This window comes from Pseudomonas sp. zjy_15 (assembly GCF_043101865.1).
Lineage (GTDB): Bacteria > Pseudomonadota > Gammaproteobacteria > Pseudomonadales > Pseudomonadaceae > Aquipseudomonas > Aquipseudomonas putida_Y.
Genome location: NZ_JBICII010000093.1, coordinates 1 through 53,217, shown reverse-complemented (window position 1 = coordinate 53,217; position 53,217 = coordinate 1). Strand labels below are relative to the sequence as shown.

Here is a 53,217-nt window from a genome sequence, read left to right as displayed (position 1 = left end):
GTCTACAACGAACCGGCCGACCAGCGCAGCAAACTGCTGGGCGAATACCACAACACCAACTATTCGGTGGTCGACCTCAACCTGATCGAGCGCATCTACGGCATCCTCTACCGGCAGAAGGTTGCCCATCAGCCCCGCCACAACGTGCTGTGCCGGCGCCAGGTGGAAGCAGTGGTGGCTACCCGCGAAGGCCTGGAACTGACCCTGCGCGACCTCGCCACCGCCCAGCAGCAAACCCACCGCTACGATGCCGTTATCCTCGCCACCGGTTACGAGCGCCGCTCACACCGTGAATTGTTGGCGCCGCTGGCCGATTACCTGGAGGACTTCAGCGTCGACCGCAACTACCGCGTACTGGCCAGCCCGGACCTGCAAGCCTCGGTGTACCTGCAGGGCTTCTGCGAAAACAGCCACGGTCTGAGTGACACCCTGCTTTCGGTCCTGCCGGCCCGCGCTGCGGAAATTGGCCGGGCGCTGTACCAGGACCTGGAGCAGTTGCACGAAAAGCCCCAAGCAGCCGCGGCACTGACCCGCGCCTGACTCCTCTGCAACAAGCCATCAAGGCCGGACTGATGCCTGTGCGCAGTCCGGCTTTTGCGCTTTGAAACATTTGCTTTCATTTAAACCTGCAGGTTTTCAATTCTCATTCGTCCTTATCAGTACAGCCCTCTTTGGTTGGCACACGCTCGACCACCAATAACAGAAGACCGTCTGATGGCCAAATCACCGAAAAAATCCAAATCCAGGCTGTGGTTCCTGGTCCACAGCTGGCTCGCCCTGCCGATCTGGTTCTTCGTCCTGATCGTCTGCTTCACCGGCATGCTCGCCGTGGTCAGTCAGGAAATCGTCTGGCTCGCGGACCCGGCCGTGCGCGCCAACAAGCCAGACGCGGACACCGAGCGCATGAGCTTTCAGCAGGTACTGGAGGCCTTGAACAAGGCCGAGCCGGACATGGTGGTGGAGCGCCTGAGCCAGCCGGATGGTTCGCACTTCGCGGTGAAGGCCAATGTCACCCTGCCTGACGGCACCAGCCCGACGCTGTATGTAAACCCTTACACCGGGGCCATCCAGGGCAAGACCCCAGACTTCAACTTCGAAGCCTTCACCCGCGCCCTGCACGGCTGGTGGCTGGTGCCGTTCACCAATGGTTTCAGCTGGGGCTGGTACCTGGTATCGCTGCTCGGCCTGCCGATGCTGGCCTCGCTGGTCACCGGCCTGGTGGTTTACAAGAAGTTCTGGAAAGGCTTTTTCAAACCCGTGCGCACCGGCCATGGTTCGCGAATTTTCTGGGGTGACCTGCACCGTCTGTCCGGGGTGTGGTCAATCTGGTTCATTGCGGTCATTTCCATCACCGGCACCTGGTTCCTGATCCAGGCGATCCTGTCTGACAACCACATCACCCTTTCCAGCCGATCCATCGTGCCGGTGATCGCCCGTGAGGAGGTGCCGCAAACGCCAGATGGCAGCCCCGCCTCGCGCATCGACCTGGATGAAGCGGCGCGCCTTGCCGGCCTGGCGATCCCGGGGCTGGAAGTGACCTCCATCTCGCTCCCCGCCACTGCCTACAGCCACGTCACGCTGTCTGGCCCGGGCTGGTACCCGTTGATGTTCCAGAGTGCTTCGGTGAATCCGTACACACGCAATGTCGACAGCCAGTTCCTGATCAGCGACCGTTCGGCCCTGGAGTTCGTCACCGAGTCCATGCGCCCGCTGCACACTGGCGACTTCGGCGGTTTGCCGATCAAGCTGGTGTGGTTCTTCTTCGGCCTGATCCTCACCCTGATGGTGCTCAGCGGCCTGCTGATCTGGACCAAACGCACCGCCCAGGCCACCGCCGCAGCCCTCAAGCGTAGCGAGCGCGCACCGCGTGCGGCACGCAGTGAAACCACCGTGGAGGTCCACTCATGAGCCAGGCCCAGGCCCTGCCCGCCAGCCCGCTGAAGCAGCTTTGGCTGAAGTGGCGTTTTCACCTGAACATCCTGCTGATCCTGATCCCGCTGGGCTTCATGCCCAAGTACTTCGCCGACGCCAGGCTGTTCCGCGGCGACGCCGGCCTTGGCGCCAACGTGATCAGTGACATCCAGGTCGGCCCCTACAGCCTCGACCTTGCCGAACTGCGTGACGAGGCGCCACGCGCCGACGGCCCGGCCGGCTACTTCAAATCGTTCAATGCATCGTTGTGCAAGGCCTGCATAAAGGACGTCAAGGCAGCCTACCTGCGCATCGGCAAGCCGCGCAGCCTGCGCGCCGCCGGCACCATTTTCTTCGGTGCACCGTACAACATGGGCACCTCGTTGCCGATCCCGCCGCGCACCAAGCCCGACGCGCAGATCTGGATCACCCTGGAAGGCTGGGACGGCAGCATGCACCAGGCGTCGATTCCCCTGGCCAAGGCATCGCCAGCCACCGTGGCATGGCTCAAGAAACAAGGAGACAACAAATGAAACACCTGATGCGCACCCTGGCCTTGCCCGTCCTGGTACTGGCCGCCGGCCCTGCGCTGGCGCACAACCCGATGTGCGAATGCGAAGAACTGGCCAACGGCCAGGTCAAGTGTACCGGCGGTTTCTCGGACGGCAGCGGTGCCCCCGGGGTGACCCTCGATGTGATCGGTTATGACGAAGAGGTGCTGGTCGGCGGCAAGCTTGGCGACGACTCGACGCTGACCTTCAAGCGCCCGGACGGCGAATTCTACGTGCTGTTCGATGCCGGCCCCGGGCACGTGGTGGAAGTGGACTACGCCGATATCGCCCAGCCATGAGCCGCGCCCAAGTCATTCGCCCGGCCGGTGCCGGGCACGAAACCCTGTATGTGCTGCTGGCAAGCCTGCTTATCGTGGTGCTCGCCGCCAGCGTGGTGCTGCTGCGCGGTGAGCGCGAGGACGAACAGGCCATCGCCCGCCACCAGATCGACGCTCGCCGCGACCTCACCGCCGCCGAGCAAGGCCTCTACACCGACCTGTGGGTGGCCTTCGACGAGATCCAGTTACTGCGCGAAGAAAACGGCGTTGCCCCCGGCGTGCAGGCCCTGGCCGAAGAAGGCCTGCCGCCGTTCATGGTCGACGCTGGCAGCCAGAGCCGTGGCGGCCACCAATGGTCATGGCTGGAGCCCGGCGCCTACCTGGGCCGCAGCCAGGCCCCTGACGTTGCCGGCAGCCTGCTGCTGATCCTGCCACCCGACAGCTCAGGCCAAGCCGATGTCTGGCTGCGCCGCGACAGCGCCGCCGTGATTCCGGACGACCTCGGCCAGGCCGCCCTGATCGCCGCTGGCTGGCAACAAGTGGTCAGCCACTACGACGCCGGGGTCACCCGCGAACACCGTCACTGAACCCAAGGACTCGCCCATGTTTCGCTCCGCCTTCGCCCTGCTCCTGGCCTTTGCCTTGCCGGCACTGGCCCTGGCCGATAACAGCAAGCCGCTGCGTATCGGCATCACCCTGCACCCCTACTACAGCTACGTAAGCAATATTGTCGGCGACAAGGCCGAGGTAGTTCCCCTGATTCCGGCTGGCTTCAACCCGCACGCCTACGAGCCGCGGGCCGAGGACATCAAGCGCATCGGCACACTGGACGTGGTGGTGCTCAACGGCGTTGGCCATGACGACTTCGCAGACCGCATGATCGCCACCAGCGAAAAACCCGACATTGCCACTATCGAAGCCAATCAGAATGTACCGCTACTGGCGGCCACCGGCATAGCCGCCCGCGGTGCCGGCAAGGTGGTCAACCCGCACACCTTTCTGTCGATCAGCACCACCATCGCCCAGGTGAACAACATCGCCCGCGAACTGGGCAAGCTCGACCCTGACAACGCCAGGTTGTACACGCAAAACGCCCGTGCCTACGCCAAGCGCCTGCGCGCCATGCGTGCCGAGGCCCTGGCCAAGGTCACCGAAGCCCCTGGCGCAACGTTCCGAGTCGCTACCATCCATGCTGCCTATGACTACCTGGTGCGTGACTTCGGTCTGGAGGTGACGGCCGTCGTCGAGCCTGCCCATGGCATCGAGCCCAGCCCGGCACAGCTGAAAAAGACCATCGACCAGCTCAAGGCACTGGACGTGCGGGTGATCTTCTCGGAAATGGACTTCCCGTCAGCCTATGTCGAAACCATTCAACGCGAGTCCGGCGTGCGCCTGTATCCGTTGACGCATATCTCCTACGGCGATTACACCAAGGATAAGTACGAGGTGGAAATGAAGCGCAACCTCGACACGGTGGTCCGCGCCATTCAGGAGAACCGCGCATGACCGCTGCCGCCAAGCTGGTGACAGCCTGCGGGCCGCGCATCGAATTCGCCGGCATCGACCTGACCCTGGGCCGCACACGTATCCTCGAACAGGTCAGTTTCAGCGTGGCGGCAGGCAGCGTGCACGCCATCGTCGGCCCCAACGGCGGCGGCAAGAGCTCGCTGATCAAGACCCTGCTCGGGCAGATGCCGCACGAGGGCCAGCTGACCCTGCATTGGCCTGGTGAGCGCGAAGTGATCGGCTACGTGCCGCAGGCACTGGAATTCGACCGTGGCCTGCCAATGACCGTGGACGACTTCATGGCCGCCATGTGCCAGCGCCGCCCGGCCTTCCTCGGCCTGTCGCGGCGTGTAAAGCCGGCCATTGATGCAGCCCTGGTGCAGGTTGGCATGCTCGACAAGCGCACGCGGCGCATGGGTGCACTTTCCGGTGGCGAGCGTCAGCGCGTGCTGCTGGCCCAGGGCCTGATCCCAGAGCCGCAATTGCTGGTGCTGGACGAACCGATGTCGGCCCTCGATGAAGCCGGCATACAGGTGTTCGAACAGTTATTGCAGGGCTGGCGCCAGGCCGGCACTACCGTTCTGTGGATCGAGCATGACCTGGAAGCCGTGTTGCGCCTGGCTGACCGGGTAACGGGCCTGAGCCGCCAGGTGTTGTTCGACGCCCCGCCTGCCCAGGCCCTGACTCCAGAGCGCCTGCTTGGCCTGTTCTCCGTTCACCCGCGCAGCGAGAGCCTTGCCCGATGAGTTTTGAAATCTTTCGCCAAACGGTCCAGGACTGGGCCACTGCCGGCTATCTGCCCGAGGCGCTGGCCTACGGTTTCGTGGTCAACGCCCTGCTGGCCGGCTTGATGATCGGTCCGGTGCTGGGCGGCCTGGGCACCTTGGTGGTGGTCAAGCGGTTTGCCTTCTTCTCCGAAGCGGTCGGCCATGCGGCACTGACCGGCGTGGCCATCGGTATCCTGCTGGGTGAGCCCTATACCGGCCCTTACGGCAGTCTGTTCGGCTATTGCCTGCTGTTCGGCATCCTGCTCAACTTCCTGCGCAACCGCACCGGGTTGTCGCCGGACACGCTGATTGGCGTGTTCCTGTCGGTGTCCCTGGCGCTGGGCGCCAGCCTGCTGTTGATGCTGGCGGGCAAAATCAACGTGCACATCCTCGAAAACGTGCTGTTCGGCTCGGTGCTGACCGTTAGCGCTCAGGACTTGGTCGTGCTGGGCATCGTCGCGCTACTGGTGCTGGCCTTGGCGCTGCCGCTCTACAACCGCATCATGCTGGCCAGTTTCAATCCGCAGCTGGCGGCTGTGCGCGGGGTGGCGGTGAAGACCCTGGACTATCTGTTCGTGGTGCTGGTGACGTTGGTGACCGTGGCTGCGGTGAAGGTGATCGGGGCCATCCTGGTCGGCGCGCTGCTGGTCATCCCGGCCGCCGCCGCTCGCCTGGTCAGCCAGTCACTCAAGGGCTTTTTCTTCCTGTCGGTACTGATTGCCACCATCAGCACCCTGTTCGGCATCCTGTTGCCGATCGTTATCGATCTGCCAGTGCCGTCAGGGGCCGCGATCATCCTGGTCGCCGGCATCTGCTTTGCCCTGGCCGCCCTGGCCCGCGCCCTCGTTCCCCGCCTGCAAGGAAACCCGGCATGAACTTCAAACACCTGACCCTGGCGCTGGCACTGGCCGGGCTGCCGTCACTGTCTTTCGCCACGCAAGTGCTGACGACCCTGCCCGTCACCCACAGCCTGGCCAGCGCCCTGCTCGACGGTACTGCGGTGCAGCTCCAGCGGGCAGCACCGGCCAACCTGCCAGCCAGCCGTCAACCGTCATATTTCAGCGGGCGTGGTGGCGCTGGCCTGCACAAGGCCGCCCAGCAGGCAGATGCGGTGGTCGGCGTGCGATCGATCTGGCGTGACGACCCGCTGTACCCGATGGCACGGCGCAGCAATATCCGCATTGTCGAGATCGATGCCGCGCGACCGGTGGATGGCGCACTGCCGGGCATTGCGGTGAGCGGTGACGATGCCTATGGCGCTTACCCCTGGCTCAACCCGACCAACCTCGGGCGCATGGCCGACGTGGTAGCCAATGACCTGGAGCGCCTGGCGCCGGACGACAAGGCGAAGATCCAGGGCAACCTGGCAGGGCTCAAGCGCCAATTGCTGGAGCTTTCGGCCAGCAGCCAGACGCGGCTGGCCAAAGTCGACAACCTGACGGTGGTGAGCCTGTCGGAGCGACTGGGGTATCTGGTCAACGGGTTGAACCTGGATGCGGTCGAGCAGCCGCTGCCGGCCGATTGGGATGCGGCCGCACTCAAGGCGCTGGGGGAGAACCTGAAGGCGCAGGACGTCGCGCTGGTGCTGGACCATCGTCAGCCGAGTGCGGCGGTGGCCGAGGTGATCAAGGCAGCCGGGGCCAGGCTGGTGGTGGTGGAGAGTGACCCTGAGGATGCGATTGCGGGGCTCAAGGCCAGTGTCGACCAGGTCGTCGGGGCATTGGGCGAGCGCTGATCGCACAGGGTCGCGCGGCTGCAGTGGACACGCATTGGTAGTCCGTAGGAGCGGGTTCACCCGCGAAAGGGCCGGGCCTGCTGGCCAATTTACACCCGCCGTTCACTGTTGCAGTCGCCACCGTATTCGCGGGTAAACCCGCTCCTACGCATGCACAGGCCGTCGTAGGAGCGGGTTCACCCGCGAAAGGGCCGGCCCTGCTGGCCAATTTACACCCGCCGTTTACTGTTGCAGCCGCCACCGTATTCGCGGGTAACCCGCTCAAGGATCGCGGTAACTGCCGGGCTAACGCTTCATGCACCGCTGATAGCGCACATCCACCCGCCCGGCAAACCAGGCCGTGGTCAGCTTGCGGGTAATCTTCGGGCTTTTCAGCTCGATGCCCGGTAGCACCGCGCGGGGCAACGGTTTGCCGGCTTTGGCATCTGCCAGGGCGAACACCCCGCTGTACAACTTGCTGTCTTCGAACGCCAGGCTGTCACCCTCCTCCAGCTGGCTTCGGATCTGCGGGTTACGCAGCCCCAGCTTTACCCCTAGCTTGCGCGCAGCCAGTTCGGTGCTCCCCGGCATGATCGCCCCCGGCGCCACCAGGTCGCCGTCCAGTGCCAACTTCACCCCCGTGACCTTGCTCAACGCCGCCTGGAATGCCGCATTGCGGCTGGCGTACCAGCCCGCGTTGAAATCGGCAAACCGGTAAAGCTGGCGCTCGTAGTTGGCCGGGTAGCCCAAGAGGTGGGCAATACCGAAATACATGCCGCCGCGCCGGCTGAACACTTCCTGGCGGATCGTGCCTTCATGGCTGTAGGGGTAATCCCTTGCATGCTTTTCGGCGAAGTCGATGCTGACCTGCATCGGCCCGCCGGTGTGCACCGGATTCAGCCCACCCAGCAAGGTCTTGCCCAGCGGCACGCGAGCCACGACTTCGTCGTACAGTTCGCTCAACTGCTTTTCGCTGCGCACCGCCCGCAAACGCTGCTGGTAGCTCTGGCCGTTGCCCGACGGCGTCTTCAGCGCACCGTCGACCAGCAGCTTGGGAATATGCAGGCGCGCGGCGCGGCGGTCGATCTCCTGGCGGGCGATACGCCCAAGGTTGGGCACCTGCGGGTCCGCAGTGAAGGTCGACTCCTGTTCGGTCACCGCAAGCACGGCGCACAGGTTGCTTTTACTAGGCGCTATGCGCTGGGCTTCGAAGGCTGTCTGGATATCTTTGGCCCAACCCTCGCGGTCCTTGACCTGGGCGGGCAACAGCCGCAGCAGTTGCGCGCGGATTTTGGCCGGGTCCGCTTCGGGCGCGTCTTCGCGGCGCCCGGCACAGCCTTGCAACAGCGCCACGGCCGTCACCGCAATAGCGAGTAACCGGCCGTTCAGGGCTGTTCACCGATCAGGTAGGTTTTGCTGATGTGGCGGAACTGCGGGTGCCCGGCACTGCCCATCAATTCGAACAGCACCATCTCGCGGGTCACCACCTGCGCGCCGGCGGCACGCATGCGCGCCAGACCTGCGGCCTTGCTGGCCGGGGTGCGGCTGTCGCAGGCATCCTCGACCACGAACACTTGCTTGCCCAGCGCCAGCAGGCCGAGCACGGTCTGCAGCACGCAAACATGGGTTTCCATGCCACAGACGATCACCTGCTCGCGCGCCATCAAGCTGGCTGGCAGGCACTCGGCGGCCACGCAGGAAAAGTGACTTTTCTCCACCACGTCGGCTGTCGGGGCTGCGACCAGCAGTTCGGCCAGGGTATGACCCAGGCCTTTGGGGTACTGCTCGGAAATCACCGTCGGCAGCGCCAGCTCGGCAGTCGCCGCCAGCAACCAGCGGGCCCGTGCCCGAGTGCCTTCGGGGTCGCTCATGGCACCGATGAGTTTTTCCTGGATGTCGACGACCAGCAGCGTGGCCTTGAGTGGATCGATCAGCATTACCTGCCTCTTGCCTGGGAAAAACCCTAGCCTCCCCCAGGCAAGCGGTGACGTCAATCAGGCGGACAGCCGAAGCGGTTGCAGCGACGCGGTCAGCGCAGCGAGCACACGGTCTTCCTGCTCATGGATGAAGAAATGGCCACCCGGGAACATCTGCAGCGAGAACGCGCCGTGGGTTTCATTGCGCCATGCCTGCAGTTGCTCATCGCTGGCCCGGTCATCCACACCACCCAGCACATGCAGGGGGCACTGCAACGCCGCTCGCTGGCGGTATGTGTAAGTGCCGCACAACAGAAAATCGGCGCGCAAGGTCGGCAAGGTCAGGCTCATCAGCTCTGCGTTGGCCAGCACTTCCTCAGGCGTGCCCTGCAGCTCACGCAACTCGCTGATCAGCTCGGCGTCGCTCTTGGGCTCGCGCCAGTTGTTGCCATCGTAGTCCTCACGCCGGGTAGGTGCCGCGGTGCCGCAGGCGAACAAGGCCAGCGGCGCCGGGCAGCCCAATGCCTGCAGCTCATGGGCCAGCTCAAAGGCCAGCAGAGCGCCCAGGCTGTGGCCGAGCAGCGCATAAGGAGCGCTTGCCGTCAGGCGCTGCTCGCTGGCCAGTTGCCGAGCCAGACCTTGCATGTCGGTGTGCAGCGACTCGCCCATGCGCGCACCCCGCCCGGGCAACTCTACCGGGCGCACCTGCAACCAGGCTGGCAGCTTGCGCCGCCAGCGGCTGTAGACCATGGCGCTGGCCCCGGAGTACGGCAGGCACAGCAGGTTCAGCACGGTCACTGGGCGGCAGCTTCGGCCATTTTCTGGCGCAGGCTCAGCGGGCGCATGTCGGTCCAGACTTCATCGATGTAGGCCAGGCAGTCCTTCTTCAGGCCGCTTTTGCCCACGGCACGCCAGCCGTTGGGGATAGCTTTGTAGTCGGGCCAGATCGAGTATTGCTCTTCGTGGTTGACCACTACCTGGAACTGGATATCGTCGCGGTCGAAAACGGAAGTCATTGCCTGTCTCCTTAAGTGATGATGCCGCTGCGCGCCTGGCGCAGGGTGGCTTTCAAGTAGACGTAGCAAGCGGTGTAAAAATTAACGGAATTGACGCTCAGGTATCGCGCAACAGGTCGTGCGTATCGAGCAACCGGAACGCAACCTGCGGATTACGCTCCAGCCCGCGCCGGATCGCCGCAGGGATAGACTGCCGGGTCTTGCGGCACAACCCGGGCTGGTCGTCCAGTTCGATGACGATGCCGCGCATGGTCCGTACCTCGTTGTAACCGGGGGCGATGTGCACGCGGATGCCGAGGTTTTCGTACAGCCGCTGCTGCAGACGTTGAAGGTCTTCCAGGTCCTTCAGGTTTTCCAGGCGTTCGAGCAGGCGTTTTTCTTCCTGCCGAGTCAGCAGGAGAATGCGCTGGGCGGCCTGCGGATGGTCGGCCAGCTGTTCGCGGCCGCAGTCACAGGCACCAGGAGGGCAAGGTTGGCGTATAGGAACAGGTGTACTCATAGGGCAAGCATAGCCTGTATGCGACGGTCAGAGCTGCGCCAACCGCGCGCGCAGGAAGCTGACAAAACCCTGCACCGGCCGCGCCACCTGCCGGTGCTGCGGATACACCGCCGACAGCTGCAGCGCGGGCGGGCGCCACTCATCCAGAACCGCCACCAGTTGCCCCTCCGCCAACGCCTGCCCAACGATAAAGGTCGGCAGGTAAGTGACCCCCATCCCGGCAATCGCAGCGCCCCGCAGCAACTCACCATTGTTCGCCCGCATGCGCCCGGTCACCTGAATTGCCTGGGCTTTGCCACCTTTGTGGAACTGCCACTGCACCTGGCGCGAATGCCCATAGGGCAGGCAATCATGCGCGGCGAGCTCATCCGGTTTTCCCGGCACTCCCCGTGCTTGCAAATACGCCGGGCTCGCACAGTAGACCCGCTCGACACTGGCGATACGCCGGGCGATCAGGCTGGAGTCCTCCAGTGCACCAATCCGCAGCGCCAGGTCATAGCCTTCACCAATCAGGTCCACGGCGCGGTCGCTCAGGTCTACCTCCACATCGACCTGGGGATGCAACTGCAGAAACTCGGTCAGCAGGCAGCCCAGGTGCGCCATGGCAAACGACAGCGGTGCGCTGAGGCGCAAGGTGCCGCGCAGGACCTGGGCCTGGCCGCTGATGTCGTGCTCGACCTGCTGCACTTCACCCAGCAGGCGCAGGGCAGACTGGTAGTAGTGCTGCCCCAGTGGCGTGGCATCGAGGCGCCGGGTGGAGCGGTTGAGCAGGCGCACGCCCAGGCGCTCTTCAAGCTGCATCAGGCGCCGGCTGACCGATTGCTTGGACATGCCCAGACGGTCGGCGGCAGCGGTGAAACTGCCGGCCTCCATCACTTGGGCAAAGATCCGCATGTCTTCGTAAGGGTTCATTGTCTCGCTCTTGGTGACAGTCAAACACTTTATAGCGGCTTTTTCCCACAAGCGCATCTGCCTAATCTACGCACAAGTCGCAGCGATGGCCCCACAGGCCAGGCAAGACGCCCACTTCCAACACTTGCACAGAAAAGGATTCGCTCATGAACATTGTCCACAAAGTCCTCACCACCTCCCTTCTGGCCCTGTCCGTTTCCAGTGCCTTCGCCGCCGGCAGCCCAGGTGTGGAACAACACACCCAGGCCTTCCTCGAAGCCCTGGAGAAAGGGGGTGGCAAACCGCTGGAACAGCTCACCCCGAACGATGCCCGCGCGGTACTGACCGGCGCCCAGGCCTCGGTCAAGGTCGACCTCTTGGGGATCGAAGTGAAGGAACGCACCATTCAGGCCAATGGCCATTCGATCAAGCTGCAAGTGGTACGCCCGACCAATGTGAAAGGTGATCTGCCGGTGTTCATGTTCTTCCACGGCGGCGGCTGGGTGCTGGGCGACTTCCCGACCCACCAGCGACTGATCCGCGACCTGGTGGTCGGCTCGGGCGCGGTGGCGGTCTATGTGGACTACACGCCGTCACCGGAAGCGCATTACCCGACGGCGATCAACCAGGCCTACGCCGCGACCCGCTGGGTGGCCGAGCATGGCAAGGAGATCGGCGTGGATGGCAAGCGCCTGGCTGTAGCCGGCAACAGCGTTGGCGGCAACATGGCGGCGGTGGTTGCACTCAAGGCCAAAGAGGCCGGTACCCCTGCCCTGCGCTTCCAGTTGCTGCTGTGGCCGGTGACCGATGCCAGCTTCGAGACAGCGTCGTACAAGCAGTTTGCCGAAGGACACTTCCTGACCTCCGGGATGATGAAGTGGTTCTGGAACAACTACACCGTTGATGCAAAGGCGCGGGCGCAGATTTACGCCTCGCCGCTGCGGGCGTCCGCCGAACAGCTGAAGGGCTTGCCACCGGCCCTGGTGCAAACGGCTGAGTTCGATGTGCTTCGGGATGAAGGTGAGGCGTATGCCCGCAAGTTGAATGCGGCGGGCGTGACAGTAACCTCGGTGCGCTACAACGGAATGATTCATGACTATGGGCTGCTCAACCCGTTGAGCCAAGTGCCGGCAGTAAAGGCGGCGCTGCGGCAGGCGGGCAACGAACTTAAAGTGCATCTGCAGTGAGGCGATGAGCAAAAGACCCGCCTGGGCGGGTCTTTTGCTTCTATTTGCGGAAACGGCCCGCAGGCTTCAATGAATCTGCCATCGGTGCGGCAGGTCCGGCCCTTTCGCGGGTAAACCCGCTCCTACACAGCCACCACAACCGTCAAATTCTGTGGTGGCCTGTGTAGGAGCGGGTTTGCCCGCGAAAGGGCCGGCAAATCCTGCTCAGGGCTCAAACCCTTCCACAATGATCACCTCAGCCTTCGCCACCCCTTGGCGATGGCTGCATGCCTCTTGGTACAGCGCGGAGCGGTAACAGGCGACGGCCTGCTCGTACGAATCGAACTCGATCACCACGCTACGCTGAGGCGTAACCCTCCCTTCCATCGCTTCGCTGCGCCCGCCACGGGCCAGGAAGCGGCCACCGAATGCCTTGAAGGCAGCCGGGGCGCGCTGGGTGTACTGCTGGTATTGCTCGGGGTCGGTCACGTCCACATGGGCGATCCAGTAGGCCTTCATGTGCTGCTCTCCTGTTACGGCGATATTTGTGTATGATGGTATACCATAAAATTCACCCCACCACAGTGAGCGTGCACCATGGCTTTCAACACCATCGAGGAACTTCTCGAGGACTACCGGCAAGGCAAGATGGTCCTGCTGGTGGATGACGAGGACCGGGAAAACGAAGGCGACCTGCTGATCGCCGCCGAGCGTTGCGACGCCCAGGCCATCAACTTCATGGCCCGCGAGGCGCGCGGGCTGATCTGTCTGACCTTGACCGACGATCACTGCCAGCGCCTGGGCCTGGAGCAGATGGTTCCGGCCAACGGTAGCGTGTTCAGCACCGCGTTCACCGTGTCGATAGAGGCGGCCACCGGAGTCACCACCGGCATTTCCGCCGCTGACCGGGCACGCACCGTGGCAGCCGCCATGGCCCCCAACGCCCGCCCCGAAGACCTGGTACAACCTGGCCACATCTTCCCCCTGCGCGCCCGCGAAGGCGGCGTGCTGACGCGCGCCGGCCACACCGAAGCCGGCTGCGACCTGGCGCGCCTTGCCGGCTTCAGCCCGGCCTCGGTCATCGTTGAAGTGCTGAACGACGACGGCACCATGGCCCGCCGCCCCGACCTGGAAGTGTTCGCCACCCGGCATGGCATCAAGATCGGCACCATCGCCGACCTGATCCACTACCGTCTGAGCACCGAGCAGACCATCAAGCGCATCGGCGAGCGCGAGCTACCGACTGTGCATGGCACCTTCCGCCTGGTCACCTATGAAGACCGCATCGAAGGTGGCGTGCATATGGCCATGGTCATGGGCGACATTCGCCGCGAACAACCGACCCTGGTGCGGGTGCATGTGATTGACCCGCTGCGCGACCTGGTGGGTGCCGAATACGCAGGCCCCGCCAACTGGACGTTGTGGGCGGCGCTGCAGAGGGTGGCCGATGAAGGTGCTGGCGTGGTGGTGATCCTGGCCAACCACGAATCCTCCCAGGCCCTGCTGGAGCGCGTACCACAACTGACCCACCCTGTGCGGCCCTATCAACGTGGCCAGTCCAAGGTGTATTCCGAAGTGGGCACCGGGGCGCAGATTCTGCAGGACCTTGGCGTGGGCAAGCTGCGTCACCTGGGGCCTCCGCTTAAATACGCGGGGCTGGCGGGGTATGAGCTGGAAGTGGTGCAGAGCATCCCGTTCGAGCCCGGGATTGCAAGCTAAAAGCAACATACACAACTGATTTATCGAGGCCCTGTAGGAGCGGGTTCACCCGCGAATGCGATGCAGACGCCACCGACGCATTCGCGGGTGAACCCGCTCCTACAGGGCCCTTGGTGCTTTTGACAGGGCGGAGTGATGGCCGGTCGCCCCAGACCTCTTGCCAAAATCTTGGAATACCATAATATGATATCCCGTAGACCTTGAGTCTGCAGGCCGGCACCTACAATTAAAAACGGCCACCAGAACACTTTGTTTTAGCTGCTCCCCGAACACCATTGGCGGGCGCACCAAGAGCCCCGCCTCGAATAACAAAAGCAACGAGGGCGTAACCATGCTGTTAAGCAAACGTGTAACCGCAGTGCTGTCTGCCAGCCTGCTGACCCTGGCATGTCAGGCCGCTCAGGCCGCCGACAGCCTCAACTTCGTCAGCTGGGGCGGTACAACCCAGGACGCCCAGAAAGAAGCATGGGCCGTACCGTTCACCAAGGCCACGAACATCAAGGTCGTGCAGGACGGCCCCACCGACTACGGCAAGCTCAAAGCCATGGTCGAGAGTGGCAACGTGCAGTGGGACGTAGTCGACGTCGAAGCCGACTTTGCCCTGCGTGCTGCCAGTGAAGGCCTGCTCGAACCCCTCGACTTCACCCAGATCAAGCGCGACAAGATCGACCCACGCTTCGTCTCCGATCATGGCGTCGGCTCATTCTTCTTCTCCTTCGTGCTCGGCTACAACGAAGGCAAGCTCGGCGCCAACAAGCCGGTGGACTGGACCGCGCTGTTCGACACCAAGACCTACCCCGGCAAGCGAGCCCTGTACAAATGGCCCAGCCCAGGCGTGCTGGAACTGGCCCTGCTGGCCGACGGCGTAGCCCCCGACAAGCTGTACCCGCTGGACCTGGACCGCGCCTTCAAGAAGCTCGACACCATCAAGAAAGACATCGTCTGGTGGGGCGGTGGCGCCCAGTCGCAGCAGTTGCTGGCCTCGGGTGAAGCCTCGCTCGGCCAGTTCTGGAATGGCCGTGTCTACGCCCTGCAGCAAGACGGTGCACCGGTGGGCGTGAGCTGGAAGCAGAACCTGGTCATGGCCGACTTCCTGGTCATCCCCAAAGGCGCCAAGAACAAGGACGCGGCCATGAAATTCCTGGCCAACGCCAGCAGCGCCGAAGGCCAGGCCGAATTCGCCAACAAGACTGCCTACGCGCCGGTCAACGTCGACAGCGTGGCCAAACTGGACAAAGACCTCGCGCCAAACCTGCCGACTGCCTACGCCCAGGACCAGGTCACCCTCGACTTCGCCTACTGGGCCAAGAACGGTCAAGCCATCGCGGCACGCTGGAATGAGTGGTTGGTCAAATGAAAGTCGCCATCAACGCCCTGCACAATGCGCAAGGTGCCCCCACGGGTGCCGGCGCCCCGGGCACCGCCCCGCGCCGCGCAAGCCTGAGCCAGCGCTGGAAAGGCAGCCGCAACCTGCTGCCCGCCCTGCTGTTCCTCGGCGTGTTCTTCTTCGCGCCGCTGATCGGCCTGTTGCTGCGCGGGGTGCTGGAACCCACCCCGGGGCTGGGTAATTACGAGCAGCTGTTTGCCAACTCGGCCTACGCGCGTGTGCTGTTCAACACCTTTTCGGTGGCCGGCGTGGTTACCCTGATCAGCGTGCTGCTGGGCTTCCCGCTGGCCTGGGCAATCACCCTGGTGCCCAAGGGCTGGGGCCGCTGGCTGCTGAACATCGTGCTGCTGTCGATGTGGACCAGCCTGCTGGCGCGCACCTACTCGTGGCTGGTGCTGCTGCAAGGCTCGGGGGTGATCAACAAGGCGTTGATGGCCATGGGCATCATCGATGCCCCGCTGGAAATGGTGCACAACCTCACCGGCGTGGTGATCGGCATGAGCTACATCATGATCCCGTTCATCGTGCTGCCACTGCAGGCGACCATGCACGCCATCGACCCGATGGTGCTACAGGCAGGTTCGATCTGTGGCGCCAGCCCGTGGACCAACTTCTGGAAGGTGTTTCTGCCGCTGTGCCGGTCGGGGCTGTTCTCCGGGGCACTGATGGTGTTCGTGATGTCGCTCGGTTACTACGTCACCCCGGCGCTGCTGGGGGGTGCGCAGAACATGATGCTGCCCGAATTCATCATCCAGCAGGTGCAGTCGTTCCTCAACTGGGGCCTGGCCAGCGCCGCCGCCGCACTCCTGGTAGCGATCACCCTGGTGCTCTTCTACCTGTACCTGAAGCTGCAGCCGGAATCCCCGGTTGGCAACCCGAGGTAATCCGCCATGCTCTTGTCTCCCAATGCCATGGGCCGCCCGCTGCGTACGGGCCTGTACCTGACCACCGGGGCGATTGCGGCTTTCCTGCTGCTGCCGGTGGTGTTCATCGTGCTGCTGTCGTTCGGCTCATCCCAGTGGCTGGTGTTCCCGCCACCCGGCTGGACCTTGAAGTGGTACAGCCAGTTCTTTTCCAACCCGGAGTGGATGGAGGCCGCGCTGGCCAGCCTGAAGGTGGCTGCGCTGACCACGGTCGCCGCCGTACTGCTGGGCCTGCCCACCGCGTTCGCCCTCGTGCGTGGCCGCTTCCCGGGCCGCGAGCTGCTGTACGGGCTCTTCACCATGCCGATGATCGTACCGCTGGTGATCATTGCCGTTGCGGTGTACGCGCTGTTCCTCAAGCTTGGCTACACCGGCACGCTGTTTGCGTTCGTGGTCAGCCACGTGATCGTCGCCCTGCCGTTCACCATCATCTCGATCATCAACTCGCTGAAGCTGTTCGACCAGTCGATAGAGGATGCCGCGGTGATCTGCGGCGCCTCGCGCCTGCAAGCCATCTTCAAGGTGACCTTCCCGGCCATTCGCCCCGGCATGATCGCAGGTGGCCTGTTCGCCTTTCTGGTGTCGTGGGATGAAGTGGTGCTGAGCGTGATGATGGCCAGCCCCGACCTGCAGACCTTGCCCGTCAAGATGTGGACCACCTTGCGCCAGGACCTCAGCCCGGTGATCGCCGTGGCCTCGACCCTGCTGATAGGCCTGTCGCTGCTTGTCATGTTCATTGCCGCCGCCTTGCGCCGGCGCACCGAAACCAACGCCTGAGTGCGCGGAGATAACAACAATGAGTGCAGTGATCAAAGACAACGCGCACGGCAAGGCCCTGGTCAGCCTGCGCGGCCTGAACAAGCACTACGGCGACTTCACCGCCGTGGACAACCTCGACCTGGAGATCCAGGACGGCGAGTTCCTGACCTTCCTCGGTTCCAGCGGGTCGGGCAAGTCCACCACCCTGTCGATGCTGGCCGGCTTCGAAACACCGAGCAGCGGCGAAATCCTGGTCGACGGCCAGTCGCTGGTCAACGTGCCGCCGCACAAGCGTGACATCGGCATGGTGTTCCAGCGGTATTCGCTGTTCCCGCACCTGAATGTGCGTGACAACATCGCCTTCCCACTGGCCATTCGCAAACTCGGCGCTGCCGAAACCGCCAAGCGCGTCGACGCCATGCTCAAGCTGGTGCAACTGGAGCAGTTCGCCCACCGCAAACCCTCGCAAATGTCGGGCGGCCAGCAGCAGCGCGTGGCGATTGCACGAGCGCTGGTGTACGAGCCGCGCATCCTGCTGATGGACGAGCCGCTCGGCGCACTGGACAAGAAGCTGCGTGAAGACCTGCAGGACGAACTGCGCCAGTTGCACCGCCGCCTGGGTATCACCATCGTCTACGTCACCCACGATCAGGAAGAAGCCATGCGCCTGTCCCAGCGCATCGCCATTTTCAGCCACGGCAAGATCGTCGGCCTGGGCACCGGTTACGACCTGTACCAGAATCCGCCGAATGCCTTTGTCGCATCGTTCCTGGGCAACTCCAACTTCCTGCGGATCAAGGCCAGCAGCAACGGCGCGGGCAGCTTCGAGGGCCAGCCAGTGGCTATTCGCTTGACCCCGGGGCTGGCCGTCTCGCAGGATGCACTGATCATGGTGCGCCCGGAAAAGGCCGTGGCCCTGACCGCTGAACAGGCCACGCGCGAGCCGCTGCCGGCGGGCTGGAACGAGGTCAGCGCCAAGGTTGGCGAAGTGTTGTTCCTGGGTGAAAGCCAGACCTGCCATGTGGTGACTTCCGGGGGTACCGAGCTGACCGTGAAGGCACTGTCGGCTGCGGGCATGCCAATGCAGCCGGGCGACAGCGTGAAGGTGCGCTGGGCAGTGGCAGACGCGTGCATTTATACCGAATGGGCCGAGAGCGACCTGAGCAAGTCAGCCGGGGCGCACTAACGCTCTTCTGCGTTGCAGCGCCTGCCAGATCGAGCAACGTCCGCGCGGCGCACGATCTGACAGGCGCTGCACGATTAAAGGCGTACGCCCCCGTCACATTATCATCACGCCACTGTCGTAATCTGCCGGCCAACTCTATGCCACAGGCCACCCGGCATGCTCCGCCTGCTTGTCTTGCTGCTCACCCTGTTACCTCTCGCAACCTTGGCTGAGCCCCTGCACCTGCGCGTGCAAGGCTCCAATACCATCGGTGCGGCCTTGCTGCCGGCGCTGGTACAGGGGCAATTGCGCGCGCAGCAGGCCACAGCCATCGAACAACAGCCAGGCAAGGTCGCCAACGAGTGGGTGGTTACCGCCCGCGACGTGCACGGCCAGCGTTTGCGCATCGACATTGCCGCACACGGCTCAAGCACCGGCTTTGTCGCACTGGGCCGGGGCGAAGCGGACCTGGCCGCTGCCTCGCGGCCGATCAACGACAGTGAAGTCCACCGGTTGCAGGCGCTGGGCGACCTGCGCGCAGCTGGCGCCGAACACGTGATCGGCCTCGACGGCGTCGCAGTCTTCGTCCACCCCGACAACCCAATACCCCAACTGAACACCCGGCAACTGGCGGAAATTTTCTCTGGGCAGATCCAGCGCTGGGAACAACTGGGCGTACCTGGCGGGGCCATTCACCTGCATGCCCGAGACGACCGTTCCGGGACTTTCGAGACCTTCAAGGCACTGGTGCTGGAACCTCAGCACGCCGAAATTTCGGCCAAGGCCAGGCGCTTCGAGTCCAGCGACGAACTGGCGGTACACGTGGGTACCGACCGCCAGGCCATCGGTTTCAGCAGCCTGGCCGCCGTACACGGGGCCAAGGTGCTGGCGGTGGCCGAGGGCGACGCACCGGCCATGCTGCCGGAGCGCGCACGGGTGGCCAGTGAGGACTACCCGCTCTCGCGGCGCCTGTATTTTTACTTGCCAGCCAACCCCAAGCCCCAGGCCAAGGCCCTGGCCGATTTCGCTCAGAGCCCGGCCGGCCAGGCGATCATCGCCCAGCAGGGTTTCGTTTCGCAGCAGATCAAGGCCCTGTCTGTCGCCCCCCAACGCGACATGCCACCGCGTTATCGCACCCTGGCCCAGCAGGCGCAGCGGCTGAGTGTGAACTTCCGATTCCAGGAAGGAAGCGCCAACCTGGACAACAAGGCCCTGCGCGACGTGCAGCGGGTGGCAGAGTACCTGCGCCTGGCCGGAAAGCTGCAGGGCAAGGCAGTGCTGGTGGGGTTCGGCGACCCCAAGGAAACCCCCGGGCGCGCAGCCCTGCTCTCCCGCCTGCGCGCGCAAGCGGTGCGCCGCGAACTGGCACGCGGTGGAGTGGAGGTGCTTCAGGTGACCGGGATGGGCGATGAATTGCCAGTGGCCGGGAATGAACTGGAGCAAGGCCGGCTGCGCAACCGGCGGGTCGAAGTGTGGGTGTATTGATCCGGCCCCGTACACATCCCTGTAACAGCCTTTTTGCTGCAAAGAGGCCCGAGCAAGGGCCCCATCGCAGCACAAGGCTGCTTCTACAGGCTGTACAGCAGGTTCCGCGTTATCAGCGGGTGACTGTACGCATGGTGACGAACTCTTCAGCCGCCGTCGGGTGCACGCCGATGGTTTCGTCGAACTGCTGCTTGGTCGCACCGGCTTTAAGCGCAATGCCCAGGCCCTGAATGATCTCGCCAGCGTCTGGACCGACCATGTGGCAGCCCAGCACCTTGTCGGTCTCGGCATCGACCACCAACTTCATCAGGGTCTTTTCCTGAATGTCGGTCAGGGTCAGCTTCATGGCCCGGAAGCGGCTTTCGAATACCTGCACCTTGTGCCCGGCCTCCAGCGCCTGTTCTTCGGTCAAGCCCACGGTACCGATTGGCGGCTGGCTGAACACCGCAGTGGGGATGTTCTGGTAATCCACCGGGCGGTATTGCTCGGGTTTGAACAGGCGCCGCGCCACGGCCATGCCTTCAGCCAAGGCCACTGGGGTCAACTGCACACGGCCGATCACATCGCCAATGGCAAGAATCGAGGGCGCGGTGGTCTGGTACTGCTCATCAACCCGGATGTAGCCGCGCGCATCCAGCTCGACGCCGGTGTTTTCCAGGCCCAGATTGTCCAGCATCGGGCGCCGGCCAGTGGCATAGAACACACAGTCGGCGACCAGCTCGCGACCGTCCTTGAGCGTGGCTTTGAGGCGACCATCTTCAAGCTTGTCGATGCGCTGGATGTCGGCGTTGAACTGTAGGTCAAGGCCGCGCTTTTCCAGTTCTTCCTTCAGGTGGGTGCGCACCGAGCCATCGAAGCCGCGCAGGAACAGGTCGCCACGGTACAGCAGTGAGGTGTCGGCACCCAGGCCCTGGAAGATGCCGGCGAATTCGACGGCGATATAACCCCCGCCCACCACCAGCACGCGGCGCGGCAGGCTCTTGAGGTAGAAGGCTTCGTTGGAGGTGATGGCCAGTTCCTTGCCGGGGATGTCCGGTACCTGCGGCCAGCCACCCGTAGCGATGAGGATGTGCTCGGCGGAGTAGCGCTGACCGTCCACTTCCACTTCGTTGGCCCCCGTCAGACGCGCGTGGCCCTGCAACAGGGTCACCCCGCTGTTGACCAGCAGGTTACGGTAGATACCGTTGAGGCGCTCGATTTCCCGATTCTTGTTGGCAATCAGGGTGCCCCAGTCGAAATGCCCCTCTTCCAACGTCCAGCCGTAACCTGCGGCCTGCTCCAGTTCATCGGCAACGTGCGCGCCATACACCAGCAGCTTTTTCGGCACACAACCGACGTTGACGCAGGTCCCCCCCAGGTAGCGGCTTTCAGCCACTGCCACTTTTGCGCCAAAACCGGCAGCAAAACGCGCTGCGCGCACACCACCGGACCCGGCGCCAATCACGAACAGATCAAAATCGAAGGCCATGTATTCACTCTCCTAGGCAGGCGTCCAGCATACCGCCGTTGGCCGCAGCAAACAAAAAAGCCACCCCGAAGGATGGCTTTGAGGCCAACAGGGCTAATCAGTATGCCTTGCCAGTCTTGTAGTAGTTCTCGAAGCAGAAGTTGGTCGCGTCGATGTAGCCTTCGGCACCACCGCAGTCGAAACGCTTGCCTTTGAACTTATAGGCAATCACGCAGCCATCTTTGGCCTGCTGCAGCAGGGCATCGGTGATCTGGATTTCACCGCCTTTGCCTGGTTTGGTATTGGCGATGATGTCAAAGATATCCGGGGTCAGGATGTAACGGCCGATGATCGCCAGGTTCGAGGGCGCGTCTTCGGGGGCCGGTTTTTCGACCATGTTGGTCACACGGAAGATGTCGTCGCGAATCATCTCACCGGCGATCACACCATACTTGTTGGTTTCCTGCGGATCGACTTCCTGGATGGCGACGATCGAGCAGCGGTACTGTTTGTACAGCTTGACCATCTGCGTCAGCACGCCGTCACCTTCCGGGTTGACGCACAGGTCGTCCGCCAGCACCACCGCGAACGGCTCGTCGCCGATCAGTGGGCGGCCAGTGAGGATGGCGTGGCCGAGGCCTTTCATTTCTGTCTGGCGCGTGTACGAGAACGAGCACTCGTCGAGCAGACGACGAATACCGACCAGGTATTTTTCCTTGTCGGTGCCCTTGATCTGGTTTTCCAGCTCGTAGCTGATGTCGAAGTGGTCTTCCAGGGCCCGCTTGCCGCGCCCGGTAACGATGGAGATCTCGTTCAGGCCAGCATCCAGTGCTTCTTCAACGCCGTACTGGATCAGTGGCTTGTTGACCACCGGCAGCATTTCCTTGGGCATGGCTTTGGTAGCAGGCAGGAAGCGAGTGCCGTAGCCGGCTGCCGGGAACAAGCATTTTTTGATCATATACGTCCTTACAAAAGGCTAGGCCTGTGGAATTCGGCGCAGTCTAATCAGGCGGCAGTGACCTTACAATGCCCCCGATAACGACCGATGCCATCATAGAGATATCCCAGTGTAGATAGTTCCGGGGGATCGTAAATATTGCTGTCATACATGACCGTTGGATGACAGGCAAATCAGCGTGCCTGTGGCGGCCTCGTCGACGGGTTCATCCGCAAAGAGGCCGCCTAAGACTTACATCAACTCCCCGTCCCTTGTCCGATCAGCACCCCATCGACCTGCTGACCATACAGGTTCACCCCATCATTGGCATGAAACTTCACCCGCGTTTTCTCGATGGATCCTTCCACCAGCCGCGGGTCCTGTGGCCGCTCGTGGCGGTTGATCCACGCCGCCACGTCCCAGGCCTGCTGGTCGCTTAGGCTGCCTGGCTTGCCCAGCGGCATGTTGTACTTGATGAACGACGCAGCGGTGTTGATGCGGTGCATGCCAGCCCCCCAGTTGTAGGAGTCCTTGCCCCACAGCGGTGGCATGACGTATTCGCCTGCGACCTTTTGCCCTTCACCGTTATCGCCATGGCAAATCGCGCATTGTTCACGGTAAACCTGCTGGCCGCGCTTGAAGTCATAACCACCCTTGGGTTGTGCCACCTCCGGATAACCACGTCCGGCAATCTCCACACCGGTCGGTGCCTTGGTCGACAGCCAGTATGAATACACTGCCAACGCGGTCATCTGCGGGCTGTCAGCGGCCGGCGGCTTGCCGTTCATGCTGAACTGAAAACACCCCTGGATACGCTCGGCGAAGGTGTTGACCTTGTCATTTTTCTTGCGGTACGCCGGGTACATCGGGTAGGCGCCCCACAGCGGCGCCGAATGCGCCAATCGCCCCTGATCGAGGTGGCAGTTACTGCAGTTCATGCCGTTGCCCACAGCCTCGGGCATCAATCGGCGGGTGTCGACGAACAAGGCATGGCCTTCACGCACCATCTTGCCAAAGGCATTATCGGGCAACTCACGCTCAGCGGGCGGCACGAACTGCGGTGCCGCCTGCACACCGGGAACCTTCAACTGCGACTGGTCTTCCATGGCGATCGGCGTGGCCTGGGCGCTGCCCACGGTCAGCAGCCACAAGACTGGAATCATGGTTTTCATGGCGTGACCTCCTGGCTGACGGGGCGGGCGAAGAACTCGGCAACGGCCTTGACCTCCTCATCGGTCATGGCCTTGGCCACGCCGACCATCAGCTGATTGGAGTCATTGCTGCGGCTGCCGTCGCGCCAGGCATTGAGCTGTGCCACCAGGTAACTGGCGGGCTGGCCGACCAAGGGCGGGAAGTGTTCGCCCACCCCGCCGCCACCCGGCCCGTGGCATTGCACGCAGCCGGGAATCTGCCGACTCCAGTCGCCGTACAGGGCCATGCGAGTGGTAGGGTCATTGGCAATCTGCTGCCGGCGCAGGTCGCCAGCGGGTGCTGCCGGCAGGCTGGCCAGGTAGGTACTGACGGCCTTGATTTCATCGTCGCTCAAGGCCTTGGCCAAGGGCTCCATCACTGGCTGCTTGCGGCTGCCGTTGCGCCAGTCGTGCAACTGCTTGGAAAGGTAACCGGCCGGAAGCCCGGCCAAACGTGGAAAGCCGGCAGCGGCAATGCCCTTGCCGTCCGGGCCATGGCAACCAAGGCAGGCCATGGCGGCGGGGTTGGCCCCACCCTGGGTGAAGACCTTCTGACCGTCAGCGGCATGTGCCGTGGGCCAGGCCAGGATCAGCAGGCTGCCGATCACCACGCGTCTCAACGGTGTCATCACGAATCTCCTTTTCTTTTGTTATATGTTTAGGCTCAAAACATATAAGCAGAGAAAGGAGCACCCGTTGCTTCAGATCAACTTCCGGAGATGCATTCGGTGGCGGCGGTGCGCACATCCCCCAGGCGCAGCGGGAAGTTATTCAGCCGCTCGTGCAGTTTGATGCTGCTGCCGCTGCCGCGCTCGTCGATATCCACCAGCGCCGCCGGGCCAGCACCTGAGGTGATTTTCTGCGGGACGATCAGCCGCAGGCCGTCGCCACGCGGCTCTTCGGTCAGCGGGTCACGCGTATCGGCCAGCTTCTCCTTTACGCAATCGGCATAGGCGCGCGGGCTCTTGCCAGAGATCACATCCATCGTTTCACGCGATTGCTCCAGCTCTGCGACGCTCACGCAGCCACCGAGCGTCACCGACAACGCCGCCACCATCCACTTCATTTGCTGCACCTCTGCCTTCAAGAATTCGCTTCGACCACATCCAGGCGGTTTTGCTCCCTGCTTTGGCAGAATTATCTACGCCCGGCGATCAACGCGGCAGTCTAACGGCACATCGTGGTATCTTTTGCTTTTGCAGATCCAAACCTTGCGGAGCATCACATGAAATTCGTACACCAGCGCGAGCACCTCAATGAGGACGATATTGTCGTCATCGAGTGCTCCCAGCGCTGCAATATCCGCCTGATGAACGACGCCAACTTCCGCAGCTTCAAGAACGGCGGCCGTCATACCTACCACGGCGGCCATTTCGAGAAGTTTCCGGCAAAGATCACCGTACCCAGCACCGGCTTCTGGAACATCACCATCGATACCGTCACTACTCGCCCGATCTCGGTCACCCGCAAGCCAACCCTGACCCACAAGATCAAGATCATCCGTCGTTCGTCGTCGAAACTCAGATAAGGCCACCATGACCCAGACCATCAAGTACGTCATCAAATACAAGCTCGACGGCCAGCGTCGCTGGGATTTCGCGTTGATGCCCGATGCCTCGCAAGAGCAAGCCCTCGAGGCCCTGCGCAAGATCCACGGCGAAGACGCCGAGAAAATCAGCGACATCCAGGTCAGCAAGGCCCTGTAAGACTCGCCGCAAGCCCCCGCCGCATCGCTCGCCCTACGCAAGGAGAATCGCATGAGCCATTGGCCAGACCGCCGTATCCTCGACCTGCTGGGCATCGAGCTGCCCATTCTGCAGGCCCCCATGGCGGGGGCCACCGGCTCGGTCATGGCCATTGCCGTGGGCCTGGCAGGTGGTCTGGGCGCCCTGCCCTGCGCCATGCTCAGCGGCGAACAGGTGCGCGCCGAGATCGCTGCATTCCGCGCCGGCTGCCCGGGGCGCCCGCTGAACCTGAACTTCTTCTGCCACCAGCCGCCAGCGCCCGATGCCGAGCGCGATGCGCGCTGGAAGCAGGCACTTGAGCCTTATTACAGCGAAGTGGGCGCCGATTTCGCAGCGCCCACGCCAGTGTCCAACCGCGCGCCTTTCGACGAGCAGAGCTGCCAGTTGGTCGAAGCCTTGCGCCCTGAGGTGGTGAGCTTCCACTTCGGCCTGCCTCAGGCCGAACTGCTGCAGCGGGTAAAAGCCACCGGCGCCAAGGTACTGTCCAGCGCCACGACCGTGGAAGAAGCGGTCTGGCTGGAGCGCAATGGATGCGACGCTATCATCGCCATGGGTTATGAAGCCGGTGGCCATCGCGGCATGTTCCTCAGCGATGACATCACCAGCCAGATAGGCACCTTCGCTCTGGTACCGCAGGTGGCCGATGCCGTCAGCGTGCCGGTGATTGCCGCCGGTGGTATCGGCGACCACCGCGGGCTGTTGGCGGCAATGGCCCTGGGTGCCTCGGCAGTGCAGATCGGCACGGCTTACCTGTTCTGCCCCGAGGCCAAGGTGTCGCCAGCGCATCGCCGGGCGCTGGACAGCGCGCCTGCCAGCGACACCGCGTTGACCAACCTTTTCACCGGCCGCCCGGCGCGGGGCATCAACAATCGCATCATGCGTGAGCTGGGGCCGATGAGTGAGCTTGCACCGCGCTTCCCCCTGGCGGGTGGGGCGTTGATGCCTTTACGGGCGATCACCGATCCCCAGGGTAACAGTGACTTCAGCAATCTTTGGTCGGGCCAGGCATTGCGGCTGGGGCGGCACATGCCCGCGGGTGAGCTGACCCGGGAGATCGCCGGGAAAGCACTGGCAGTGATTGGTCACCAGGCATTCTGACAAGCAGGCCTGCCCTCTTCACGGCCAATGGTTTATCGCTATATAGTTAAGGCTATAACGATAATCTCAAGGAGCTGTCTTCATGCGTATTCGCTCGCCCCAGTTGGCCGTCACTGCCCTGGCCAGCCTGCTCGCGTTCAACACGGCCTGGGCCGACGAAGTCCAGGTCGCGGTCGCAGCCAACTTCACAGCCCCTGTCCAGGCCATCGCCAAGGCCTTCGAAAAGGACACCGGCCACAAACTGGTCGCGGCCTATGGCGCCACCGGGCAGTTCTATGCGCAGATCAAGAACGGTGCACCGTTCGAGGTGTTCCTCGCCGCTGACGACACCACCCCCAAGAAGCTGGAAGCAGAAAAGGAAACCGTACCCGGCTCGCGCTTTACCTACGCCATCGGCACTCTGGCCCTGTGGTCTGCGAAGGAAGGCTACGTAGATGCCAAGGGTGAAGTGCTGAAGAAGAACGCATATAAACACCTGTCCATCGCCAACCCGAAAGCGGCACCTTACGGCCTGGCCGCCACCCAGGTACTGGACAGGCTGAAGCTCACCGAGGCCACCAAAGGCAAGATCGTCGAAGGCCAGAACATCACCCAGGCCTTCCAGTTCGTCTCCACCGGCAACGCCGAGCTGGGCTTCGTCGCCCTGTCGCAGATCTACAGGGATGGCAAGGTGGCCAATGGCTCGGCCTGGATCGTGCCGTCCAATCTGCACGACCCGATCCGCCAGGACGCTGTCATCCTCAACAAAGGCAAGGACAATGCGGCCGCCAAGGCACTGGTCGAATACCTCAAAGGCCCGAAAGCCGAAGCGGTGATCGAATCCTATGGTTATCAACGCTGATGCCACTGGATGCAAGTGACCTGGGTGCCATCTGGCTGACCGTAAAACTGGCCAGCCTGACCACGCTGATCCTGCTGGTTATCGGCACACCCGTCGCCTGGTGGCTCGCGCGCACGCGCTCATGGCTGCGCGGGCCGGTGGGGGCGGTGGTGGCACTGCCGCTGGTACTGCCACCGACGGTGATCGGCTTTTATCTGTTGATCGCCCTTGGCCCGCACGGCTGGCTCGGCCAGGCCACCCAGGCGCTGGGCCTGGGCACTGTGGTGTTCAGCTTCACAGGCCTGGTGATTGGCTCGACGGTGTACTCCCTGCCGTTCGTGGTACAACCCCTGCAGAATGCCTTTGGCGCAATCGGCCAGCGGCCCCTGGAAGTCGCCGCCACCCTGCGCGCCAGCCCATGGGACACCTTCGTTCATGTGGTGCTGCCGCTGGCCCGCCCTGGCTTCGTCACTGCCAGCATCCTCGGCTTTGCCCACACGGTGGGCGAGTTTGGCGTCGTACTGATGATCGGTGGCAACATCCCCGACAAGACCCGCGTGGTTTCGGTGCAAATTTTCGATCACGTCGAAGCCATGGAGTACTCGCAAGCCCACTGGCTGGCCGGTGCCATGCTGGTGTTCTCTTTCCTGGTGCTGCTCCTGCTGTACGCTGGACGCCGCGGCAAAGCTGGCTGGAGCTGAAATGACCGCATCGATTGTGGCGCGCCTGAAACTGGCACGCGACGACTTTACCCTGGACGTCAACCTGCACCTGCCCGGGCGCGGCATCAGCGCCCTGTTCGGTCACTCCGGCTCTGGTAAAACCAGCTGCCTGCGCTGCCTGGCCGGGCTGGAGCGGGCCGCCAGCGCCTATATCGAAGTCAACGGCGAAGTCTGGGAAGACAGCACCCGTGGCTACTTCCAGGCACCGCACCTGCGCCCGGTGGGCTATGTGTTCCAGGAAGCCAGCCTGTTCCCGCACCTGTCAGTGCGCGGCAACCTTGCGTTCGGCTGGCGCCGGGTAGCGCCCGCTGAACGCAAGGTCAGCCTCGACCAGGCTTGCCAACTGCTGGGTATCGGCCACTTGGTGGACCGCCGCCCGGCAACCCTGTCTGGTGGCGAGGCGCAGCGGGTGGGTATTGCCCGCGCCCTGCTCAGCAGCCCACGGCTGTTGTTGATGGACGAGCCGCTGGCAGCCCTCGACGGCCCGCGCAAGCGCGAGATACTGCCCTTTCTGGAGCGCCTGCACGACGAACTGGACATCCCGCTGATCTATGTCAGCCACGCCCAGGATGAAGTCGCGCGACTGGCCGACCACCTGGTGTTGATGGAACAAGGCCGGGCAATCGCCAGCGGCCCGATCGGCGAGACCCTGGCTCGCCTCGACCTGTCGCTGGCCCAGGGCGACGATGCCGGCGTGGTGCTCGAGGGTACGGTGGTAGGGCACGACCCGCACTACGGCCTGCTTGACCTGCGCCTGCCCGGCAGCAGCGGGCCGCTGCTGCGCATCACCCACGCGGCGCAGCTGATGGGCAGTACCCTGCGCGTCAAGGTGCAGGCCCGGGACGTCAGCCTGGCACTGGCGGCGGACAGCGCATCGAGCATCCTCAACCGCCTGCCGGTGCGTGTGCGCGAGAGCCGACCGGCGGCCAACCCGGCGCATGTGCTGGTCAGCCTGGATGCCGGGGGCAATGCCCTGCTTGCACGCATCACCCGCTTCTCGGCAGACCAGCTCGGCTTGCACACAGGGCAGGTACTGTTCGCCCAGATCAAGTCGGTGGCCCTTTTGGGTTGAGCATCCTTCGCGCGCGTATTGTCCATTGAGCTGTGACCCGATCGAGGCCTGCAGCCCATGCTCGACTGCCCCCTGCCGCGCACCCTGCACTACGTTGACGACAGTCAGCCGGGCCTGACCCGTCGGCGCTGGCGCGACCGCTTCATCTATCTGGATGCCGATGGCCAACGGGTACGCGACAGCGACACCCTCTCGCGCATCGCCGCACTGGTGATTCCCCCGGCCTACACCGATGTGTGGATCTGCGCCGATCCGCAAGGCCATCTGCAAGCCACTGGCCGCGATGCCCGTGGCCGCAAGCAGTACCGCTACCACGCGCAGTGGCGCGAACTGCGCGACCAGCACAAATACGGGCGCATGCTAGCGTTCGCTCAGGCCCTGCCAACGCTGCGCACACAGTTGGAAGCCCACCTGGCGCGGCCAGGGCTGGACCGGGAAAAGGTAATGGCGCTGGTAGTGAGCCTGCTGGACCACACCCTGATTCGCATTGGCAACCAGCGCTACCTGCGCGATAACAAGTCGTATGGACTGACCACCCTGCGCAATCGCCATGTACAGGTCAAAGGCAGCAACATTCGCTTCCAGTTCCGCGGCAAGCGCGGCGTCGAACACAGCGTCCCCCTCAATGACCGGCGCCTGGCCAACTTGCTCAAACGCTGCATGGAACTGCCTGGGCAGGCGCTGTTTCAGTACCTGGATGAAAACGGCCAGCGCCATAGTGTCGGCTCCAGCGAGATCAATCAGTTTTTGCAGCAGTTGACCGGCGCCGATTTCACCGCCAAGGACTATCGCACCTGGGCCGGCAGCAGCCTGGCATTGAACCTGCTGAGGCCCTTGGCCTGGGAGCCGGAGAGTGAAGCCAAACGCCAGGTCGCCGCGATAGTCCGCCAGGTAGCCACGCGCCTGGGCAATACGCCGGCAGTGTGCAGGCGCTGCTACATCCACCCGGCAGTCCTGGAGCACTATGCCTTGGGGCGCCTGGCCAATTTGCCGAAAAAACGTGCGCGCAAAGGCCTGGACCCGGAGGAAGTGGCCTTGCTGTTGTTTCTTCAGGCTCTCGAGGAACAGGAGGACCATTAAGCTTGTCTATTCAGCCCATGATGCGAAGAAATTTCCCATTAGCCGCCAACCCCCCTATTCTTGGCAGCGAGCGCCTTGGCCGACAAACCGTTGACGGTTTGCTTTGGCACCTGCAACTGAAGACACGCAACAGAATTTGTCTGTCGGGGAATTCCTATCCGCCGAAAGCGTCTTTAATGAGAAGGAAGAGGGACAAGCTCCCGCCGCCAGGGCAACTAGCCCTGCGGATTTTTATATCACCAAGGAGAACTACATGCTGATACTCACCCGTAAGGTTGGCGAAAGCATCGTCATCAACGATGACATCAAAGTCACCATTCTGGGCGTCAAAGGGATGCAGGTGAGGATTGGTATCGATGCACCGAAAGATGTTCAGGTCCATCGAGAAGAGATCTTCAAACGCATCCAGGCCGGCAGCCCGGCTCCGGAGAAGCACGAAGACTCGCACTGAGCCTCCCCTAAGGGGCATGGATGCGCTCGACCGCCAGCCTCAGGTGCCAATTAACTGATGCACCGTGGCGATCATCTCATCCATGTCGAAAGGCTTGTCGAATATTGCGGCAAACAGGGCCGGACATCCTTGGCTGGCCTGCGCGCCGCTCATGAGGATGACCGGCAACTCGCTTAACGCCGGGTCCTCGCGTATGGCACGCGCCAACTCCTCGCCATTGAGTAGCGGCATCATGTAGTCGGTAATCACCAGCTGCACGCGTTTTTCCTTTAACGCCTCCAGTGCTTTGCAGCCATTGCTCGCCTTTTCCACCAGGAAACCTTCGTCCTCCAGGGCAAACCCGAGGATATCGGCGATCAGGTATTCGTCATCGACAATCAGGATGGTGTTCATCGGCTCGTCCGTCACCCGCTCCCCTGCGGCGTCGGCGTTCCCGAAAGCACACCGCAGGCACCTTCGAACGCCTTGCGCAAGGTAATGCCTTGCGGCCCGATCAGCAGCTCGTGCAAGGCCGGGTCATGGTGGCTGTCACGTACTTTGAGGACCGACAGCATGCGCCGTAGTTGCGAGTCCAGCTCAACAAAGCGCATCAGCATAAGGTTGTCGACGATACTCGACAGGTCCGGCGCGGGGGCGCTGATTTCCGCGCCGAAGATGTCGCGCATCTCCCAGGTCAGGATCACACTGACATCGCGCGCGCGCAACTCACCCGCCAGCGCGCGGAAAAACGCATTGAGCCGCGTCGAGTCAATTGCCAGCCGGCTGAATGCGCCAAGGCTGTCGATCACCACGCGCTTGCTGCCCTGCGCCGCCACACGCTCCAGCAGCCGCGCGCCAACCTGGTCCAGCAAGCCTTCGGTGGTGGGCTGCCAGCACAGTTGCAAGCTACCGCCCTGCTCCATCGCGGCAAAATCGTAACCGAGCGAAGCGGCCTTGCTGCGCAGGCGTTCGGGCGTTTCGTAAAAACCGAAATGCAACCCCGGTGCCTGCGGGGTGCTGGCACCGAGAAAGGCCAGGCCCAATGACGTCTTGCCACTTCCCGAAGGCCCCATCAACAGGCTGACTGACCCAGTGGCCAAACCACCGCCAAGCATTTCATCGAAGGTTGGCACACCGCTGCTGATACGCACCAAAGTGCCGCTGCCCAACTGGCTGGGGTGGCTGAACAACGCTTCCAGGCGAGGATAAACCTGCATGCCGGACTCATCGACAAGGCATTCGTGACGCCCCGACAACGCACCACTACCACGGGTCTTGCGCAATTGAACATGGCGCACGGCGCGGCTGCCCACCAGTTGCTCACCCAGTTCGATCACGCCATCGACCATGGTGTGTTCCGGGCTGCCCTCGTCCAGCCGGGCACTGGTCAACAGCAGAACGGTGCAGCCGGCGAAGGCTGCATGCCCCTGCAGCTCAGAGACGAACTTTTTGGTGTCCAGCGCGGTTTCCGCACGTACCCGAGCATTGAGCACACCGTCGACGATCAGCAGGCTGGCCTGTTGCCGGGCAATTTCCTGACGCAGCAAGCGCACCACTGCATCCAGCCCGTCCTGCTCAAGCGTATCAAAGGCACTGACGAACTGGATTTGTTCGCCGACCAGCGCCGGGTCGAAGAAGTCCAGCGTGGACAGATACTGGAACAAGCGTTCATGCGACTCGCTCAGCAACGTGGCCACCAGCACCCGACCACCGCCACGCACGTGGCCGCAGGCCAGCTGATTGGCAAGGATGGTCTTACCGGCCCCCGGCGGCCCTTGGATAATGTAGGAGGCGCCAGCGATCAGGCCGCCCTTGAGCAACGCGTCGAGCCCGTCGATCCCCGTTACCAGCCGCTTCAGTGCCTGTGCCATGTTGTCTACCTGTCGAGTGGGCTATCCGTCTGGTCCTGATACATTGGCAAGTACAGTCGCATGCAAGTTCCCCGGCCAGGCTCGCTGTCGACATAAATCGCACCGCCACTTTGCCGGGCGAAACCATAGACCTGGCTGAGCCCCAGGCCGGTACCCTTGCCGAAAGGCTTGGTGGTGAAAAACGGCTCGAAGATACGCGGCAGTATCTCTGTGGGTATGCCTGCGCCGCTGTCCTGGACCTCGAAGCGCACGAAGCTGCCCTTCAGCCCTTCAACTTCGCCGAACAGTTCGACCACATCGACTGTCAGGCTGATCTGGCCATGCCCCTCGATGGCATCACGGGCATTGAACAAGAGGTTGAGCAACACCATCTGCAGTTGCCCGGCATCCACCTCGATCAGCGGCAGGTCCGGTTGCAGCAATACCTTCAAGTCAATCGAGCCTGGCAATGCATGTTCAAGCAGGCCACGCGTAGCGGTCACCACGTCTGCCGGGGCAACGCTGGCCACATCGAACTTGCGGTGACGAGCAAAGCTGAGCAGTTGCTGGGTCAGTTCGGTACCGCGCTGGCTGGCATCGAGGATGTGCTGCAACATGCGCTGGGCGCGAGCCGGGTCCTGGGTGGCCAGCGCCAGGCGGGCCGAGCTGATGATGATGGTCAACATGTTGTTGAAGTCGTGCGCCAGACCACCGGTCAACTGGCCGAGGGCTTCAAGCTTCTGCGCCTGGAACAGCTGGGCGCGCACTGCGTCCAGCTGCAGCGCCGACTCGCGACGGTCAGTGATATCGCGTGTCACCTTGGCCAGGCCAATGATCTGGCCATTTTCATCACGGATCACATCCAGTGCAGCCAGGGCCCAGAACTGTGTACCGTCCTTGCGCACCCGCCAGCCTTCGTCCTGCGCCCCACCCTGCTCCAGCGCCTGGCGCAGCAGGCGCTCGGGGCGGCCATCCGCACAATCCTGGGGGGTGAAGAACAACGAAAAGTGCTTGCCGATCACTTCATCTCCACGGTAACCCTTGATCCGTTGTGCGCCGGCGTTCCACGACACCACATGGCCGGAAGGGTCGAGCATGTAGATGGCATAATCCACCACCGACTGAACCAGCTGTTCATAACGATGGGCAGGCATGACGGAATAGTCGAGGCAGTCAGCTGGAACCATGCAAACTCCACTGGCACAGCAGGAGGGAGGAAATGAGCGTAGCCCGGAGGGTCTGCCAGTAGACCGCTGAACGACTACAGGCTGTCAGCGTTCCGGCTCGGTCAGCGCCGGACTGATGCGACGCGGCATGGCCACTTTCAGCAACCACAGGCTCAGCACCATGATCATACCACCGCCGACCAGTGCCAACATACGCTGCTGCTGTGAGTGCTCTGCATCGAAGCCCAGCAACAACAGGTACCCGCCCAGGCTGATCAGGCTGATGTAAAGAAATGCACCCAGCACGAGCACCTGCGCGAACACCAGCCGCCAGAATAACCGTGGACGCACCACACCTTCGCCAACTCGGCCCTGAGTCATTACGGAGCACTCTTGGATCCATTAATGGGCAACAGTGGCGCAGTGATGGCAAGGTATCAATTGCCCGTTCGATCGACCCTTCTATCTGTTGATCATAGGTGCTGCAGTTGACTCAACTATAACAATGGGTTATAAAGCGCGCTTGATTGCGAAGCCCTTCTGCCTAGAAGCGAGCTGGTCGTTGCGACCCCTTCAAGCGTGCGAGTGTGGTGGAATTGGTATACACAGCAGACTTAAAATCTGTCGGCGTGAGCCTTGCGGGTTCGAGTCCCGCCACTCGCACCAAACTTCGTTGAAAAGGCGCCCTTGCGGCGCCTTTTTGCTGCCTGACGGCAATGTCTTGCGCAGCTGCTAAAGTGGAGCTTGTACCCGTCCACTGGAACGCCGCCATGCGCTACTCCCTGTTCGATGGTCAACGCGACATCATTATCCTGATCGCCCGCATACTGCTGATGATCCTGTTCGTCTTGTCTGGCTGGGCCAAGCTGACCGGCTTCGAAGGCACGGTAGGCTACATGACCTCGCTCGGCGCCCCTGCCCCGATGCTGGCAGCAGGGATTGCCGTCATCATGGAGTTCGTCGTCGCAATCCTGTTGATCCTCGGTTTCTACACGCGGCCACTGGCGTTCCTGTTCGCGCTGTTCGTACTGGGCACGGCGCTGCTTGGCCACCCGTTCTGGAACATGGTCGACCCCGAGCGCAGCGCCAACATGACCCAGTTTCTGAAAAACCTCAGCATCATGGGCGGCCTGCTGCTACTGGCGGTAAGCGGGCCCGGACGGTTCTCGGTGGATGGTCGCTGAGTCAGTCTTCGCAGTCGTCGAACCAGGCTGGGTGATCGCGCTCTTCTTCATCGAGATCATCCAGCGTTTCCTCGTCTTCCTCCACTTCATCCTCGGCACCCTGGGCATCTGCCTCGGGCTCCACGTCGTCGTAGAGAAATTCGTGGTCGAGCAGGTGATCGTGCTCGGGTTCGTGCAGGTCGTCTTCGTCGCGCATGCTGGCTCCTGGGATAATGGCAGGCCTGTATAGGCTGATCAGGGTGCCGGGTCAATGCATTGTCGCTTAATCCTGGGTTAACCGGCACGGCGCAGCCTGCAGGCTCTCCCTTCAAACGTCTTTTGCCCGCCCTTTATGGCGGGCTTTTTTATGGTTTTCACGAAATGTCGACATCTGGATGGGCACACTGACCCTGCTCCGTACGTTCTTGCAGCCCGCCGCATCATTGCCGCGGGCTTTTCTTTTTTCCGCACATGCCAGTCAGGCCTACACAGGCATTTTATGGGCGCGTCCACCACGACCATGACCTGAAGCAGTTTTGCCTGGCCAGGCAAGGTCTATGCTGTCCCGGCGATAACCCAAGCTCACATCGGATATACACGGAGGCTCTTATGAAAGCTGCTGTCGTTGCACCTGGCCGTCGCGTGGACGTGGTAGAGAAAACCCTGCGCCCTCTCGAACACGGCGAAGCGCTGCTGAAGATGCAGTGCTGCGGGGTGTGCCATACCGACCTGCACGTGAAAAATGGCGACTTTGGTGACAAGACCGGTGTAGTACTGGGCCACGAAGGTATTGGTGTCGTCCAGGAAGTTGGCCCGGGCGTCACCTCGCTCAAGCCAGGCGACCGAGCCAGCGTTGCCTGGTTCTATCAGGGCTGCGGACACTGCGAATATTGCAACAGCGGCAACGAAACCCTGTGCCGCGACGTGAAGAATTCTGGCTACACCGTGGACGGCGGCATGGCCGAGGCCTGCATCGTCAAGGCTGACTACTCGGTTAAAGTACCCGACGGCCTCGACTCCGCTGCCGCCAGCAGCATTACCTGCGCTGGCGTCACGACCTACAAGGCAGTGAAAATCTCCAACGTCCGCCCCGGCCAATGGATCGCCATCTACGGGCTCGGCGGCCTGGGCAACCTGGCCCTGCAATATGCCAAGAACGTGTTCAACGCCAAAGTCATCGCCATCGACGTCAACGAAGAGCAACTGCGCTTCGCCAGCGAGATGGGCGCGGATCTGGTCGTCAACCCGCTCAACGAAGACGCCGCGAAGGTCATCCAGGCCAAGACCGGTGGCGCACATGCTGCCGTCGTGACTGCCGTGGCCAAAGGCGCGTTCAACTCGGCCGTCGATGCCTTGCGCGCAGGCGGGCGACTGGTGGCCGTCGGGCTTCCGTCGGAGTCCATGGACCTGAATATTCCCCGCCTGGTGCTTGATGGGATTGAAGTAGTGGGCTCGCTGGTAGGTACACGCCAGGACCTGCAGGAAGCCTTCCAGTTCGCCGCTGAAGGCAAAGTGGTGCCCAAGGTGACGCTGCGACCGATCGAGGATATCAACCAGATCTTTGACGAGATGCTCGAGGGCAAGATCAAAGGCCGGATGGTGATACAGTTCGAAGGCTGACAGGCCGACCCAGACTATTTGAAACCATCGCAAAGCCCGTAGATGACCACCTACGGGCTTTTGCCTTCTCAATAGTCAAGGAACAGACCATGACCGTCGACTGGCACGCTGGGCCGATTACCCGTACGACTCCACTGGACAAGCATTACCGTAACACGCAGAAGGTTCGTCAGTTTCTGCTCAGCGAGTGCGGGGCGGCATTCAAGTTCGACCGTGGATTCATGCTTTGGATCAAAAGTGGCACCCCATCAACCATGGGTGACGTCGCGGATGAATGGCTACGGAGGTATGGGTGACACTTTGCATCTGACGGCTGGAGGCAGCCTTTGGCTGCAGCCGTTGCTTTCAACATCTTGTCCAACGATTCAACCATGCTGGAATAATCCATTTCCTCACTCCCTCGCTGGTGAAATTGGCTTGCGTTCAACCATAGACTACGAACATTTCAATATTTGATCAGCAAACCTGGAAATATCACTCATCCTTCATGCTAAAGACCGACGCCCGCGAGGTGAGGTTCAAGAAAAGTGCTCAGCCTGCAATGGCGAGCCTGTGCATATTGAGGAGCTAGGTATGTCCATTCGAAGCTTGGCGAAGCACCTGCCGCCGGACCCTTCGCGGGAAGGCTGGGTAATCGGATGGGGGGTCCTGAGAGACCGACATCCATGGCATTTCGTCGACGTTTATGCTGACCAGAAAACGGCCATGGCAGAGGCGGAGCGCAGAGGAGATGGCTACGTGGTGGAATTCGGCTCGCACCGCTTGGGGACGCATGAGTTTATCTGCGGTGTAACCTTACCTGAAGGCTGATGCTCGATCGAAAAGGGTCATGGACAGGACGTCAAGGAATCATCTGCCCATTGGCAATTGCACTGGCTTCAAGCTTCGCACGCTCCGCGTCCAGAAAAACATAAGCGGCTTGTAGCGTGGTGATCTTCGTTTGAATCTCGGCCATCTTGGCGGCGACCAAGGCGGCGCCTTGCGCGCAGTCGATCGTGTTACCCCGCCTGGCCGCAAGGATGTCCCCGATCTCAGCAAGTGAAAAGCCCCCGCTCTGGGCGCTCTGTATGAAGGCCAAGTCAACAACGGTCTGTTCACTGTAACTGCGGTAGTTGTTGGCTTGTCGGTGTGGCTCGATAAGCCCGAGCTGTTCGTAATAGCGCAATGCATGGCGGCTGAGCCCACTCCGACGCTCCAACTCTCCAATATTCACGTTAAAAATCCTTGACTGTAGAGCAGGCTCTACACCTTAGCCTGCGCCCATCATCCAAACAAGGATTCAAACATGAGTGTGGAATGCTTTGTCACCGGCGGCAGCGGCTTTGTAGGGCAACACTTGCTGGCCGGTCTTACTGCGCAAGGACACAAGACCTGGGTGCTGATGCGCAGCCCCGGCAACATCGAGCGCCTCAAGGAGCAGGTAGGCCAACTGGGGGGTAACCCTGAGTATATCCATGCCGTTGAAGGCGATATCAGCCAGGAGGGGCTTGGCCTCAGCGAATCAGACAAAGAACGCGTCACTTCGGCCGCTGTATTTTTCCATCTCGCGGCGGAATTTTCCTGGGGGCTGACACCGGAACGCGCCCGCACAGTCAATGTCCAAGGTGCTTTGAGAGTGGCCAGGCTTGCGGCCGACCAGCGCATCCGATTGCTCATGGTAGGCGGCTTCATGCTGCAAAACCTCAACCACCTTGCCAGTATCGGGGTTGATATTCAGTGCCCTGAAAACACAAACTGGCCCGCGGTCTACGCCCGTGTAGGCGGCTACGAAGGCAGCAAACTCGAGTCCCATTTTGCAGTCATCCGCTATATGCAAGACGCGGATGCGGATTACACGATTGTTCACCCTGCTACGGTGTGCGGCCACAGCGAGAACGGGCATATCCTGGACGGACAACCGCTTGCCGAACTCATTCGCAATCTGGCACAAGGCCGGTTCAAAGCTATTCCCGGTTCCGCCAGTCACTGGTTGCCATTGGTCAGCGTCGATTATCTGGTGAACATGATAACTTGCGTGGCGTTCGACCCCTCCATGGCCAACCGGCAAGTTCTGGCGCTGTATGAGCGAACACCGAACTTGCAGGGAATGCTTTTGCAAATCGCAGACACGCTAAAGGTCAAGGCCCCCCGCCGCCATGTACCCATAGGGTTGCTCAGGTCGATATTGACGATTCCAGGACTGGCGACCCGCTTGGCGATCAGCGCCGAGTCCTTGAACTTTATTCAGACGCAGCGCTTCGACATGGGAAACAGCAGGCAATTGGAGCGCAAGTACGCGTTTACCCATCCCGACATGACGCAGGCCTTGGAAAACACGGTGCGCTATGTCAGCGACTACTTGATGAAAAAGTCCAAAAGAGAAGGCGCTGGCCAGCGAGGATAACGGGCCAGGCCGATGAAGCCTTCCCTGCCGGCTTGCTGGAAGTCTGGAGACACAGGGGTTTCATGTACTGCGTCTTCGCTGATGACAGTAAGTCACCGCTCGACCTCCGGCGCTGCGCGCCTGGCCGCTATTTCGAGGCAGCCAGAAAGCCTGCAGCAGGCGCACCTTCAGTGGCGACCCGTCGGGCCCGACCAACGCCCCACGCCAACGCCCTGGTCATCGACTCGCCAGGGCGAGAATCGAAGGTCTCTTCATGGATAGCCATGCCGCCTGGGGCGTACACCCCGATGAACATCTGCGTTTTGCCTGTCCGCGACAGTCGCGTCTGAACATCAACGTATGTCCCATCGTCGAGCGTCTCGTCGTGAGTTCGGTGATGAAGCGTCGGGTCAGCCCAGGCCCAGAAAACATCACCGCGTATTCTCATGAGGCGCTCCTACGACTTTAGTTGTAGTCAGGTGGTTTATTGCCACCATAGCGAACGTGCAGTTTTACGCAAATTCGTCTGACTCATCTGTGAGCTGAATCGGACAATCGGCTATTCAGCAGCCCCACCAAAGACTCAACGCTTGTCGTGAAGCTCGGGCGGCCAAGCGCTGAAGAACCACATGATTCCTGGCGTCAATACATAGATCCAGTGCTGGCCAGGGTAGATGAAGATGCCGACAGCCCAGATGGCGAGTAAGGTTCCGCCCGCTCGCCTACGCCGCCTCGGCGTGAACCATTCCTGAAACGCCTTGTGCCTCTTCCGCAGTTTCATTACCACCCTCCCTGTTTGGTAAGCGGCGAAGCATATCACCGCTAATTCAACGATAACGCGCCCCCGGCAAAGGCGGCGCCTGCACGCAAGAACCACGAAGTGACCGAACAACAACACGACGAGCGCAAGCCGGACCGGGTCATCCGCCAACATCTACGGGTTCAAGCAGCTGCGCTCAGTGTTTGACTAGACATAATGGCCCCCAGCACGCCGGCCCTGATCACGCAGTACTGCGACTCAAGATTGGCTAAGAGGTTTCGGAACTCCATGCCAAAAGTTACCGAGCTCTTGGTTTTCTCGACCCATAAAGAAAAACCCCGCAGACGTTAATCTGCGGGGCTTTCGAATGGTGGAGGCCGAGGTCGGAATCGAACCGGCGTAGACGGATTTGCAATCCGGAGCATAACCACTTTGCTACTCGGCCTCAAAGGTCGGATCTAGCTGCTTGCGCTTTGCTATCTCCTTGAAACGCTGAACCTTTTTCAAAGTTTGCTGCGTTTCGATGGGCGCCATTATGTCTTCATTCTTTTAACCTTGCAACCCCCTGAACGAAAAAAAATTTCAACAGGTTCAAGGTGTTAGCGCAGGCGGCTGAGTTTGCTCCACAAGCCCAGCACCGTGTTCTCCACTGTACCGCTGGCGGCCATGCCAATACGCTCCTGCAGGCTCTTGCGTTGGGCATAGTGCAGGTGGAACAGGTTGGCGTTGCGTGCGCGTTCGCTCAGGTACTCGTCACTGGTCTGCAGCTCGTCCACCAGCTTGCGATTGAGCGCCGCCACGCCCAGCCAGACTTCGCCAGTGGCGACTTCGTCGATGTGCAGCTGCGGACGATAGCGGGAGACGAAATCCTTGAACAACTGGTGAGTGATGTCCAGGTCCTCCTGGAACTTCTCCCGGCCCTTCTCGGTGTTTTCGCCAAAGACGGTCAGGGTGCGCTTGTATTCACCAGCAGTGAGCACTTCGAAGTCGATGTCGTGCTTTTTCAGCAGGCGGTTGACGTTGGGCAACTGCGCCACCACGCCAATAGACCCCAGTACGGCGAATGGGGCACTGACGATCTTCTCGCCGATGCAGGCCATCATGTAGCCACCACTGGCAGCCACCTTGTCGATGCACACGGTCAACGGGATGCCCGCCTGACGAATACGCGCCAGTTGCGATGCAGCCAAGCCGTAACTGTGCACCAGGCCACCGCCGCTTTCCAGGCGCAGTACCACTTCGTCACGCGCGGTGGCGAGCGTCAGCAGTGCGGTGATTTCGTTGCGCAGGCTTTCGGTGGCCGAGGCTTTGATGTCGCCATCGAAATCCAGCACGAATACCCGGCTCTTGTCCTCGGACTCGGCCTTGCCCTTCTTCTGCTGCTTTTCTGCCTTCGCCTGCCGCTTGCGCAGTGCTTTGAGCTGGGCCTTGTCGAGCAGGCCGGACTCCAGGCGCTCACGCAGATCCTTGTAAAAATCGTTCAGGCGGGTGACCTGTAATTGCCCGCCCGATTTGCGCCGACCTTTGCCACGCAGCCCGGCGATGGCAGACAGCACCACCAGGATGGCGATGACCAGGGTGGCGGTTTTGGCGAGAAAGCTTGCGTATTCGGCAAGAAACTCCACGTTGACTCCTTAAATGCCTGCGCCACTACGGCGCGTCACTGTTGCAAGCATACCGTTGCGCCTGTAGAGCTGCCAGCCGGTGTAAACGCTGGCAACATCTTTCAAACAACCTTTTCAAACGCTTGTATGTTTTTTCGTTGACAGCCCGTGTGCCGCATCCTAACCTCGCAGCAACCTCCAACAGGCCGGAACCTTCCGTGGGCAATCTCTACCTGATTCGACATGGCCAAGCCTCCTTCGGTGCCGATGACTACGACGTCCTCTCGCCCGTGGGCGTGCGCCAGAGCCAGGCCTTGGGTGAACACCTGGCCCAGTTGGGCGTGCGGCTGGACCGCTGCGTGGCTGGCGACCTGCGCCGCCAGCAGGATACCGCTCGGCTGGCGCTGCAGGCGCTGCACGCCAACGGCTGCCCGGTGCCGGCGGTTGAGACCGACGCCGCATTCAATGAGTTCGATGCCGACGGTGTGATCCGTGCCCTATTGCCCGACCTGCTGCCGGAAGAGCCCGATGCCCTGCATGTGCTGCGCAATGCCGCACAGCACCGCAGCGAGTTTCAGCGTCTGTTCGCGTTGATGGTGCAGCGCTGGCACGATGGCGAGCATGCCGATAATGGCCTGGAAACCTGGCATTCGTTTACGTCACGCGTACAAGGGGGCCTGCAACGCGTGCTGGACAGCGCCGGCAGCGGCGATCATGTTGCTATCTTCACCTCGGGTGGCACCATTGCCGCCCTGCTCCACCTGGTTACCGGTATTACCCCCAGCCAGGCGTTCGCGCTGAACTGGCAGATCATCAACACGTCGCTCAGCCAGCTGAAGTTTCGCGGCCGCGACGTGGCACTGACTTCCTTCAACAGCCAGGCCCATGTGCAGCTGTTGAGGGCGCCGGAGCTTGTCACCTACCGATAAGCCCGGCTTGTTGTGTCCCTGCGGGGACGTGTAAATCACTCTATAAGGAATGCGCCATGACCTCCGTAGCTGATGCCGTCAAAAAGATGCAAGAGAAATTCAACCCATCCGCTGCCGCCGGCCTGGACCTGGTGTTCGGCTTCAACATCACCGACGAAGACAAGCACTACGCGCTGATCGTCAAGGACGGCACCTGCGACCTGCAGGAAGGCGAAAACCCGGATGCCAACTGCACCCTGGTGATGGACGCCGAAACGCTGAAGGGTATCGTCAGCGGCGAAACCGACGGCATGCAGGCCTTCATGGGCGGCAAGCTGCGGGTTGAGGGCGACATGATGCTGTCGATGAAACTCAGCGAACTGTTCCCGTCCTGAGGGCTGGGAGTACCGGATGATCAAAAAACCGAAGCCTGCCAGGCTTCGGTTTTTTTTGGCCTGCATTCGGTGCAGTGATCCACCAGCAACACCCTCACCTATATGGCACATGGCACGATTGTTCCAACCTCGGCGGACCATTAGATTACCCAATAGTACTTGCTATCGAGAATAAGGAAGACGCATGACGCTCACCGACCAGTCCACCCAGGTACGCCCCGGCGAAGAACTCGACGCGGCCGTCATCGACCCTTACTTCAAAGCCAATATCCCCGGCCTGCACGGCCTGCCGAGCATCAGCCAGTTCCCTGGCGGCGCCTCCAACCTCACTTATCTGGTCAGCTACCCGGACCGCGACTTCGTGCTGCGCCGACCTCCCTTCGGTCAAAAGGCCAAGTCGGCCCACGACATGGGTCGTGAGTTCCGCATCCTCAACCAGCTCAACAGCGGCTTCCCCTATTGCCCCAAGGCCTACGCACACTGCACCGACACCCGCCTGATCGGCGGCGAATTCTATGTGATGGAACGGGTCAAGGGCATCATCCTGCGCTCGGACATCCCGGCCGAACTGAACCTGGACGCCAGCCGGACCGAAGCCCTGTGCAAAAGCTTCATCGACCGCCTGGTCGAGCTGCACCAAGTGGACTACACCGCCTGCGGCCTGGCCGACCTGGGCAAGCCGGAGGGCTACGTGCAGCGCCAGATCGAGGGCTGGACCAGCCGTTATGAAAAAGCCCTGACACCGGATGCACCACGCTGGGAAAAAGTAACCGCCTGGCTGCACGACAAAATGCCCGCCGACCACCCGCGCCCAGGCATCGTGCACAACGACTACCGTTTCGACAACGTGATCCTGGATGCTGACAACCCCATGCGCATCATCGGTGTGCTGGACTGGGAGATGGCCACCCTGGGCGACCCACTCATGGACCTGGGCAACTGCCTGGCCTACTGGATCGAAGCCGGCGACCCGGCGCCAGTGCAACTGATGCGCCGCCAGCCAAGCAACGCGCCGGGCATGCTCAGCCGCCGCCAGTTCGTCGATTACTACGCCGAGCGCTCCGGCATCCGCCTGGACAACTTCGATTACTACTATTGCTATGGCCTGTTCCGCCTGGCAGGGATCGTTCAGCAAATCTACTACCGCTACTACCACGGCCAGACCCAGGACAAGCGTTTCGCCCAGTTCATTCACATGAACCGTTTGCTGGAACAAATGACCTTGCAGGTCATCGCCAAGTCCAGCTTCTGAGCACTGCCCACGACGACGGATAACAAGGAAAACAGCATGTCCAAGACCCACCTGTTCGACCTCGACGGCAAGATTGCCTTTGTTTCCGGCGCCAGCCGAGGCATCGGCGAGGCCATCGCCCACTTGCTCGCGCAGCAAGGGGCCCATGTGATTGTTTCCAGCCGCAAGCTTGAAGGGTGCCAGCAGGTGGCCGACGCCATCATTGCCGCCGGCGGCAAGGCCACGGCTGTGGCCTGCCACATTGGTGAGCTGGAACAGATTCAGCAGGTGTTCGCCGGCATTCGCGAACAGTTCGGGCGACTGGATGTGCTGGTCAACAACGCAGCCACCAACCCGCAATTCTGTAATGTGCTGGACACTGACCCAGGGGCGTTCCAGAAGACCGTGGACGTGAACATCCGTGGTTACTTCTTCATGTCGGTGGAGGCTGGCAAGCTGATGCGCGAGAACGGCGGCGGCAGCATCATCAACGTGGCGTCGATCAACGGTGTTTCGCCCGGGCTGTTCCAAGGCATCTATTCGGTGACCAAGGCGGCGGTCATCAACATGACCAAGGTGTTCGCCAAGGAGTGTGCGCCGTTCGGTATTCGCTGCAACGCGCTACTGCCGGGGCTGACCGACACCAAGTTCGCTTCGGCACTGGTGAAGAACGAAGCCATCCTCAATGCCGCCTTGCAGCAGATCCCGCTCAAGCGCGTGGCCGACCCCAAGGAAATGGCGGGCGCGGTGCTGTACCTGGCCAGCGATGCCTCCAGTTACACCACCGGCACCACGCTCAATGTCGACGGTGGCTTCCTGTCCTGATCAGGCTTTGACGGCGACCAAGGTGTAACTCAGGGGAAGGCGCGCCGGTTGCTCGCGCAGGCGATATTCACCGTCTTCGCCCTTGACCATCTGCCCCGGCAGCGCCTCCCAGGGGATGCTCTGGTGCTCGACCAGCGCAGTCAACTGCAGGCCGTGGGCCAGCAAGGCAGTGATCACTTCGCCCAGGCCGTGGTTCCATTCGTGGGTTTCGGTGTGGGCCAGGCGCTGATCGGTTTCGACGTAGGTCTGGTCGGTGTGCCACACCGTCGGCGATTCGTGCTCGAAGTACGGATATTCGAGCTGCAGGCGATCCTGATGGTCTTCGTTGACGGCCATCAGCATCGGGTGCCCGTCGCGCAGGAACAGCCGCCCGCCCGGTTTAAGCAGTGCCGCGACGGTGCGCGCCCACGGCTCGATGCGAGGCAACCAGCAGAGCGCGCCAATACCGGTGTAGACCAGGTCGAAAGTACCCGCCGGCAGTACCTTGTCGGCGGCATAGACGTCAGCCTCGACATACGAGATGGGCTGCGCGCAACGCTCGGCCAAAGCCCGTGCCTCGGCTAGCGAAGCCTTGGAATAATCCAGGCCGCAAACCTTGGCGCCAAGGCGCGCCAGCGAGAGGGTGTCGGTGCCGATGTGGCACTGTAAATGGACCGTCTCAAGCCCGTCGATGTCGCCGAGCAGTGGCAGGTCGAAGCGTACGGTTTCGGACAAGTGCCCGTTTTGCTGGACCAGGCGTTCGACTTCGTAGTCCTTCGAAGCGGCGTGCAACGGGGCACGTTCATCCCAGCTGATGCGGTTGAGTTGCAGTGAGCGGTCCATGGAGTCGTCCTTGTGTGGAAGCGCCTTATGCTAGCCGTCACCGCGCCCCCTGCAACACAACTGTCTTGATAAAAAGTGTAAAGCCCGCGCGCCCTCTGCTGTGGCAACAAATGCCTTGCTCACTACCCTGAATACGCGGGCCCTTGCAGGAGTGGTGATAAAGCCAGCACAAGCGCCAGCAGTTACAGGCAGGTTGCAGCTGCCGCCCGGCGCTGCAGGGCCACGCCGTCGTTGCTCTTCGCGTAGTAATCCACACGCGCCCCGCCCGACTGCGGATACACGTCCACGAACGCTTCGGCCTCACGGGTATACACGGTGAACCCGCCCTGCTTGCGCGGTTCCATGTAGCCACTGGCGTCGTCACCGAACACCTGCTCTTCCTGCCAACTGAACTGGATGCACTGGGCAACCAGCGCGGGTGCCTTGTGCGAGTCGAACTGCGCAGTCGGCTTGCCGCCACGCGCGGTTTCCATGGTCGCAGAAGCGCAACCGGCCAGCATCAGCACCGCAGCCAACGGCAGAATCGCACGCATGTTCCATCCTCGGGGTCGCGAAAAAGAAGGCGACTCTAGCACTGGCAGGCATCCCGAGTGAATTGCCAGGCACTTGCCGCTGTCGCAGATAAGACATGCCGTCACAAGGAACGCATCATGAAACTGCACTATCTGCTACTCGCCGCCCTGCCTTGCCTGCCTCTGAGCGTCAGCGCCGCCCCCTCCAGCGAAGAGAGCATCACCGCCCCCGAAACCCACAACCGCGAACTGAACGTCGGCGACAAGGCTCCGGACCAGTACAAACGCGATGACCAGGCCATCAAGGACTGGAAAGCCAAGGGCCTGCCCGAGCCGGAAAAGGAAAGTCACTGGGTGCGCATGGGCAAGCACTACGTGCTGGTGCAGATCACCAATGGCGTGGTGCTGGCGATTCAACCGGCATCCTGATTCTGCACACCCTGACCAAGGCGACCCATTGCAGAGCACTTCGCCGCCGGCCAGGTACGCTCAGAGCGCGTTGATACGCTTGGACCGATCGATGCCGGTCAGCGCCACAGCCCGTTGTTGCAGGCGGGCGCCTTGGCGCTGATCGCGTGAAGCACAATTTTTTTGCCCGTCCGGGAAACCAAATCGATCGACCCCAGTCTCAGAAGGTGCCCTGTAAACCTATGCGGATCAAGGACCTATATCGTGCTCACGCGTCTTGCAAGCCTTTCTCTGGTTGCTGTTGTCCTGCTGACCGCAGGCTGCCATAGCCATCGCTACCATGATGACGACGGCTGGCGTGACCGCGACCGTGACCATCGCCACCACCATCGCCATGACCGCGACGACGATGATCGGCAATACCGCGGTGACCGCTACTACCGCTGAAGCGTCCTTTCAGCCCTGACCTGCCGCCCGTTGCGCGGCGACTTATCCTGATGATTCCTTTGAGGTTCGTATCATGCGTCTGACTCTGCCTTCCCTTGCCCTCGGCCTGCTGCTGTGCCAGGGCGCTTTCGCCGGTGACGGTACTGCCGCCATTGGCGGCGGTCTGGGGGGTGTCCTGGGCAACGTTGTTGGCCAACAGCTCGGCGGCAAGACCGGCGCAGCCATCGGTGCCGGCGTTGGCGGCGCAGCCGGCAGCGCGGTCGGTGCACGCAAGGGCAACCGTACCGAAGCCGCCATCGGCGGTGGCCTGGGCTCGGCCGGTGGCTCGCTGCTGGGCGGCGCAGTAGGCGGCAAGACCGGTTCGACCGTGGGTGCCGGCCTGGGCGGCGCGGCCGGTGGTGCCCTCGGCAACCATCTGGGCGACGACAACCGCGGCAGCAAGAAGCACCGCCGCCACCGTCACTGAGCCCGTGACCGAAGGGCCGCATAGCGGCCCTTTTTGTTGCAGCACATCAACCCCCCCTTCACTGCAAGCTGGCACACTGACTGCTACTGTCTATCGTGCCCCCGTGTGAAGGAACACCCCCTCCCCATGAACCATGAGTTGCTCTGGGTCCTCGGCCTGCTGGCCCTCGTGATTACCCTGTTCGTCATCAACCGCCCACGCATGGACGTGGTTGCGCTGTTGGTGATTCTCGCCCTGCCACTACTCGGCATCCTTACCGTAGAACAGGCCCTGGCCGGGTTCAGTGACCCCAACGTGGTGCTGATCGCCGCCCTGTTCGTGATTGGCGAAGGCTTGGTGCGCACCGGCATTGCCTATCGCATCGGCGAATGGATGAGCGAGCGGGCCGGCAATAGCGAAGCACGCCTGCTGGTACTGCTGATGGTGGCGGTGGCCGGGCTGGGATCGATCATGAGCTCCACCGGCGTGGTGGCCATTTTTATCCCGGTGGTGCTGAGCATCGCTGCACGCCTGCAGCTTTCACCCAGCCGCCTGATGATGCCACTGGCTTTTGCCGGCCTCATCAGTGGCATGCTCAGCCTGGTCGCCACACCGCCCAACGTGGTGGTGCACAGCGAGCTGGTCCGCCATGGCAAAGCGGGGTTCAGCTTCTTCAGCTTTACCCCGTTCGGCCTGGTGGTGCTGGTGCTGGGCATTGGCTACATGCTGCTGACCCGGCACTGGCTCAACGGTGAAGTGCGCAAGGATGGCCGGGTGGAAAGCCGCCGCACCTTGCTGGACCTGGTACTGGACTACAAGCTCAATGGCCGTGAACGGCGCCTGCGCATCCGCCCTCACTCGCCGCTGATCGGCCACAACCTCGGCGAACTGGAACTGCGCACCAGACACGGCGCCAACGTGATCGGCATCGAGCGCCAGCACAAGTTCACCACGCGCGTGATCGCTGCCGACTCGGGCACCGTGCTGCATCAGGGCGACGTGCTGCTGCTCGACCTGTTCGCCAAGCATGACGACCTGCGCAGCCTGTGCCAAACCATGCAACTGGAGCCGTTGCACTTCAAGGCCGCCTACTTCATCGACCAGTCCCAGGATTTGGGAATGGCGGAGGTCTCGCTGCCGCCAGGCTCGCAACTGATCGGCAAGAGTATCCTCGAACTGGCGTTTCGCACCCGCTATGGCCTCAATGTGGTCGGCCTGCGCCGCGATCAGGCAGCTATCGAAGCGCAACTGCTGGAAGAAAAGCTGCGCCTGGGTGACACCCTGCTGGTGGTCGGCCCGTGGAAGGCGGTGCGCCAGTTGCAAAGCAAGCCCAAAGACTTCCTGGTACTGAGCTTGCCCGCCGAGATCGACCTGGTCGCACCAGCCCGCACCCGCGCGCCGCAGGCGCTACTCAGCCTGGCAGTGATGGTCGGGCTAATGGTCAGCGGCGCCGTACCCAATGTGATTGCTGCGCTGATCGGCTGCCTGCTGATGGGCGCAGGCCGTTGCATCGACATGAACAGTGCTTATCGCGCCATCCACTGGCAAAGCCTGGTGCTGATCGTCGGCATGCTGCCCTTCGCCCAGGCGCTGCAGAAAACCGGCGGCATCGACCTGGCGGTGGGTGGGCTGGTGAACGTGCTGGGTGGTGCCGGCCCCAGCGCCATTCTTGCCTGCCTGTTCGCCGTCACTGCAGTGATCGGGCTGTTCATTTCCAACACCGCCACCGCAGTACTGATGGCACCGGTGGCTGTCAGCACTGCGGCGCAGTTGGGCATGTCACCCTACCCGTTCGCCATGACCGTAGCGCTGGCCGCGTCGGCGGCGTTCATGACGCCGGTGTCATCACCGGTCAACACGCTCGTGCTTGGGCCCGGGCAATACCGCTTTGCTGACTTCGTCAAGATTGGCGTACCGTTCACCGTGCTGGTGATGCTGGTTACCGTCGTGATGGTGCCGTGGTTCTTTGGACTGTGAGGAAAGCGGCCAGGAGTAGAGGCAATTTGACATTATCGCAACCAATCGCGGCAGATTGACATCAACCACCCTGACCCAACACACTGCGGGTAATTGCCCCAGGTGCTCCATCGCGTTGTCCTGGATTTCGTTTCCGCTTGCCGGTCGAGTTCATGGTTTTTCCAGCCCAATCGCGCGTGTTGCCTTATATCGTTGTACTTGGCGTGACCTTTGCCCTCACCCTGGGCGGCATCCTGGCACGCCCGATCGAATCGCTGTCGCTGTTTTGGCCAGTGAATGCGGTACTGGCCGGCATACTCCTGCGCTATCCCCGTCAAGCCACGTTTACCGGCTTTAGCCTGGTGTGGCTGGCCATGGTCGGCGCCGACCTGCTGTGTGGCAGTGCCTGGGTGCCGGCGCTGTGGTTCAACCTGTGCAATCTTGGTGTGGTGGTCACCCTCTGGCAACTGCTGTCGCGCTTGCCACGCATGCACCGGCGCATGCGCAGCCCGCACGGCGTACTCCGCGTGTTCGCCGCCTGCGCCGCCGCTGCCGTGGTAGCGGCCAGCATGGCAGCGGCAATGGCCGCACCGTGGTTCCAACAGTCGTTGCGCGCCACCTGGCTAGCCTGGTTCAGCGAACAGTTCTCGACCGGCGTGCTGGTGCTGCCAGTGCTGCTCACTGCGCCCTCGGTACGGGCCTTGATGCGTGGCGGCGCGCAACCCATCCGCCTGGCGCCGTTGCTGGTGCTGCTGGCCTCGCTGGCATTCAGCATCGCCTTTGGTGGCCCGGGTGCCATTGCTTTCCCGATTGCCGCGTTACTGTGGTGTGCCTGGACCTACTCACCGTTCCTGGTATCACTGCTGACACTCACGGCCGGCAGTACGCTGATCGTGGCCGTGGCGCAAAACCTCATGCACTTCAGCGTGCCGCAGAGCGAGCCTGGGGTTACCACGCTGATGTCGGCGCGCCTGGGCATCGCCATGCTGGTGCTCGGGCCGTTGGTGGTGGCCTGCGTCAGCCAGGCCAACCGTAGCCTCATGGCCCGTCTGGCGCACCAGGCCACCGTCGATCACCTCACCGGCGTGCTCACCCGCAGCGCCTTCACACGCCGCGCCAACGCGCTGCTGGAGAGCCGCCAACAGCACGCCCAGGCGCTGCCACTGACCCTGATGATGCTGGACGTCGATCACTTCAAGTCGATCAACGATGCCCACGGCCATGCCGTCGGCGACCAGGTGCTGCGCCAATTCGCCAGCACCCTGCAGGACCAACTGCACAACGATGAATTGATCGCACGCCTGGGTGGCGAAGAATTCGTTGTCATCCTGCCCGGACTTGCGCCAGATCGGGCCAACTTCACCGCGGAACGCCTGCGCCGCGCCATACAGGACCTGCACGTGACACAGGCCGACCAGCGCCTGCAGATTACCGTGAGTATCGGTGTGGCAGGCTGCGACGCAGACATGCCGGCCCCCAGCCTCGACGAACTGCTGGCCAGTGCCGACCAGGCGCTGTACCGGGCCAAGGCCCGGGGCCGCAACCGCGTCGAACAGGCCGAAGCACAGCGCCTGGTGATCTGAACTAGCCGATCAGCAGGTCCCACGACAGCTTGGCGATCAGCACACACAACAGCACCAGGAACAGCCCGCGGACAAAACCGGCCCCCTTGCGTACCGCCAGCCAGGTACCGGTCAGCGCGCCGAGAATGTTACACACCGCCATGGGCAAGGCGATGGCGTACAGCACGTTGCCGGTCGGCACGAAGAACACCAGCGCCGCCAGGTTGGTGGCAATGTTTACCACCTTGGCCGAAGCCGAAGCGTGCAGAAAGTCCAGGGCAAAGAAGCGGATGAACAGGAAGATCAGAAAACTACCGGTGCCGGGGCCGAACAGGCCATCGTAGAAGCCGATAGCGCCGCCGATCAGCACTGCCAGGCATTGCTCCTTGCGGCCGATCTGCGCAGGTTTGTGCAAGGTGCCGAAGTCCTTCTTGCAGAAGGTGTAGATAGCCATCAGCACGATCAGCACCAGCACTGCCGGGCGCATGACACTGGGGGGTACCAGCGACACCGTGGCGGCCCCCGCGAACGACATGACAAAGGCACTGAGTGCCGCCGGTACGATCAACCCCCAATCCAGCGTCACTTTACGGATGAACGAGCGGGCCGCGAAAGCCGTGCCGAACACGGACGCCAGCTTGTTGCTGCCGAGCAATGCCGCTGGTTGCGCGGTGGGCAACACGTTGAACAACGCCGGGATCTGGATCAGCCCGCCACCACCCACCGCGGCGTCGATCAACCCAGCGGCGAAGGCGAACACAGAAAGCACAGCAATATCCATCATGACGCGGTTCCAGGCAGTGAAGACGCCTGCAAGGCTAATCAAAGTGGCGCGCTTGTGTTGAAATGCCATATTGCAATAACTGCAACAAGGAGCAGGCAATGGCATTGGACATGCTGCGGGAAATCCAGGCGTTCGTCAGCGTCGCACACAAGCGCAGCTTCGTTGCTGCCGCCCGCGCGCTGGGGCGCTCACCCAGCACAGTTACACGTGCTGTACAAACCCTGGAAGACAATACGGGAAGCAAACTACTCAACCGCAACGCCAACGCCGTAACCCTGACCGAGGCCGGCGAGCGCTTGCTGCCGCATGCCGAACGCTTGCTGGATGTGCAACGCGATGCCGCCGACGAACTGGCCGCGCTCAGCGGCAGCGCCCAAGGCTGGATTCGCTTTGCCGCGCCGCAACTGCTGGGAGAGCATGTACTACCGCAAGTGCTTGCCGAGTTTTCCCGCCGCTACCCCCAAGTGACGCTGGACGTCCAGTACAGCGACGAAGCCCTTGACCCGCTGCAAGGTAAATTCGACTTCGTGGTGCGCGGTGCATTCCCGCAATCGAGCGAACTGATCGGCTACCCGCTTTGGCCCTACCAGCGCCACCTGTATGCCAGCCCGGCATATCTGGCCCTGGCTGGCACACCGCAACACCCGGAAGACCTGAATGGACACACCTTGATCCTGCATACCGCGCCACGCATCCTCAAGGCCTGGCACTTCTGCCACGATGGCCAGATCACCAGCCTGCGCCCCAGGCCCAGGCTCCGCCTGGGCTCAGGAAGCGCTGTCTACCACAGCACCCTGGCCGGCGCCGGCATTGCCCGCCTCGCCGCCTGGGTCGGCGAAGCACAGGTCAAGGTCGGCCGCCTGGTCCGAGTGTGTCCGCAGTACCGCCTGACGTCCAGCAGCGGCCAGGACCCACAGATGCATGCTGTATACCCTGCCGGCGAGTTGCCGGCGCGGGTACGTGACTTGCTGGTAGCCCTACGCCAAGCCGACTCGCCCCTCTGAAACAGACCATGAAACGACTGTTCAATTTCTGCTCAATTTAACAGAGCCCGCCGCGGATCTGGCTTACAGCACTTTATCCACAGACCTACCCACGTTTTTTGTGGACAGATTTCCCAGCGTAAAGAACGACTTATCGCACAAGCAGCAATGCCGAATTGGCCAGCTTGACCAGCTCGATCCACTCCTGCGTACTGATTGACCCGGCTTGCTCAAGCGCCTCGGCATTGCGCAGTGCCTGATCATAGCCCGGCTCATCAAGCTGGCCTTCGGCGAGATAACGCCTACGCCACTCCAGCATGGCTGAAGTGCCTTTCTTGCATTCCATCAATCTATCGACTCCAAGGCAAAATACCGCCGAATAAGCGGCGGCGGGAGACTACACGAGGCTTTTGCACTTGAGAATGACTTGCACCTACCGCTGATCCAGCAGTGCAACGAGGAAGACTACCGGCCATTTGCCAATAGCGTGGGCCCGTCGCTTGAAGTGGACGGGCCGCGCAGGGAAAAAGCAGTTGAACTCAGCTTGGTGGAATGGTGCCAAGAATACCAATCAGAATGGTCAGCAGCAGAAAACCACCCAGGAACAGCGCCAGCTTGCCCATTGGAACCTCTACAGTTGTGATGCGGGAATGGGCACATTGTCGAGCTTGGGCTGATACGGTTACAGATTCAGGTTTATGGAAAAAAAGCGGATCAGATGCGATGCGCGGATGCCGCCGGGCTGGACTCAGCCGCAGTGGTTGACGCTGACCACGTGTCGCTCGCGGGCCGGCAATTGATACACGAAGTTTCTAAACACGCCTCCAGGCTTGCGCAGTACCTGCGCCGGGTACGCTGCCCCTCGAAAGCTCTTGAGCCCAGCCAATACGGTAGATTGAGCTTGCCTGGGAGGACACGATCTGAAACACGGTTTGTAGGATTGTTTACCGCAATCTGTAGGAAATGGCGTGGCAATGAGTCTTGCCTGTATGAAACATCAGTTTCTCAGGCAAATTCGAGCTGCTACGGTCCATTTTTCCTACAACGGTACGGAAGCCTACAGCGTGAGAAAAGCATGGACTCGTTCAAAACCTCTGCACTGAAGTTGCAGAAAAATCTGCTAGACCTGCGCGTTGCGCGTGAGCGCCTGAGAGGTGAAGGCAAGGACAAGGAAGCAGATCAACTCGCTGGGCCGATCGCGCGGCTTGAGGAGGCCATCC

At 62.0% G+C, this 53,217-nt stretch carries 63 protein-coding genes and 2 tRNA genes (1 of these 65 only partly in view); 40 read left to right on the top strand and 25 right to left on the bottom strand.

Annotated elements, in window-relative coordinates:
* The 9 genes from ACF8EF_RS16760 to ACF8EF_RS16720 form a co-directional block, all read left to right on the top strand.
* A protein-coding gene (locus ACF8EF_RS16760; RefSeq protein WP_176682403.1) for a lysine N(6)-hydroxylase/L-ornithine N(5)-oxygenase family protein crosses the window boundary here: on the top strand, positions 1 to 540 show its 3' end. Its footprint begins 795 nt before the window's first position; 540 of the gene's 1,335 nt are visible here — the last part of the coding sequence; its start codon lies beyond the left edge, outside the window; it ends in the stop codon at positions 538 to 540.
* A gap of 174 nt (positions 541 to 714) precedes the next feature.
* Positions 715 to 1,908 (top strand): PepSY domain-containing protein, encoded by a 1,194-nt coding sequence (locus ACF8EF_RS16755; RefSeq protein WP_209966930.1) that lies wholly within the window; start codon positions 715 to 717, stop codon positions 1,906 to 1,908.
* Positions 1,905 to 2,444, top strand: a complete 540-nt coding sequence (locus tag ACF8EF_RS16750) for a thiamine pyrophosphate-binding protein (RefSeq protein ID WP_176682401.1) — start codon at positions 1,905 to 1,907, stop codon at positions 2,442 to 2,444. Before ACF8EF_RS16755 ends, ACF8EF_RS16750 begins: the two co-directional genes overlap by 4 nt.
* Complete coding sequence (locus ACF8EF_RS16745) at positions 2,441 to 2,761, top strand: hypothetical protein (RefSeq protein WP_176682400.1); 321 nt, start codon at positions 2,441 to 2,443, stop codon at positions 2,759 to 2,761. The genes ACF8EF_RS16750 and ACF8EF_RS16745 overlap by 4 nt, the downstream gene beginning before the upstream one ends.
* Positions 2,758 to 3,327 (top strand): DUF6162 family protein, encoded by a 570-nt coding sequence (locus tag ACF8EF_RS16740; RefSeq protein WP_392488048.1) that lies wholly within the window; start codon positions 2,758 to 2,760, stop codon positions 3,325 to 3,327. Before ACF8EF_RS16745 ends, ACF8EF_RS16740 begins: the two co-directional genes overlap by 4 nt.
* 16 nt (positions 3,328 to 3,343) lie before the next feature.
* Entirely contained in the window at positions 3,344 to 4,246 is a 903-nt protein-coding gene (locus ACF8EF_RS16735; RefSeq protein ID WP_176682398.1) for a metal ABC transporter substrate-binding protein, read from the top strand.
* Complete coding sequence (locus ACF8EF_RS16730) at positions 4,243 to 4,992, top strand: metal ABC transporter ATP-binding protein (RefSeq protein ID WP_176682397.1); 750 nt, start codon at positions 4,243 to 4,245, stop codon at positions 4,990 to 4,992. Before ACF8EF_RS16735 ends, ACF8EF_RS16730 begins: the two co-directional genes overlap by 4 nt.
* The gene (locus tag ACF8EF_RS16725; protein ID WP_176682396.1) at positions 4,989 to 5,888 is read left to right on the top strand and encodes a metal ABC transporter permease; all 900 of its coding nucleotides are present in this window, start codon (positions 4,989 to 4,991) and stop codon (positions 5,886 to 5,888) included. The genes ACF8EF_RS16730 and ACF8EF_RS16725 overlap by 4 nt, the downstream gene beginning before the upstream one ends.
* Positions 5,885 to 6,748 carry a metal ABC transporter substrate-binding protein gene (locus tag ACF8EF_RS16720; protein ID WP_392462054.1) on the top strand — a complete coding sequence of 288 codons (864 nt, stop codon included), beginning with the start codon at positions 5,885 to 5,887 and terminating at the stop codon, positions 6,746 to 6,748. Before ACF8EF_RS16725 ends, ACF8EF_RS16720 begins: the two co-directional genes overlap by 4 nt.
* Positions 6,749 to 7,033: 285 nt before the next feature.
* Here the strand turns inward: ACF8EF_RS16720 and ACF8EF_RS16715 are convergent, their stop codons facing one another.
* The 6 genes from ACF8EF_RS16715 to ACF8EF_RS16690 all read right to left on the bottom strand — a co-directional run bounded on the left by ACF8EF_RS16715 (position 7,034) and on the right by ACF8EF_RS16690 (position 11,070).
* Entirely contained in the window at positions 7,034 to 8,116 is a 1,083-nt protein-coding gene (locus tag ACF8EF_RS16715) for a DUF1615 domain-containing protein (RefSeq protein WP_392462057.1), read from the bottom strand.
* Entirely contained in the window at positions 8,113 to 8,664 is a 552-nt protein-coding gene (locus ACF8EF_RS16710) for a hydrolase (protein ID WP_176682394.1), read from the bottom strand. Before ACF8EF_RS16710 ends, ACF8EF_RS16715 begins: the two co-directional genes overlap by 4 nt.
* A 57-nt stretch (positions 8,665 to 8,721) precedes the next feature.
* Positions 8,722 to 9,441, bottom strand: coding sequence for an alpha/beta fold hydrolase (locus tag ACF8EF_RS16705; RefSeq protein ID WP_176682393.1), 720 nt, complete (start codon positions 9,439 to 9,441; stop codon positions 8,722 to 8,724).
* Entirely contained in the window at positions 9,438 to 9,659 is a 222-nt protein-coding gene (locus ACF8EF_RS16700) for an MbtH family protein (RefSeq protein ID WP_003256222.1), read from the bottom strand. Before ACF8EF_RS16700 ends, ACF8EF_RS16705 begins: the two co-directional genes overlap by 4 nt.
* Positions 9,660 to 9,756: 97 nt before the next feature.
* On the bottom strand, positions 9,757 to 10,158 hold the full coding sequence (locus ACF8EF_RS16695) for a hypothetical protein (protein WP_176682392.1): 402 nt from the start codon (positions 10,156 to 10,158) through the stop codon (positions 9,757 to 9,759).
* A gap of 27 nt (positions 10,159 to 10,185) precedes the next feature.
* The gene (locus tag ACF8EF_RS16690) at positions 10,186 to 11,070 is read right to left on the bottom strand and encodes a LysR family transcriptional regulator (protein ID WP_209966950.1); all 885 of its coding nucleotides are present in this window, start codon (positions 11,068 to 11,070) and stop codon (positions 10,186 to 10,188) included.
* A gap of 146 nt (positions 11,071 to 11,216) precedes the next feature.
* Between ACF8EF_RS16690 and ACF8EF_RS16685 the strand changes: the two genes are divergently transcribed.
* Positions 11,217 to 12,236 carry an alpha/beta hydrolase gene (locus ACF8EF_RS16685; RefSeq protein WP_176682390.1) on the top strand — a complete coding sequence of 340 codons (1,020 nt, stop codon included), beginning with the start codon at positions 11,217 to 11,219 and terminating at the stop codon, positions 12,234 to 12,236.
* Between the two features lie 204 nt (positions 12,237 to 12,440).
* Here ACF8EF_RS16685 and ACF8EF_RS16680 read toward each other — a convergent pair whose 3' ends face one another.
* Entirely contained in the window at positions 12,441 to 12,734 is a 294-nt protein-coding gene (locus tag ACF8EF_RS16680) for a DUF1330 domain-containing protein (protein WP_209966955.1), read from the bottom strand.
* A gap of 78 nt (positions 12,735 to 12,812) precedes the next feature.
* On the opposite strand from ACF8EF_RS16680, the gene ribBA reads away from it, so the two are divergent.
* The 6 genes from ribBA (at position 12,813) to ACF8EF_RS16650 (ending at position 19,653) form a co-directional block, all read left to right on the top strand.
* Positions 12,813 to 13,934 carry a bifunctional 3,4-dihydroxy-2-butanone-4-phosphate synthase/GTP cyclohydrolase II gene (ribBA, locus tag ACF8EF_RS16675; protein WP_176682388.1) on the top strand — a complete coding sequence of 374 codons (1,122 nt, stop codon included), beginning with the start codon at positions 12,813 to 12,815 and terminating at the stop codon, positions 13,932 to 13,934.
* Between the two features lie 331 nt (positions 13,935 to 14,265).
* Positions 14,266 to 15,291 (top strand): ABC transporter substrate-binding protein, encoded by a 1,026-nt coding sequence (locus tag ACF8EF_RS16670; protein ID WP_021784242.1) that lies wholly within the window; start codon positions 14,266 to 14,268, stop codon positions 15,289 to 15,291.
* A complete protein-coding gene (locus ACF8EF_RS16665; RefSeq protein ID WP_176682387.1) occupies positions 15,288 to 16,205 on the top strand; it encodes an ABC transporter permease in 918 nt (305 codons plus the stop codon). The genes ACF8EF_RS16670 and ACF8EF_RS16665 overlap by 4 nt, the downstream gene beginning before the upstream one ends.
* Positions 16,206 to 16,211: 6 nt before the next feature.
* The gene (locus ACF8EF_RS16660) at positions 16,212 to 17,021 is read left to right on the top strand and encodes an ABC transporter permease (RefSeq protein WP_176682386.1); all 810 of its coding nucleotides are present in this window, start codon (positions 16,212 to 16,214) and stop codon (positions 17,019 to 17,021) included.
* 19 nt (positions 17,022 to 17,040) lie between these two features.
* Positions 17,041 to 18,189, top strand: a complete 1,149-nt coding sequence (locus ACF8EF_RS16655) for an ABC transporter ATP-binding protein (RefSeq protein WP_176682385.1) — start codon at positions 17,041 to 17,043, stop codon at positions 18,187 to 18,189.
* 156 nt (positions 18,190 to 18,345) lie between these two features.
* Positions 18,346 to 19,653 carry a substrate-binding domain-containing protein gene (locus ACF8EF_RS16650; protein ID WP_392462052.1) on the top strand — a complete coding sequence of 436 codons (1,308 nt, stop codon included), beginning with the start codon at positions 18,346 to 18,348 and terminating at the stop codon, positions 19,651 to 19,653.
* Positions 19,654 to 19,765: 112 nt separating this feature from the next.
* On the opposite strand, the gene gorA is transcribed toward ACF8EF_RS16650, so the two are convergent.
* From gorA to ACF8EF_RS16625, 5 genes are all read right to left on the bottom strand, one after another.
* Positions 19,766 to 21,121 carry a glutathione-disulfide reductase gene (gene gorA, locus ACF8EF_RS16645; protein WP_176682383.1) on the bottom strand — a complete coding sequence of 452 codons (1,356 nt, stop codon included), beginning with the start codon at positions 21,119 to 21,121 and terminating at the stop codon, positions 19,766 to 19,768.
* A gap of 97 nt (positions 21,122 to 21,218) precedes the next feature.
* The gene (gene galU / locus ACF8EF_RS16640) at positions 21,219 to 22,058 is read right to left on the bottom strand and encodes a UTP--glucose-1-phosphate uridylyltransferase GalU (RefSeq protein WP_014590484.1); all 840 of its coding nucleotides are present in this window, start codon (positions 22,056 to 22,058) and stop codon (positions 21,219 to 21,221) included.
* Between the two features lie 236 nt (positions 22,059 to 22,294).
* On the bottom strand, positions 22,295 to 23,209 hold the full coding sequence (locus ACF8EF_RS16635) for a c-type cytochrome (RefSeq protein ID WP_209966962.1): 915 nt from the start codon (positions 23,207 to 23,209) through the stop codon (positions 22,295 to 22,297).
* A complete protein-coding gene (locus tag ACF8EF_RS16630; protein WP_392462050.1) occupies positions 23,206 to 23,856 on the bottom strand; it encodes a c-type cytochrome in 651 nt (216 codons plus the stop codon). The genes ACF8EF_RS16635 and ACF8EF_RS16630 overlap by 4 nt, the downstream gene beginning before the upstream one ends.
* Positions 23,857 to 23,933: 77 nt before the next feature.
* Positions 23,934 to 24,293 (bottom strand): hypothetical protein, encoded by a 360-nt coding sequence (locus tag ACF8EF_RS16625; RefSeq protein WP_176682380.1) that lies wholly within the window; start codon positions 24,291 to 24,293, stop codon positions 23,934 to 23,936.
* A 159-nt stretch (positions 24,294 to 24,452) separates the two neighbouring features.
* Between ACF8EF_RS16625 and ACF8EF_RS16620 the strand changes: the two genes are divergently transcribed.
* The 8 genes from ACF8EF_RS16620 to csrA all read left to right on the top strand — a co-directional run bounded on the left by ACF8EF_RS16620 (position 24,453) and on the right by csrA (position 30,215).
* On the top strand, positions 24,453 to 24,755 hold the full coding sequence (locus ACF8EF_RS16620) for a DUF1883 domain-containing protein (RefSeq protein WP_003250918.1): 303 nt from the start codon (positions 24,453 to 24,455) through the stop codon (positions 24,753 to 24,755).
* Between the two features lie 7 nt (positions 24,756 to 24,762).
* On the top strand, positions 24,763 to 24,933 hold the full coding sequence (locus tag ACF8EF_RS16615) for a hypothetical protein (protein WP_012051910.1): 171 nt from the start codon (positions 24,763 to 24,765) through the stop codon (positions 24,931 to 24,933).
* Positions 24,934 to 24,984: 51 nt separating this feature from the next.
* Positions 24,985 to 26,070, top strand: coding sequence for an NAD(P)H-dependent flavin oxidoreductase (locus ACF8EF_RS16610; RefSeq protein WP_392462049.1), 1,086 nt, complete (start codon positions 24,985 to 24,987; stop codon positions 26,068 to 26,070).
* An 82-nt stretch (positions 26,071 to 26,152) separates the two neighbouring features.
* Entirely contained in the window at positions 26,153 to 26,911 is a 759-nt protein-coding gene (modA, locus tag ACF8EF_RS16605; RefSeq protein WP_392462048.1) for a molybdate ABC transporter substrate-binding protein, read from the top strand.
* Entirely contained in the window at positions 26,911 to 27,591 is a 681-nt protein-coding gene (gene modB / locus ACF8EF_RS16600) for a molybdate ABC transporter permease subunit (RefSeq protein ID WP_103462322.1), read from the top strand. The genes modA and modB overlap by 1 nt, the downstream gene beginning before the upstream one ends.
* A gap of 1 nt (position 27,592) precedes the next feature.
* Positions 27,593 to 28,684: a molybdenum ABC transporter ATP-binding protein gene (gene modC, locus ACF8EF_RS16595; RefSeq protein WP_392462046.1), complete on the top strand. Its 1,092-nt coding sequence runs from the start codon at positions 27,593 to 27,595 to the stop codon at positions 28,682 to 28,684.
* Positions 28,685 to 28,741: 57 nt separating this feature from the next.
* Positions 28,742 to 29,764 (top strand): DNA topoisomerase IB, encoded by a 1,023-nt coding sequence (locus ACF8EF_RS16590; RefSeq protein WP_392462044.1) that lies wholly within the window; start codon positions 28,742 to 28,744, stop codon positions 29,762 to 29,764.
* Between the two features lie 253 nt (positions 29,765 to 30,017).
* On the top strand, positions 30,018 to 30,215 hold the full coding sequence (gene csrA, locus ACF8EF_RS16585; RefSeq protein WP_012051904.1) for a carbon storage regulator CsrA: 198 nt from the start codon (positions 30,018 to 30,020) through the stop codon (positions 30,213 to 30,215).
* Positions 30,216 to 30,254: 39 nt separating this feature from the next.
* On the opposite strand, the gene ACF8EF_RS16580 is transcribed toward csrA, so the two are convergent.
* The 4 genes from ACF8EF_RS16580 to ACF8EF_RS16565 all read right to left on the bottom strand — a co-directional run bounded on the left by ACF8EF_RS16580 (position 30,255) and on the right by ACF8EF_RS16565 (position 33,591).
* Entirely contained in the window at positions 30,255 to 30,608 is a 354-nt protein-coding gene (locus ACF8EF_RS16580; protein WP_010954660.1) for a response regulator, read from the bottom strand.
* A gap of 11 nt (positions 30,609 to 30,619) precedes the next feature.
* A complete protein-coding gene (locus tag ACF8EF_RS16575; RefSeq protein WP_392462043.1) occupies positions 30,620 to 32,065 on the bottom strand; it encodes an ATPase domain-containing protein in 1,446 nt (481 codons plus the stop codon).
* A 5-nt stretch (positions 32,066 to 32,070) separates the two neighbouring features.
* Entirely contained in the window at positions 32,071 to 33,231 is a 1,161-nt protein-coding gene (locus ACF8EF_RS16570; RefSeq protein ID WP_176682373.1) for a nitrogen regulation protein NR(II), read from the bottom strand.
* Positions 33,232 to 33,315: 84 nt separating this feature from the next.
* The gene (locus ACF8EF_RS16565) at positions 33,316 to 33,591 is read right to left on the bottom strand and encodes a hypothetical protein (RefSeq protein ID WP_176682372.1); all 276 of its coding nucleotides are present in this window, start codon (positions 33,589 to 33,591) and stop codon (positions 33,316 to 33,318) included.
* A 200-nt stretch (positions 33,592 to 33,791) separates the two neighbouring features.
* On the opposite strand from ACF8EF_RS16565, the gene ACF8EF_RS16560 reads away from it, so the two are divergent.
* Positions 33,792 to 33,876, top strand: a tRNA-Leu gene (locus ACF8EF_RS16560).
* A gap of 104 nt (positions 33,877 to 33,980) precedes the next feature.
* Positions 33,981 to 34,394 carry a DoxX family protein gene (locus tag ACF8EF_RS16555; RefSeq protein WP_176682371.1) on the top strand — a complete coding sequence of 138 codons (414 nt, stop codon included), beginning with the start codon at positions 33,981 to 33,983 and terminating at the stop codon, positions 34,392 to 34,394.
* A gap of 1 nt (position 34,395) precedes the next feature.
* Here ACF8EF_RS16555 and ACF8EF_RS16550 read toward each other — a convergent pair whose 3' ends face one another.
* Entirely contained in the window at positions 34,396 to 34,590 is a 195-nt protein-coding gene (locus tag ACF8EF_RS16550; protein ID WP_392462041.1) for a hypothetical protein, read from the bottom strand.
* A 392-nt stretch (positions 34,591 to 34,982) separates the two neighbouring features.
* On the opposite strand from ACF8EF_RS16550, the gene adhP reads away from it, so the two are divergent.
* The 3 genes from adhP (at position 34,983) to ACF8EF_RS16535 (ending at position 36,803) form a co-directional block, all read left to right on the top strand.
* Positions 34,983 to 35,993 (top strand): alcohol dehydrogenase AdhP, encoded by a 1,011-nt coding sequence (gene adhP / locus ACF8EF_RS16545; protein WP_047603476.1) that lies wholly within the window; start codon positions 34,983 to 34,985, stop codon positions 35,991 to 35,993.
* Between the two features lie 89 nt (positions 35,994 to 36,082).
* The gene (locus ACF8EF_RS16540; protein ID WP_019438758.1) at positions 36,083 to 36,289 is read left to right on the top strand and encodes a DUF6434 domain-containing protein; all 207 of its coding nucleotides are present in this window, start codon (positions 36,083 to 36,085) and stop codon (positions 36,287 to 36,289) included.
* A gap of 277 nt (positions 36,290 to 36,566) precedes the next feature.
* Positions 36,567 to 36,803, top strand: coding sequence for a hypothetical protein (locus ACF8EF_RS16535; RefSeq protein WP_245355039.1), 237 nt, complete (start codon positions 36,567 to 36,569; stop codon positions 36,801 to 36,803).
* A 31-nt stretch (positions 36,804 to 36,834) separates the two neighbouring features.
* On the opposite strand, the gene ACF8EF_RS16530 is transcribed toward ACF8EF_RS16535, so the two are convergent.
* A complete protein-coding gene (locus ACF8EF_RS16530; RefSeq protein ID WP_176682369.1) occupies positions 36,835 to 37,206 on the bottom strand; it encodes a MerR family transcriptional regulator in 372 nt (123 codons plus the stop codon).
* 72 nt (positions 37,207 to 37,278) lie between these two features.
* Between ACF8EF_RS16530 and ACF8EF_RS16525 the strand changes: the two genes are divergently transcribed.
* The gene (locus ACF8EF_RS16525; RefSeq protein ID WP_392462039.1) at positions 37,279 to 38,376 is read left to right on the top strand and encodes an SDR family oxidoreductase; all 1,098 of its coding nucleotides are present in this window, start codon (positions 37,279 to 37,281) and stop codon (positions 38,374 to 38,376) included.
* Between the two features lie 127 nt (positions 38,377 to 38,503).
* On the opposite strand, the gene ACF8EF_RS16520 is transcribed toward ACF8EF_RS16525, so the two are convergent.
* The 3 genes from ACF8EF_RS16520 to sohB all read right to left on the bottom strand — a co-directional run bounded on the left by ACF8EF_RS16520 (position 38,504) and on the right by sohB (position 40,740).
* Entirely contained in the window at positions 38,504 to 38,803 is a 300-nt protein-coding gene (locus ACF8EF_RS16520; protein ID WP_392462038.1) for a hypothetical protein, read from the bottom strand.
* Between the two features lie 683 nt (positions 38,804 to 39,486).
* Positions 39,487 to 39,560: transfer RNA gene (locus ACF8EF_RS16515), tRNA-Cys, on the bottom strand.
* Between the two features lie 154 nt (positions 39,561 to 39,714).
* Complete coding sequence (gene sohB, locus ACF8EF_RS16510) at positions 39,715 to 40,740, bottom strand: protease SohB (RefSeq protein WP_176682326.1); 1,026 nt, start codon at positions 40,738 to 40,740, stop codon at positions 39,715 to 39,717.
* Positions 40,741 to 40,937: 197 nt separating this feature from the next.
* On the opposite strand from sohB, the gene ACF8EF_RS16505 reads away from it, so the two are divergent.
* The 4 genes from ACF8EF_RS16505 to ACF8EF_RS16490 all read left to right on the top strand — a co-directional run bounded on the left by ACF8EF_RS16505 (position 40,938) and on the right by ACF8EF_RS16490 (position 44,078).
* On the top strand, positions 40,938 to 41,648 hold the full coding sequence (locus ACF8EF_RS16505; protein ID WP_176682325.1) for a histidine phosphatase family protein: 711 nt from the start codon (positions 40,938 to 40,940) through the stop codon (positions 41,646 to 41,648).
* A 56-nt stretch (positions 41,649 to 41,704) separates the two neighbouring features.
* Positions 41,705 to 42,022: an SCP2 sterol-binding domain-containing protein gene (locus tag ACF8EF_RS16500; RefSeq protein WP_003251077.1), complete on the top strand. Its 318-nt coding sequence runs from the start codon at positions 41,705 to 41,707 to the stop codon at positions 42,020 to 42,022.
* Between the two features lie 184 nt (positions 42,023 to 42,206).
* A complete protein-coding gene (locus ACF8EF_RS16495; RefSeq protein ID WP_176682324.1) occupies positions 42,207 to 43,274 on the top strand; it encodes a phosphotransferase family protein in 1,068 nt (355 codons plus the stop codon).
* Between the two features lie 36 nt (positions 43,275 to 43,310).
* A complete protein-coding gene (locus ACF8EF_RS16490) occupies positions 43,311 to 44,078 on the top strand; it encodes an SDR family oxidoreductase (RefSeq protein ID WP_021782185.1) in 768 nt (255 codons plus the stop codon).
* Here ACF8EF_RS16490 and ACF8EF_RS16485 read toward each other — a convergent pair whose 3' ends face one another.
* Positions 44,079 to 44,900, bottom strand: a complete 822-nt coding sequence (locus ACF8EF_RS16485; protein ID WP_392462036.1) for a class I SAM-dependent methyltransferase — start codon at positions 44,898 to 44,900, stop codon at positions 44,079 to 44,081.
* Positions 44,901 to 45,082: 182 nt separating this feature from the next.
* Positions 45,083 to 45,433: a hypothetical protein gene (locus tag ACF8EF_RS16480; RefSeq protein WP_176682322.1), complete on the bottom strand. Its 351-nt coding sequence runs from the start codon at positions 45,431 to 45,433 to the stop codon at positions 45,083 to 45,085.
* A 117-nt stretch (positions 45,434 to 45,550) separates the two neighbouring features.
* Between ACF8EF_RS16480 and ACF8EF_RS16475 the strand changes: the two genes are divergently transcribed.
* From ACF8EF_RS16475 to ACF8EF_RS16455, 5 genes are all read left to right on the top strand, one after another.
* Complete coding sequence (locus tag ACF8EF_RS16475; protein ID WP_176682321.1) at positions 45,551 to 45,841, top strand: RcnB family protein; 291 nt, start codon at positions 45,551 to 45,553, stop codon at positions 45,839 to 45,841.
* A 243-nt stretch (positions 45,842 to 46,084) separates the two neighbouring features.
* Positions 46,085 to 46,267 carry a hypothetical protein gene (locus ACF8EF_RS16470; protein ID WP_176682320.1) on the top strand — a complete coding sequence of 61 codons (183 nt, stop codon included), beginning with the start codon at positions 46,085 to 46,087 and terminating at the stop codon, positions 46,265 to 46,267.
* A 73-nt stretch (positions 46,268 to 46,340) separates the two neighbouring features.
* Complete coding sequence (locus ACF8EF_RS16465; protein WP_016498896.1) at positions 46,341 to 46,733, top strand: glycine zipper domain-containing protein; 393 nt, start codon at positions 46,341 to 46,343, stop codon at positions 46,731 to 46,733.
* A gap of 126 nt (positions 46,734 to 46,859) precedes the next feature.
* Entirely contained in the window at positions 46,860 to 48,689 is a 1,830-nt protein-coding gene (locus ACF8EF_RS16460; protein ID WP_392462035.1) for an SLC13 family permease, read from the top strand.
* A gap of 137 nt (positions 48,690 to 48,826) precedes the next feature.
* Entirely contained in the window at positions 48,827 to 50,251 is a 1,425-nt protein-coding gene (locus ACF8EF_RS16455; protein ID WP_176682318.1) for a GGDEF domain-containing protein, read from the top strand.
* Between the two features lies 1 nt (position 50,252).
* On the opposite strand, the gene ACF8EF_RS16450 is transcribed toward ACF8EF_RS16455, so the two are convergent.
* On the bottom strand, positions 50,253 to 51,014 hold the full coding sequence (locus ACF8EF_RS16450; protein WP_176682317.1) for a TSUP family transporter: 762 nt from the start codon (positions 51,012 to 51,014) through the stop codon (positions 50,253 to 50,255).
* Between the two features lie 98 nt (positions 51,015 to 51,112).
* Here ACF8EF_RS16450 and ACF8EF_RS16445 point away from each other — a divergent pair, with 98 nt between their 5' ends.
* Positions 51,113 to 52,018: a LysR family transcriptional regulator gene (locus tag ACF8EF_RS16445; RefSeq protein WP_176682316.1), complete on the top strand. Its 906-nt coding sequence runs from the start codon at positions 51,113 to 51,115 to the stop codon at positions 52,016 to 52,018.
* A gap of 130 nt (positions 52,019 to 52,148) precedes the next feature.
* Here ACF8EF_RS16445 and ACF8EF_RS16440 read toward each other — a convergent pair whose 3' ends face one another.
* A complete protein-coding gene (locus tag ACF8EF_RS16440; RefSeq protein WP_176682315.1) occupies positions 52,149 to 52,343 on the bottom strand; it encodes a hypothetical protein in 195 nt (64 codons plus the stop codon).
* Between the last annotated feature and the right edge of the window lie 874 nt (positions 52,344 to 53,217).

Excerpts from the sequence above, each read along its gene's own strand:
- ACF8EF_RS16755 (WP_209966930.1), top strand. The coding sequence starts at position 715 with ATGGCCAAATCACCGAAAAAATCCAAATCCAGGCTGTGGTTCCTGGTC.
- ACF8EF_RS16750 (WP_176682401.1), top strand. The coding sequence starts at position 1,905 with ATGAGCCAGGCCCAGGCCCTGCCCGCCAGCCCGCTGAAGCAGCTTTGG.
- ACF8EF_RS16745 (WP_176682400.1), top strand. The coding sequence starts at position 2,441 with ATGAAACACCTGATGCGCACCCTGGCCTTGCCCGTCCTGGTACTGGCC.
- ACF8EF_RS16740 (WP_392488048.1), top strand. The coding sequence starts at position 2,758 with ATGAGCCGCGCCCAAGTCATTCGCCCGGCCGGTGCCGGGCACGAAACC.
- ACF8EF_RS16735 (WP_176682398.1), top strand. The coding sequence starts at position 3,344 with ATGTTTCGCTCCGCCTTCGCCCTGCTCCTGGCCTTTGCCTTGCCGGCA.
- ACF8EF_RS16730 (WP_176682397.1), top strand. The coding sequence starts at position 4,243 with ATGACCGCTGCCGCCAAGCTGGTGACAGCCTGCGGGCCGCGCATCGAA.
- ACF8EF_RS16725 (WP_176682396.1), top strand. The coding sequence starts at position 4,989 with ATGAGTTTTGAAATCTTTCGCCAAACGGTCCAGGACTGGGCCACTGCC.
- ACF8EF_RS16720 (WP_392462054.1), top strand. The coding sequence starts at position 5,885 with ATGAACTTCAAACACCTGACCCTGGCGCTGGCACTGGCCGGGCTGCCG.
- ACF8EF_RS16710 (WP_176682394.1), bottom strand. The coding sequence starts at position 8,664 with ATGCTGATCGATCCACTCAAGGCCACGCTGCTGGTCGTCGACATCCAG.
- ACF8EF_RS16700 (WP_003256222.1), bottom strand. The coding sequence starts at position 9,659 with ATGACTTCCGTTTTCGACCGCGACGATATCCAGTTCCAGGTAGTGGTC.
- ACF8EF_RS16695 (WP_176682392.1), bottom strand. The coding sequence starts at position 10,158 with ATGAGTACACCTGTTCCTATACGCCAACCTTGCCCTCCTGGTGCCTGT.
- ACF8EF_RS16690 (WP_209966950.1), bottom strand. The coding sequence starts at position 11,070 with ATGAACCCTTACGAAGACATGCGGATCTTTGCCCAAGTGATGGAGGCC.
- ACF8EF_RS16685 (WP_176682390.1), top strand. The coding sequence starts at position 11,217 with ATGAACATTGTCCACAAAGTCCTCACCACCTCCCTTCTGGCCCTGTCC.
- ACF8EF_RS16680 (WP_209966955.1), bottom strand. The coding sequence starts at position 12,734 with ATGAAGGCCTACTGGATCGCCCATGTGGACGTGACCGACCCCGAGCAA.
- ribBA (WP_176682388.1), top strand. The coding sequence starts at position 12,813 with ATGGCTTTCAACACCATCGAGGAACTTCTCGAGGACTACCGGCAAGGC.
- ACF8EF_RS16670 (WP_021784242.1), top strand. The coding sequence starts at position 14,266 with ATGCTGTTAAGCAAACGTGTAACCGCAGTGCTGTCTGCCAGCCTGCTG.
- ACF8EF_RS16665 (WP_176682387.1), top strand. The coding sequence starts at position 15,288 with ATGAAAGTCGCCATCAACGCCCTGCACAATGCGCAAGGTGCCCCCACG.
- ACF8EF_RS16660 (WP_176682386.1), top strand. The coding sequence starts at position 16,212 with ATGCTCTTGTCTCCCAATGCCATGGGCCGCCCGCTGCGTACGGGCCTG.
- ACF8EF_RS16655 (WP_176682385.1), top strand. The coding sequence starts at position 17,041 with ATGAGTGCAGTGATCAAAGACAACGCGCACGGCAAGGCCCTGGTCAGC.
- ACF8EF_RS16650 (WP_392462052.1), top strand. The coding sequence starts at position 18,346 with ATGCTCCGCCTGCTTGTCTTGCTGCTCACCCTGTTACCTCTCGCAACC.
- gorA (WP_176682383.1), bottom strand. The coding sequence starts at position 21,121 with ATGGCCTTCGATTTTGATCTGTTCGTGATTGGCGCCGGGTCCGGTGGT.
- galU (WP_014590484.1), bottom strand. The coding sequence starts at position 22,058 with ATGATCAAAAAATGCTTGTTCCCGGCAGCCGGCTACGGCACTCGCTTC.
- ACF8EF_RS16635 (WP_209966962.1), bottom strand. The coding sequence starts at position 23,209 with ATGAAAACCATGATTCCAGTCTTGTGGCTGCTGACCGTGGGCAGCGCC.
- ACF8EF_RS16630 (WP_392462050.1), bottom strand. The coding sequence starts at position 23,856 with ATGACACCGTTGAGACGCGTGGTGATCGGCAGCCTGCTGATCCTGGCC.
- ACF8EF_RS16625 (WP_176682380.1), bottom strand. The coding sequence starts at position 24,293 with ATGAAGTGGATGGTGGCGGCGTTGTCGGTGACGCTCGGTGGCTGCGTG.
- ACF8EF_RS16620 (WP_003250918.1), top strand. The coding sequence starts at position 24,453 with ATGAAATTCGTACACCAGCGCGAGCACCTCAATGAGGACGATATTGTC.
- ACF8EF_RS16615 (WP_012051910.1), top strand. The coding sequence starts at position 24,763 with ATGACCCAGACCATCAAGTACGTCATCAAATACAAGCTCGACGGCCAG.
- ACF8EF_RS16610 (WP_392462049.1), top strand. The coding sequence starts at position 24,985 with ATGAGCCATTGGCCAGACCGCCGTATCCTCGACCTGCTGGGCATCGAG.
- modA (WP_392462048.1), top strand. The coding sequence starts at position 26,153 with ATGCGTATTCGCTCGCCCCAGTTGGCCGTCACTGCCCTGGCCAGCCTG.
- modB (WP_103462322.1), top strand. The coding sequence starts at position 26,911 with ATGCCACTGGATGCAAGTGACCTGGGTGCCATCTGGCTGACCGTAAAA.
- modC (WP_392462046.1), top strand. The coding sequence starts at position 27,593 with ATGACCGCATCGATTGTGGCGCGCCTGAAACTGGCACGCGACGACTTT.
- ACF8EF_RS16590 (WP_392462044.1), top strand. The coding sequence starts at position 28,742 with ATGCTCGACTGCCCCCTGCCGCGCACCCTGCACTACGTTGACGACAGT.
- csrA (WP_012051904.1), top strand. The coding sequence starts at position 30,018 with ATGCTGATACTCACCCGTAAGGTTGGCGAAAGCATCGTCATCAACGAT.
- ACF8EF_RS16580 (WP_010954660.1), bottom strand. The coding sequence starts at position 30,608 with ATGAACACCATCCTGATTGTCGATGACGAATACCTGATCGCCGATATC.
- ACF8EF_RS16575 (WP_392462043.1), bottom strand. The coding sequence starts at position 32,065 with ATGGCACAGGCACTGAAGCGGCTGGTAACGGGGATCGACGGGCTCGAC.
- ACF8EF_RS16570 (WP_176682373.1), bottom strand. The coding sequence starts at position 33,231 with ATGGTTCCAGCTGACTGCCTCGACTATTCCGTCATGCCTGCCCATCGT.
- ACF8EF_RS16565 (WP_176682372.1), bottom strand. The coding sequence starts at position 33,591 with ATGACTCAGGGCCGAGTTGGCGAAGGTGTGGTGCGTCCACGGTTATTC.
- ACF8EF_RS16555 (WP_176682371.1), top strand. The coding sequence starts at position 33,981 with ATGCGCTACTCCCTGTTCGATGGTCAACGCGACATCATTATCCTGATC.
- ACF8EF_RS16550 (WP_392462041.1), bottom strand. The coding sequence starts at position 34,590 with ATGCGCGACGAAGACGACCTGCACGAACCCGAGCACGATCACCTGCTC.
- adhP (WP_047603476.1), top strand. The coding sequence starts at position 34,983 with ATGAAAGCTGCTGTCGTTGCACCTGGCCGTCGCGTGGACGTGGTAGAG.
- ACF8EF_RS16540 (WP_019438758.1), top strand. The coding sequence starts at position 36,083 with ATGACCGTCGACTGGCACGCTGGGCCGATTACCCGTACGACTCCACTG.
- ACF8EF_RS16535 (WP_245355039.1), top strand. The coding sequence starts at position 36,567 with ATGTCCATTCGAAGCTTGGCGAAGCACCTGCCGCCGGACCCTTCGCGG.
- ACF8EF_RS16525 (WP_392462039.1), top strand. The coding sequence starts at position 37,279 with ATGAGTGTGGAATGCTTTGTCACCGGCGGCAGCGGCTTTGTAGGGCAA.
- ACF8EF_RS16520 (WP_392462038.1), bottom strand. The coding sequence starts at position 38,803 with ATGAGAATACGCGGTGATGTTTTCTGGGCCTGGGCTGACCCGACGCTT.
- ACF8EF_RS16500 (WP_003251077.1), top strand. The coding sequence starts at position 41,705 with ATGACCTCCGTAGCTGATGCCGTCAAAAAGATGCAAGAGAAATTCAAC.
- ACF8EF_RS16495 (WP_176682324.1), top strand. The coding sequence starts at position 42,207 with ATGACGCTCACCGACCAGTCCACCCAGGTACGCCCCGGCGAAGAACTC.
- ACF8EF_RS16490 (WP_021782185.1), top strand. The coding sequence starts at position 43,311 with ATGTCCAAGACCCACCTGTTCGACCTCGACGGCAAGATTGCCTTTGTT.
- ACF8EF_RS16485 (WP_392462036.1), bottom strand. The coding sequence starts at position 44,900 with ATGGACCGCTCACTGCAACTCAACCGCATCAGCTGGGATGAACGTGCC.
- ACF8EF_RS16480 (WP_176682322.1), bottom strand. The coding sequence starts at position 45,433 with ATGCGTGCGATTCTGCCGTTGGCTGCGGTGCTGATGCTGGCCGGTTGC.
- ACF8EF_RS16475 (WP_176682321.1), top strand. The coding sequence starts at position 45,551 with ATGAAACTGCACTATCTGCTACTCGCCGCCCTGCCTTGCCTGCCTCTG.
- ACF8EF_RS16465 (WP_016498896.1), top strand. The coding sequence starts at position 46,341 with ATGCGTCTGACTCTGCCTTCCCTTGCCCTCGGCCTGCTGCTGTGCCAG.
- ACF8EF_RS16460 (WP_392462035.1), top strand. The coding sequence starts at position 46,860 with ATGAACCATGAGTTGCTCTGGGTCCTCGGCCTGCTGGCCCTCGTGATT.
- ACF8EF_RS16450 (WP_176682317.1), bottom strand. The coding sequence starts at position 51,014 with ATGATGGATATTGCTGTGCTTTCTGTGTTCGCCTTCGCCGCTGGGTTG.
- ACF8EF_RS16445 (WP_176682316.1), top strand. The coding sequence starts at position 51,113 with ATGGCATTGGACATGCTGCGGGAAATCCAGGCGTTCGTCAGCGTCGCA.
- ACF8EF_RS16440 (WP_176682315.1), bottom strand. The coding sequence starts at position 52,343 with ATGGAATGCAAGAAAGGCACTTCAGCCATGCTGGAGTGGCGTAGGCGT.